This window comes from [Roseibacterium] beibuensis, assembly GCF_039542305.1.
In the GTDB taxonomy this organism is placed as follows: domain Bacteria; phylum Pseudomonadota; class Alphaproteobacteria; order Rhodobacterales; family Rhodobacteraceae; genus Roseibacterium; species Roseibacterium beibuensis.
Genome location: NZ_BAABHW010000002.1, coordinates 1 through 55,669, shown reverse-complemented (window position 1 = coordinate 55,669; position 55,669 = coordinate 1). Strand labels below are relative to the sequence as shown.

Here is a 55,669-nt window from a genome sequence, read left to right as displayed (position 1 = left end):
CGGCGTCTTTGCCACCAACACCTCGACCCTGCCCATCACGGAACTGGCCAAGGCCAGCGCGCGGCCCGAGCAATTCATCGGCATCCACTTCTTCAGTCCGGTGGACAAGATGATGCTGGTCGAGATCATCAAGGGCGAGAAAACCGGCGACATCGCCGTGGCCAAGGCGCTGGATTTCGTGCGCCAGATCCGCAAGACGCCGATCGTGGTGAACGATGCGCGCTTCTTCTATGCCAACCGCTGCATCATTCCCTACATCAACGAAGGCATCCGCATGGTGGCCGAAGGGGTGGAACCCGCCCTGATCGAGAACGCGGCGAAACTGGTCGGCATGCCGCTGGGTCCGCTGCAACTGGTGGACGAGACCTCGATCGACCTTGGCGTCAAGATCGCCAAGGCGACCAAGGCCGCGATGGGCGACGCCTACCCCGACGAGGCCGTCGACGAGGTGCTGTTCTGGATGGCCGACAAGGGCCGGCTTGGCCGCAAGTCGAACGCGGGCTTCTACGGGTATGACGAGGCGGGCAAGCGCGGAATGATCTGGCCCGGTCTGCGCGACAAGTACGAGGTCGCCGCCACCCAGCCAGACCTGACCGAGGTGCAACATCGCCTGCTCTTTGCGCAGGTGCTGGAGGCCGTGCGCGCGCTCGAGGCCGGTGTCCTGATGGACATCCGCGAGGGCGACGTGGGCGCGATCCTCGGCTGGGGCTTCGCGCCGTGGTCGGGCGGCCCGTTCAGCTGGCTCGACATCCTCGGCACCCCCTATGCCGCCGAGCGCTGCGAGCAGTTGCAGGCCGCCTATGGCGACCGGTTCGCTTGCCCCGCGCTCCTGCGCGAGATGGCGGAGAAGAACCAGACGTTCTACGGGCGTTTCGGGGCGCAGGCCGCCGCGGCCTGACGCGACCTTCATCCGACTGGAATTTGGGGCGACGGTCATCCGTCGCCCTTTTTTTTAGGCCCGTCCGGGCGCTTCCGCCCTTCCTCCAATCCGTCTCACCGCCGATCGCGATGTTTTTTCGCGCATGGCGCCGACCGGTTCTGCGTGTTCAGGGGAAACGGTCGAGGACCGCGCGACTTCGGCCCCGAAATATCAGACAGCGCTATCCTGGCGCGCCGTCTGATCCCTCAACTCGCGCAGTTCCGCGATTACCTCTTCAAGTTCCCGCCGGCGGTTGTCCAATTCGGCCAGTTGCTTGTCCGCCATGTCGAGCCACGTGGCGCGCTGTAGCTGTCCCTCGGGGTCCTTGTCGTAAAGCTCCAGCCATTGCCGGATCTCTTCCAGCGAGAAGCCGAAGCGCCGCCCCCGCAGGATCAGCGTCATGCGGGCGACCTCGCGCGGGCCATAGAGCCGTTTGCGCCCGTCCCGTTCGGGCATCAGCAGCTCGATATATTCGTAATGCCGAAGCGTGCGCGGGGTGACGTCGAAATACGCGCACATCTCCTTCAGGTCCATTTTCGTGACAGACATCGCCCTCTTGTGTCCCGCTGGGTGACGTTCGGGTAACTAGGTAGCATCGCCGTAACGGAATGCAAAGTGTCCCGCCACGGCGCGGCCATTGACCCCTTGCGCCCGACCGGTTGCCCGGTGAAACGTTGGGAAACATAGAAAACGCTCAGCACATAGGGGCAGACATGGCCGACACGCGCCACATCAATGCGGAACAAAAAGCCCAGATCGCACGGCAATTCATCGAAGCCATCCCGTTTTCCAAGGCCCTGAACATGCAGTTCGAGGTGATCGGGGACGGGCTTGCGCAGATCTCCATGCCCTATTCCGAGGCCCTCGTGGGCGACCCGCGCACGGGCGTGATCCATGGCGGCGCGGTCTCGGCGCTGATGGACACGTGCGGCGGCGCGGCGGTGATGAGCTACCCGGACGCCCCCGCCGGAACGGCCACGATCGACCTGCGGATCGATTACATGCGCGCCGCCGAGCCGGGCCGGCGCATCACCGCGCGGGCCGAATGCTACCACGTGACCCGGTCCGTTGCCTTCGTGCGCGCCAAGGCCTGGGATCTGGACGAGGACAAACCCCTTGCCGCGGCAAGCGGGGCCTTCACCATCGCGCAAGGCAAAGGTGCGGAGGTCAAGCCATGAGCACGTCGCGTAAACCGCCCGAACCGGTCCACCTGGTCAAGCACCGTCGCGACAAGGCGCTGTCGGCGCTGGTCGATGGCGTGCCCTATATCCGCTTCATGGGGATCGGGTTCGACCGGCGCGGCGACGAGTTGACCGCCGTCATGAACTACGAAAACAAGCTGATCGGCAATCCGCTGATCCCGGCGCTGCACGGCGGGGCCACGGCTTCGTTCCTCGAAGTGGCCGCGATCGTCGAGTTGTCTTTCCAGATGTTGTGGGACGATATCGAAACCGGGCGCCTCGATGTCGATACCCTGACCCCCGACACGCTGCCCCGGCTGCCCAAGACCATCGACTTCACGGTGGATTACCTGCGCTCCGGCCTGCCGCGCGACGCCTACGCGCGTGCACGGGTCAATCGCTCCGGGCGGCGGTATGCCTCGGTCCATGTCGAGGCGTGGCAAGACAATCGCGAAAAGCTTTTCGCGCAGGCGACGGGACATTTCCTGATGCCGCCGCGCGACGGCTAAGCCGGTGTCCGAGGTCACGACGGACCCGCCGCAACTGTCACACGCACGCGTGTTGAAGATCGCGGTGCCCGTGGTCTTGTCGAATGCGACCGTGCCGTTGCTGGGCGTCGTGGATACGGGCGTGGTGGGCCAGTTGGGCGACCCGGCCCCGATCGGCGCGGTCGGCATCGGCGCGGTCATCCTGACGTCGATCTACTGGATCTTCGGGTTCCTGCGGATGGGCACCGTCGGGCTTGCCGCGCAGGCCATCGGCGCGCGGGACCGGGCCGAGGTCGCCGCGCTGCTGACCCGCGTGCTGATGATCGGGGGCGGGGCAGGGGTGATCCTGATCCTGTTTCAGGTCCCGATTTTCTGGGCTGCCTTCCAATTGTCGCCCGCCAGCGAAGAGGTGGAGGACCTGGCGCGGGTCTACATGTCGATCCGCATCTTCTCGGCCCCGGCGGCCATCGCGATTTACGGCATCCTGGGGTGGCTGATCGCGCAGGAACGGACCGGCAGCGTCCTGGCCATCCAGCTTTGGATGAACGGGTTCAATATCGTGATGTCGGTGGCTTTCGTCCTTGGTCTCGGCATGGGGATCGAGGGCGTTGCGCTGGCGACCTTCATCGCCGAATGGAGCGGGCTTGGACTGGGCCTTTGGCTGTGCCGCGCGGCGTTTCGCGTGCCCGCCTGGCGCGATTGGGGGCGCGTGCTGGATGTGGTGAAGCTCAAGCACATGGCCTTGGTGAACACCGATATCCTGATCCGCTCGGTCCTGCTTTTGGCGGCATTCTCGTCATTCATGTTTCTCGGCGCGGATTTCGGCGATGTGACGTTGGCCGCCAACCAGATCCTGATCCAGTTCCTGCACGTGACCGCCTACGCGTTGGACGGGTTCGCCTTCGCCGCCGAAAGCCTTGTTGGGCAGGCGATGGGGGCAGGGGCCGCGATGCGGCTCAGGCGCGCATCGATCCTGACCAGTGGTTGGGGGCTGGCCATCTGCATCGCGATGGCCGCCGCCTTCTGGCTTGGCGGGCCATGGGTGATCGACACCATGACAACCGCGCCCGAGGTCCGGGAAGAGGCGCGCCGCTTCCTGCCCTGGATGGTGGCTGCGCCGATCCTGGGTGTCGGCGCGTGGATGCTGGACGGGATTTTCATCGGCGCCACGCGCACGCGCGACATGCGCAACATGATGGTGGTCAGTTTCCTGGGCTATGTCGCGCTGGCCGCCGGCTTGATGCCGCTGATGGGCAATCACGGGCTTTGGGCCGCGATGCTGGGGATGTTCGTTCTGCGCGGGGTGACGCTGGCATTGCGCTACCCGGCATTGGAACGCGCGGCCGGAGGGGCCTGATGACAGGTCAGAGAAGCGCGGTGATGTCCTCGGGCGGGCGCCCGATCACGGCGCGCTCCCCGTCGTCGAGGATGGGGCGTTCCAGCAGGATCGGGTTCTCGGCAATCGCCAGGGCCAGCGCCGCGTCATCGGCTGCGGCCAACCCCAGCTCGCCATAGGTCTTTTCTTTGGTCCGGACGATCTCGGACACCGTCCGCCCGATGCGATTGGCCAATCCCATCACCTCTTCGGCGCTGGGCGGTTCTTTCAGATAGAGGCGCGTGGAATAGGCCACGCCCCGGTCATCCAGCAGCTTCATCGCCGCGCGCGATTTCGAGCAGCGCGGGTTGTGCCAAAGGGTCAAAGCCATGCGTCCACTCCCGTTCCGGTGATCTCGGCGACCGAGGATGCTCCGGCCCACTCCAATTTCTCGTCAAGACCTTGCGCGATGCGCCCCGCGAGCGAGAGGCCGGCATAGACAAGGGCCGTGTAAAGCTGCACCGCGCTGGCCCCGGCGCGCAGCTTTTCCCAAGCCTGCTCGACGCTGCCCACTCCACCGACACCGATCAGCGGCAGACCTCCGTCGGTCAGCTTGTAGAGCTTGGCCAGAACCCGCGTGCTTTTCTCGAACAGCGGCTGTCCCGACAGCCCGCCGGTTTCGCCCTTGTGGGGGCCGCGCAGACCGTCGCGCGAGAGGGTCGTGTTCGTCGCGATGATCCCGGCAAGGTTCTGAGCCAGCGCGACCTCGGCGATCTCGGCCAGTTCATCATCCGACAGATCCGGCGCGATCTTGAGGAAGACGGGCAGGGGGCGGGCCAACTCGGCATTGGTCTCCATCACCCCGGCAAGCAGCCGGTCCAGCGCGGCGCGGCCCTGCAGGTCGCGCAACCGTTCGGTGTTGGGCGAGGACACGTTAACTGTCGCGAAATCGAGGTGCGGGCCGCAATGGGCGAGAACGCGGGCAAAATCGCCGGCGCGGTCTGCGCTGTCCTTGTTCGCGCCAAGGTTCAGGCCCACCGGCACCTGCCGCGGGGCCTCGGCCAGTCGCCCGCAGATCGCCTCCATCCCCTCGTTGTTGAAGCCGAAGCGGTTGATGGCGGCGGCATCCTCGGTCAGCCGGAACAGGCGTGGTTTGGCATTACCCGGTTGCGCAACCGGGGTCGCGGCCCCGACCTCGAGAAATCCAAACCCGGCGCGCGACAGGGCGGGAACGGCCTCGGCATTCTTGTCGAAGCCCGCGGCCAGCCCCACCGGGTTGGGCAGGGCCAGCCCCGACAGCGTTGTCGCCAGCCGGGGCGAGGTGACCGGACCGCCCAAGGGCAACAGCCCGGTTTTCAGCGCGGTGATCGCCAGGGCATGGGCGCGCTCGGGGTCCATGCGTTGCATCACCGAAAGGCCGAAGCGTTCCCACATGGGCTACATGTTCCTCGGAAAGGCATGGACGCCGTCGACCAGCGGCAGCGGTCCGTGCCAGATCACGTCAGAGTGGCGCAACGGCCCGTAGAGATGCGGGAACAGCGCCCCGCCGCGCGACACTTCCCATTTCAGCGCATCGCCCATCGCCTCGGCCTCGAAGGCGGCGATCACGAGCCCCTCTTCACCGGCGAAATGCTTCGCGGCGGTCTCGGGCGCCTGCTCGGCGGTGGAAAAATGGATGAACCCGTCGGCCACGTCGATCGGTGCGCCCCGGGTCTCGCCCTGTTCTTCGAGGTCGGCCCATTCGGCGGGCCGCAGGATCTTGTAGATATGCATGGCGCGGGGAGTGGCGCGTTCCTGCCTGCGCGTCAAGTGTCACGCGCCCGTCAACTTGCCGCTTTACTTGACCCCTGCACCTCGCCAATCTGGTGGGCGTCCTACGAAAAACGGGAGTTTCCTATGCTTGCTCGGATCATGGGCACGACGGCGATGATGGCGGGCCTCGGCCTGGCTGCGCCGGTCGCCGCCGACACCACGCTGCACATCCTTCATATCAACGACCTGCACAGCCGTATCCAGCCGATCAACCGCTACGATTCGACCTGCCCGGCCGAAGACGACGCGGCCGGCGAGTGTTTCGGCGGAGTGGCGCGCGTCGCCACCGCCATCAACACGCTGCGTGGCGAGTTGGAGGCGGCAGGCGAGAACGTGATCGTCCTGGATGCGGGCGACCAGTTCCAGGGCTCGCTGATGTACACCACCTACAAGGGTGATGTCGAAGCCGAGTTCATGGAAGCCATCGGCTTCGACGCCATGGCCGTGGGCAACCACGAATTCGATGACGGCCCCGAGAACTTCATTCGCTTCCTCGAAACCGTCAGCTTCCCGGTCCTGTCCGGCAACCTCGACCTCAGCCAGAACCCCGATCTGGACGGCGAGCTTGAGGATACCCTGGTGCTTGAGGTAAACGGCATCCAGGTCGGTATCGTGTCTGCGCTGGCGACCGACACCGCCGAAACCGCCAGCCCCGGGCCGACGGTCATCTTCCAGAACGAGATCGACGCGATCCAGAATGACGTGGACGCGCTGACCGAACAGGGCGTCGACATCATCATCGCGCTGACCCATGTGGGCCTGCCGGCCGACATGCGCATCGCCGAGGCGGTGACGGGCCTCGACGTGATCGTGGGCGGCCATTCGCACACCTACCTGTCGGCCGATGACCCGGACCGCGCCGGCGCCTATCCGACCTGGGTCAACAACCCCGACGGCGTGATGGTCCCGATCGTGCAGGCCTATGCCTATTCGAAATACCTCGGCCACCTCGAGGTGACCTTCGACGACGAGGGCAACGTGATCTATGCGGGCGGCAACACCATGCTGCTGGACGCCTCGGTCACGCCTGATCCCGAGATCGCGGCGCGGGTCGAAGAACTGGCCGGTCCGATCGAAGAGGCCATGGCCGAAGTCATCGGCGAAACCTCGGAATTCATCGAAGGCTCGCGCGAGGTTTGCCGCGCCGAGGAATGCCCGATGGGCAACCTCGTGGCAGACGCGATGCTGGAGCGCGTGCGCGACCAGGGCATCCATGTCGCGATCCAGAACGGGGGCGGTCTGCGCGCCTCCATCGATGGTGGCGAGGTCACAATGGGCGAGGTGCTGACCGTACTGCCCTTCCAGAACACGCTGGCGACTTTCCAACTGACCGGGGCGCAGATCGTCGAGGCGCTGGAAAACGGCGTCAGCCAGGTCGAGGATGGGGCCGGTCGTTTCCCGCAGGTCTCGGGCATGCGCTACACGTGGAACCCCGCAGGTGAGCCGGGCAGCCGCATCGTGGCCGTCGAGATCGAGGGCGAGGATGGCAGCTTCACCGCGCTCGACCCCGAGGCCGTCTACGGTGTCGTGTCCAACAACTACATGCGCTCGGGTGGTGACGGCTACGGCGTCTTCGCCAATTACGGCGAGAATGCCTATGACTACGGTCCGGGCCTTGAACAGGTTGTTGCCGACTATCTCGCCGACAACGCGCCCTACGCGCCCTACACCGACGGTCGGATCCAGACCGCCGAATAAGTCGGGCCAGAAGGTGAAAAATCGGGCCGGTGCGCAGACGCGCGCCGGCCTTTCTGCTGCGTTGCAGAAATTGCATGACGGCTATCGCGCAACGAAGATTGTATTGGCGGTTAGCGCTATCATATTGGGCAGCGAGAGAGGCAAACCCCCAATACAGGAGCTACCGATATGACATCGTTCTTCACTCGCTTGCGCTCCGCTGCCGCGAAGCGCGCCGCCTATCACCGCACCGTTTCCGAACTGTCGCGCATCGACAGCCAGCGTGGCATCGAAGATCTGGGCATCTTCCCCGGCGACGCCCGCCGCATCGCGCGCAACGCCGTTTACGGCCGCTGACCCGGTCGAACGGATTTTGAGATCAGGCCCGGCAAGCCCATCGCGCTTGCCGGGCCTTTTTCATGCGCCTAGTCTTGGCCCCATGTGCGGGCGCATGACCATGACCCATCCCAGCGAGGCGATGGCGCAGCTATTCGAGGCGACGCCGTCAAACGACCTGCCGGACCCTCCGCGATACAACATCTGCCCCACGCAACCCGTGGGCGTGGTCACCTCGGAGGGGGAGGGGCGACGCTACCGCCCGATGCGTTGGGGGTTCCTGCCGCATTGGTACAAGTCGCCGACCGACGGCCCCTTGCTGATCAACGCACGCGCCGAAACGATCGCCGAAAAGCCCGCCTTTCGCGCGGCCTGCCGGGAACGGCGCTGCCTCGTGCCGGCCACCGGCTTTTACGAATGGACCAAGGACGAAGAGGGGAACCGTTTGCCGTGGTATTTCACCACGCCCGATGGCGCGCCCCTGGTCTTTGCCGGCATCTGGCAGGTGTGGGACAAGGGCGAGATGCCGCTGACCGCCTGTGCCATCGTCACCTGCGCCGCCGGGGACTGGATGTCCGAAACCCACCACCGCGAGCCGGTCAGCCTTGCGCCCGAGGATTGGGCCAAGTGGCTGGGCGAAGAGGGCAAGGGCGCCGCACGCCTGATGACCCCGGCCCCCGAGGGCCGCTATGTCCGCTGGCGCGTCGATCCTGCCGTCAATTCCAACCGTGCCACCGGGGCCCAATTGATCGAGCCCTTGGCCGCCTGATCGGCCCCAGGACAAAAGAAGGCCGCACCCGAAGATGCGGCCAGTGCCTTCCAGGGAGAGAGGGAACCGGTCGGAGGGAGGAGACCACCGTTTCCACAGCTCCAACAATCCTTGCCTGATATGTCCGAAATTGGACGATCTTCGAACAATTCTGGGGAAGTCGCCGAAACGCGGCTGTAGGTCCGATGTCAATTTGCTGGGAAAAAGCTTGGAGCGGGCGGCGGGAATCGAACCCGCTTCATCAGCTTGGAAGGCTGAGGTAATAGCCAGTATACGACGCCCGCTCAGCGGTTGCTCATGTAAGTCAGGCTGAAACCGACGTCAAGCATGCGCAAGGGTGGAAGTGGGTTCTGCCGGGCGCAGCGGCCAAGGGATCAGGACCGCCTGGGCGCCGGGAAAACACGCCCCTCCATCAGTTTGCGCGCTGTCCGGACCGTGCCGGCCGCCGTCACGGCCCCGCGCTCGTCCAGTTCCAGAAGCACTTCGGCCGCACCGCTTGGATGCTCGACCCGGAACCGCCCGTCCTTGGGCAACTGTGCAAGCGTTGATGCAGGCCCGTCGGGCAAGGTGCAGGCGACCGCGGCGCTGACTGCCGCGAAGACCCCGATGGAGGCATGGCAGCGATGCGGGATGAAGCTGCGCGTGGAGATCACGCCGCCCAGCACGGGCTCAGACACCAGCGTCATCTTCGGCACCGATTTCTCGGCCACGTCGCCCAGTTGCATCATTGGCCCGGCCTTCAGGCGGATCGTCTCCACCCGCTCTTTCAGCGCGGTATCGGCGTCCAGCGCCTCGCGGCTTTCCTGCCCGGTGATCCCGAAATCGCTCGCGCGCATCACGACGATGGGCATCCCCATGTCGATCAGGGTGCAGTCCACCCCCTCGATGACGTCCACGGCGTTCCCGGTGGGCAGCATCGCCCCCCCGGTCATCGACCCGGCCAGCCCCTTGAACAGAAGCGGCACGGCGGCGTGTTGGCCGGGTACGCCATCGATCGAGGCGTCGCCTGCATAGCTGACCCGCCCGCCGGGGGTGGAGACGCGGGCAACCGCGACCTCGCCCGTATTGACCATGTGGATGCGCACCGCTGTTTCGCCGTCCGCCGCTGTCACCAGCCCACGCTCTATGGCGGCGGGGCCGACCCCGGCCAGGATATTGCCGCAGCCCTGCGCGTCCGAGACCAGCGGTTTGTCGACGAAGACCTGCAGGAACAGGTAATCGACATCCGCATCTGGCCGCGAAGACGGCGACAGGATCGCCACCTTCGAGGTCAGCGGGTCTGCCCCTCCGATCCCGTCGATCTGGCGCGGGTCGGGCGAGCCCATCACCCGGAGCAGCACGTCATCGATCTCGGCCCGATCCTGCGGTAGGTCGGAGGCGAGGAAATACGCCCCTTTCGAACTGCCGCCCCGCATCCAGATGCAGGGGATGCCATCCAGCGCCGGATCAGACATATTTCAGCCCCTTGGCCTCCAGCCGCGGGCGCATGTCGTAGATGTCGAGGCCCAACTCGCCCGCGGCCAGCCGTTCACGCTTGGCCTCTTCGGCGGCAAGGCGCGCCTCGGCCTTTTCCAGCACCGCCGCCGCCTCGGCGCGTTTCACGATGCAGACCCCGTCATCATCGGCCACGACGACATCGCCGGGCTCCACCGACTGGCCGGCGCAGACCACGGGCACGTTGACCGAGCCGAGCGTTTCCTTGACCGTGCCCTGCGCGCTGATCGCGGTGGACCAGACGAGAAACCCCATCTGCCGCAGATCGCGCGTGTCGCGCACGCCCGCGTCGATCACCAGTGCCCGGCAGCCGCGCGCCATGGCCGAGGTCGCCAGAAGGTCGCCGAAATAGCCCATGTCGCAGGGGGCGGTGGGGGCCAGCACCATGATATCGCCTTCCTGCAACTGCTCGATGGCGACGTGGATCATCCAGTTGTCGCGGGGCGCCGCCGAGATTGTCACCGCGCTGCCCGCGATCCCGGCATCCTGCTGGATCGGGCGCATGTTCGCGGCCATCAGGCCGGTCCGCCCCTGCGCCTCGTGCACCGTGGCGACACCCGCGCGGCCAAGCGCCTCGATCACCGCAGGCTCGGCGCGCTCGATGGATTGTTTTACGATGGGCATGGGACTGCGTCCTTCCTGTTTTTGGCGCTTACAATTCGTCGACCGTCCGCGGAAAGATCGACTGGAACCCTTCAGCGAACTTGCAGTCTCGCCCGCCCGATTGCCCGCCGGAATTACGCTTGAAGTGGTTTGCGCGCTGTTGGGCGACGCGCGTGTAGTAGTCCCATAGGTGGACTTGCCCGTTCATGCATTCCATCGCGGCGCGCTTCTTGTCCCAGACGGGGGTGATGTCGAGGAAGACATCAGGTTTCCACCCCATCTGCTCGGTCTGGTGCGGCTCGAAGAGGTAGAGCTGCGGTGCGCCAAGGACCTTTTCGCCGGGGTTGTGACCCCAGGCCTGCGCGATCATCCGGGCTTCGAGCGCGACCTCTGTCATGTACATGTGGTCGGTGTTGTACGGGTCGTATTTCGAGTGGCTCATCATGAAGGACGGCTGCACGGCGCGGATCAGGTCGACCAGCTTGAACTTGTCCTCTTTTTCGAGATGCAGCGGGTAATCCCCGAGATCGAAGCACTCCAACCGATGCACCCCGAGGGCCTCGGCGGCGGCCTCGGCCTCGGCGCGTCGGATGTCCTTCACCTCTTGCAGGGACTTGCCCTCTTTCCACAAGCGCGCGCTCTCGCCGCGTTCGCCAAAGGACAGGCAGGCCACCGTCACCTCGTAGCCCATCTCGGCATGCAGGGCGATCGCGCCACCGCAGCGCCAGACGAAGTCGGCAGCATGGGCCGAGATAATGAGGGCGGTTTTGGGCGTGGTCATGTCTGTGGCCTCCGGGCGGTCGTGTTTGACCTTTTGTCTCATGTCTTCGCGGCAACGGACAATTCGGAAGCTCGTGCATCAGGATAAGTTTTTGCTATAATCGGTTTCCGTCGTGCTTGTGTTCCGCCAGTGTGTCGGGTCATGGGCGGATCAAATGGAGGCCGCCGCCATGCCAGTGGGGATCACATCCCGGACCAAGCCTCGTGTCGCGCCGCATTTGGCAAGCGCGGTCACTCTCTTTGGGCCGTGCTTTGCCGTCTGCGGCACAGGCCCTTTCCAGTCGGGCGGCTGTTCTGGTCGCAGCGCGGGCGTGATCCCTGTCCTTGAGATGTGGAGGGGGGTCACAGGATGATTTCTCGGAACCTTCGGCATTTTCGGGTTTTCCTCGCCGTGGCCGAGCTTCGCACACCGACGGCCGCAGCCGATCGGTGCCTCGTTTCGCAGCCTGCCGTCACCCAGGCCTTGTCCAAGCTCGAGCGCGAGGCGGGCGGCAGCCTGTTCGACCGGACGCGCCAGGGGTTCTTCCTGACCGAGCGGGGCAAGGTGCTCCATGCACGCCTGAAACGGGCGATGGATCGGCTTGATCAAGGGCTGGGCGAGGTTGCGCCGCGCCTGATCCGCACCGCCACCACGGCCCAATTGCAGGCGCTGATTGCCGTGGTCGAGACGCAGAATGTCACGCTTGCGGCCCGTGCCCTCGGGCGCGCCCAGCCCACGGTGCACCGGGCGATCACGCAGTTCGAGCAGGAAGCGGCCCGCTCGCTTTTTGAACGCAGCTCTTTCGGCATGGTGGCCACGCGGGTGTGCCGCGACCTCGCGCAGGCCGCGCGGCTGGCCTTTTCCGAGTTCGACCAGGTCGAGGCGGACCTTGCCGATTTCGACGGGCGCGAAGTGGGGCGCATCGTGGTCGGGGCCTTGCCGCTGTCGCGTTCCGTCGTGCTGCCCGAGGCCGTCGCAAGCTTTCGCGCCGCACGTCCCAAGAGCAAGGTGACAATCCTCGACGGCCCTTACACCGATATGCTGAGCAGCCTTCGGCGTGGTGAGATCGACTTCGTGATCGGGGCGATGCGTGACCCGCTGCCGATCGAGGACGTGGTGCAGGAGCCGTTGTTCGTGGATCACTTATGCGTGCTGGCGCGTCCCGACCATGAGCTGGCCAAGCAGCGCGATGTGCCCTTGGCCGAGTTGGTGCAGCACCCCTGGGCCGTGCCAAGGCCGGGCACCCCGTCGCGCGAGCAGTTCGACGCCATGTTCGAGGCGATGGGGATGGCGCTGCCCGAAAGCATAGTGGAATGCGGCTCGATCCTGCTGATGCGGGAATTGCTGCTGAAAAGCGATTTGCTTGGCTGCATCTCGGGTCAGCAGGCCAAGGCCGAGTTGCGCAACGGCTTGCTGGTGCGCCTGCACACGCGCATCGATTGGCCCGGCCGCAAGATTGGGTTGACCTATCGCCGGGATTGGATGCCGACCAGCGCGCAGAACAGGTTGCTCGATGAAGTGCGCAGCGCCGCTTGCCTGGTTGGTGCAGAGTAGCGACGGCGCGCGCGGCTGTCTCTTTGGCTTTGTTACGGCTGCACGTTGGTTCTGCCTGGGTCAGAGCGGCACAAGCACAGGGTCCCGCACGTAATATTTGGTTTCGCTCCGGTGGCTCCCAATGCACGAGTCCTTCGTGAGCGAAGCCGCACCACATCGACGCGTCATCTGACCCTGGGGGCGGCAGATCCCGGCCGATCAGAACAGGAAGTCGTCCGCGTCGAGATCCGCCAAGGCGACATCGGTCAGCCAGATCGCGTTGCCGTCTCCGGTGTCGATCATGACATCGGCGCCGACTTGTTCCATGACGCCGTCGGCTTCGAGATCCGCGAAGCTCGTGAAGAGGGTCAGCGCCGAAAGATCGATCTTCTCAAGCGCGTCGGTCGCATCGAAATCTGCGATCGTGTCGATGCCGTGCCCGTCGGCAAAAACGAACGTGTCCGAGCCAAGCTGGCCCCAAAGCGTGTCGTCCCCGGCCGCACCGGAAATGATGTCGTCTCCGCCGTCACCCCGCACGATGTCGTTGCCGCCGCCCGCGTTGATGGTGTCGGCGCCATCCCCGGCGAGGATGAGGTCGACGCCGTCACCGCCGTCGAGTACCTCACCCTCGTCCGTGCCGAGCAGTTCAGTCACCGGCTCGGTCGGTGTGGGCTCCTCGCCGTCGCCGGGTTCCTCGTCGCTAGCGCCGCCGTCGCCCGTTCCATCATCCTCGTCGTCGTTCGGATCGTCGCTTCCACCAAGCAGGTCTTCAAGGGCAAGCTCCCAGCCCTCGAAAATGTCTCTGAAAAACGGCGGCGGCCCAAAGTCGCTGCGCGGATGCGCGAATTCGGGTTCGGCGTCGAGGTCGCAGGCGTCGGCCTCATCCGTGCCGTCGTCGCTGCCGGTCGGGGGATACTCTCCGTTCTCGTAAGACGGTGAAGTTCGAGTCTGTTGGTGTGAAACCGCGCCGCTGCCGTCAGCCTCGAAATCGCCGTCGCGACCGAATTCAACCATCACCGAACCGATCCGGTCCCACGGAAAACGCATCTCCTCCAACTGGGCGATCAGGGCGTCGACCGACATCGCGGCTGCGCCGTTGCCTTGCGGAGCGGTGTCACGGTCGGCAGGAGACTGCCCTTCGGCAGGCTGATCTGCACGGGGCATGGGCGCTATGACCGTGTCGCGCCGGGTTTGCGTCACGTCATCCGCCAAAAGCGGGATCAACCATTCTTCGTTGGAAAACGACTTCATGCTTTCAGACACCGAATTACCCTATTTCCAAATCTTTGTGATCAATGAACACCCAAATCGGGCATCACTATGAACCAAGTGTCCTGCCCGTGAAAGTCCCACACCAGCCGATGATATGCAAAAAAAGTGAATTTCCGGTTAAGGCGAGTCCTTTTCCGGGCGGATATTCCTGCGTCCTTCGGTCCCGCGGGCCGGTTCGTGGTGGGCTTGTGCCAAGCAAGCCCGGACGCTATCCCGAATGACGAACGGGACCAGAGAGACATTCAGAGACATGGACGCATCCGCGCCACAGCCCGAGGCCACAAAGGTGGCAGAGGTCGCAACCCCGCAATCTGCGACCGAGGAACGTGCGAAATCGCGCCGGATCGGCAGCCTTCGCGCCCTTTGGCCATTCCTGGTTCCTTACAAACGCATGTTGGCCGCCGCGCTGGCGGCGCTGGTCCTGACCGCGATCGTGTCGCTGACGCTGCCCCTTGCGGTGCGGCGCGTGGTCGACGGGTTCGAAACGGAAAGCGAGGCGCTTCTCGACAAGTATTTCCTTGCGGCCTTGGCCATCGCCATCCTGCTCGCGCTGGGCACGGGGCTGCGCTACTACCTCGTGACGCGGTTGGGCGAACGCGTGGTCGCCGATATCCGCAAGGCCGTGTTCGACCGCATGATCGGAATGAGCCCGTCCTTTTACGAGCGGATCATGACCGGCGAGGTTCTGAGCCGGATCACGACCGACACGACGCTTCTGCTCAGCGTGATCTCGTCCTCGATGTCGATCGCGCTGCGCAACACGCTCTTACTGATCGGCGGGCTGGTCCTGATGATGATCACTTCGGCCAAGCTGACCGGGGCCGTGCTGCTGATCGTCCCGGTCGTCATCGTTCCGATCATCATTCTGGGCCGGCGCCTGCGGGTGCTGAGCCGCCAGAACCAGGACTGGATCGCCGAAAGCTCGGGCAACGCATCCGAGGCGCTGCTGTCGGTGCAGACGGTGCAGGCCTTCACCCACGAAAGGGCGTCAGCCCAGACTTTCGACGCTGTCACGGAGAAAAGTTTCGTCAGCGCGAAGAAGCGGATCGGCACGCGTGCGGTGATGACCGTGATCGTGATCTCGCTGGTCTTTGCCGGGATCGTGGGGGTCTTGTGGGTCGGCGCACGGGATGTGCGGGCCGAGGCCATGTCGATCGGCGAGCTGATCCAGTTCCTGATCTACGCGATCATGGTGGCCGGCGCGGTTGGCGCGCTGTCCGAGATTTGGGGGGAGTTGCAGCGTGCCGCCGGCGCGACCGAGCGGTTGGTCGAGCTGTTGCACACCACCGATACGGTCGAGGACCCCGAGACGGGCCGCGAGTTGCCGCAGCAGGGGCGTGGGGCAATCGTCTTTGACGATGTGCGCTTCGCCTATCCCACGCGCCAGGACACCCATGCGCTCGATGGCATCAGCTTTACCATCCAGCCGGGAGAGACGGTCGCGCTTGTCGGTCCGTCCGGGGCCGGGAAATCGACCATCTTCCAACTGCTTCTGCGCTTTTACGATCCCTCGTCGGGGGTGATCTCGGTGGATGGCGTCGCCTTGCCCGAGATGCGGCGCGACACGTTCCGCCATGCCATGGCGCTGGTGCCGCAAGACCCGGTGATCTTCGCAGCCTCCGCGCGCGAGAACATCCGGTTCGGCCGGCCCGAGGCCTCCGATGCCGAGGTCGAGGCGGCGGCGCGGGCCGCGGCCGCGCATGAATTCCTCGAGCGCCTGCCGCAAGGCTACGACACTTATGTGGGGGAGCGTGGCCTGATGCTGTCGGGCGGTCAGAAACAGCGCATCGCCATCGCGCGGGCCATTTTGCGCGATGCCCCCATCCTGTTGCTGGATGAGGCGACCAGCGCGCTCGATGCCGAAAGCGAACGCCTGGTTCAGGAGGCGGTCACGCGCCTGTCCGAGGAACGCACGACCCTGATTGTCGCCCATCGCCTGGCCACCGTGAAGCAGGCGGACCGCATCCTCGTGTTCGACGAGGGGCAGATCGTGGCCGAAGGGACGCATGACAGCCTTGTCGCGCAGGGCGGCCTCTATGCGCGTCTCGCCCGGCTGCAATTCACCGAAGGTGTCGCAGCGGAATAGGCCATGTTTCGCGGCGTCAGGCTTGCGCGTCTGCGACAATCTTACCACATTTGATCGACGGCGCCGGTCCCGGGGAGAGAAAGCGGGCCGACGATAGGGGAGGACCGAAGACGATGGTGAAATTCGCCAACGCCCAAGATATTCGCGACATCGAGGCAGAGTTGCCCTGGCCGAGCAGTCAACCGGCAGCGACGCTCTACGAGATGCTCAGCCGAACGAAAGACAAGCACGGATCGCTGAACGCGGTGACGTTCCAGATGTTTTCAGGGCCGAAAGACCCGGCCGAAACGCTGAGCTGGAACGAATTGCATGCCCGCGTGACGCAGGCGGCGAACCTCTTTCGGTCGCTGGGCGTCAAGGAAGGCGACACGATCGCCTACGTCCTGCCCAACAGCACCGAGACGGTCGTCACCCTGCTGGGCGGGGCGATTGCCGGGGTGGTCAACCCGATCAACCCGCTGCTCGAACCCGAGCAGATCAGCGCCATCCTGCGCGAGACCAACGCCAAGGTTGTGGTGACGCTCAAGGAGTTTCCCAAGACCGACGTGGCCCAGAAGATGGCCGAGGCGGTGCGCCACGCGCCCCATGTCCACACGGTCCTGGAGGTCGACCTGCTGCGGTACATGACGGGACTGAAGAAATTCATCATTCCCTTCATTCGCCCCAAGAACCCGGTCGGTCACCATGCCCGCGTGGTGGATTGGGACGCCGAGGTGTCGAAGCATCCGCGCGACCGCTTGACCTTCGAAGACAGCAAGGGCGACCGGATCGCGGCCTATTTCCATACCGGCGGCACCACCGGCATGCCCAAGGTCGCGCAACACAGCTATTCCGGGATGATCTATAACGGGTGGATCGGGCACACGCTGCTGTTCACCGAGGAAGACAACGTCATCTGTCCTCTGCCGCTGTTCCACGTCTTCGCGGTGCATGTCATCCTGATGGCGATGGTGGCGTCCGGCGGGCATGTCATCTTCCCCACGCCGCAGGGCTATCGCGGCGATGGTGTGTTCGACAATTTCTGGAAACTGGTCGAGCGCTGGAAGGTGACGTTCATCATCACCGTCCCCACCGCCATCGCGGCCAAGATGCAGCGCCCGGTCAATGCGGACGTGTCCTCGGTCAAGACCGCGTTTTCGGGGTCGGCCCCGCTGCCGGTCGAGCTGTTCCACCGCTTCGAGAAGGCGACGGGCGTCACGCTGGTCGAGGGCTATGGGTTGACCGAGGCGACCTGCCTTGTGTCCTGCAACCCGGTGCATGGCGAGAAAAAGATCGGATCGGTCGGGATTCCCTTCCCGCATTGCAACGTACAGATCCTCAAGCAAACCCCTGAAGGGGTTATCGAATGCGATATCGACGAGGTCGGCGAGATCTGCGTCGACAACCCCGGCGTTCGCGAAGGGGCGACCTATACGGAAAGCGACAAGAACCGCGATCTTTTCCATTACGGAAACTACCTGCGCACCGGTGACCTCGGGCGGATCGACCAGGATGGGTATCTGTGGATCACGGGCCGCGCCAAGGACCTGATCATTCGCGGCGGCCACAACATCGACCCCGCCGAGATCGAGGAAGCGCTGGCGGGGCACAATGACGTGGCCTTTGCCGGTGCGATCGGCCAGCCGGACAGCTTCGCGGGCGAGTTGCCTTGCGTCTATGTCGAATTGGTCGACGGCTCCGAAACCAGGGAAGACGAGCTCATGGAATGGTGCAGGCAGCATATCCATGAACGCGCGGCCATCCCCAAGCACCTGGAAATCCTTCCCGAGTTGCCCAAGACGGCGGTGGGCAAGATCTTCAAGCCGGATCTGCGCAAGCTCGCCATCACCCGGGTCTACGACAAGGCCTTGGCCGAGAACGGGATCGACGCCCATGTCGCGATGGTGAAAGAGGACAAGAAACTCGGCCTCGTCGCCTATCTCGAAAAGTCGGGGCAGGTCGATGAAGAAAAGCTGGGTCATGTCCTGGGCGAATTCACCCGCCCGTGGCGCTGGAAAAGCGAATACGACCCGGATGCGGACTGACGGGTCAGGGGGTGCGCTTGGGCCTTGGCCTCGCTAGGCTCGGACCCCATGCAGCGCCCCTTGATCCCCAACCGCACGGCCCGACACCTGTTTCTTGCCCGGCACGCGCTGGCTGAGGCGCCGACCGGTCCCGCCAAAGGGCAGGCGCTTGCCGATCTGATCCACCGGCTGGGTTTCGTGCAGGTGGACAGCGTCAACACGCTGGCCCGCGCGCATGACCTGATCCTCTGGTCGCGGCGCAACGCCTATAAACCGTCGAGCCTACGTTGGTTGAACGACCGTGCGCGGGGGACCTTCGAACATTGGACCCATGACGCCTCGATCATCCCGGTCGAGTTCTTTCCCTATTGGCGCTTGCGGTTCCAGCGGGACCGCGCGCGACTGCATGGGCGTTGGAAGGACTGGCACGGTTCGGCCTTTCACGCCGAGCTTGATCGCGTGCTGGTGCATGTGGCGGATCACGGCCCGGTCTGTTCGGCGGATTTCTCGGGCGAACGGGCCGAGAAATCGACCGGCTGGTGGGACTGGCACCCGTCAAAGACGGCGCTCGAATTCCTCTGGCGGTCGGGCGACCTGTCCGTCACGCGCCGCGAGGGGTTTCGCAAGCATTACGACCTGACCGAGCGCGTTATTCCGGCGGATGCCCGGCATGTGCGTCCGTCCGTGGAGGAAACGACGCACTGGGCCTGTGCCGCAGCCCTCGACCGCTTGGGATTTGCCACGCCGGGTGAGCTTGCGGCCTTCTGGGCCTTGGTCACGCCGCAGGAGGCGCGCGGATGGGCCAGCGACGGGGTGGCGCGGGGTGACCTTGTCGAGGTCGATGTGGAAATGCGCGACGGACACACGCGTCGCTCGGTGATGACGCCATCCACGTTGGATGAGATCCACGCGCTGCCGGAACCGCCCAAACGCCTGCGGGTGCTCAGCCCGTTCGACCCGGCCCTGCGCGACCGGGCGCGGGCCGAGCGGTTGTTCGGCTTCAGGTACCGCATCGAGATTTTCGTCCCCGCGGAGCGCCGCCAATACGGTTACTACGTCTTTCCCGTCATGGAGAGCGACAGCTTGGTCGGTCGGATCGACGTGGCGGCGGAGCAGGGGCGCGCGTGCCTCCATGTGCGGGCTTTCTGGCCCGAACAGGGGGTGAAAATGGGCAAGGCGCGCAGGGCGGCGCTGGCGGCCGAGCTGCATCGCATCGCGCGTTTCGCGGGATGCGGGGATGTCACATTCGCAACGGATTGGCTGCGCCCGACCGCTTGACCGCGTTGACAGATCGAGCCTCGGCGAAAAGGTTATCCACAGATATACGCGGTTTGAATTATTGGAAGGCAATGGGTTGTCGGGCACGGCTCACCTGATCCGAAAACTGATCCCTTTCTGTGCGCTGGCGCTCGCAGCCTGCGTGCCGAGCGGGAGCGGACCGGATGTGGTGGCGCGCAGCGGCGGGTCCTGTCCCGTCGATCTGGGCGTCTTTCGACCGGGGGCGGCGACCGTGGCGGCCACCGGGGATGTGCTGCTGCACCGCCTGATCCAGGAAGACGCCGCCGCGCGGCCAGACGGGTTTGCACCTGCCTTTGCGCATGTCGCCCCCTATCTTTCGCGCGCCGATCTGACCGTCGTGAACCTGGAGGGGCCTGCCGCCGAGGGCGTGCTGCCCGGCGGTCGCGCGGCGTCCGAGGCGCCGCGGAGTGTCTTCGACAACCGGGTCTACACGGGCTATCCGCAGTTCAATTACCACCCGTCGATTGCCGGTGTTCTGGATCGCGTCGGGGTCGACGTGGTGCAGACCGCGAACAACCACGCGCTCGATCGCGGTCCGCTTGGGGTGGACCGCACGCTTGAGGCCCTTGCGCGGGCCGGGTTGCGCAGCACGGGAACCCGCGCGCGCGGAACGGGCGGGCCGTGGCATACGACCGTTCGCCTGCCGATGTCCGGTGGCAGCGCCACTGTCGCCATCCTCGCCTGTACCTACAGCGTCAACGGGCTGCCGAACCCGAATGGCCAGGCGCTGATGTGTTACGGGTCCTCCCCTTCGGTGCCGTCCCTGATCCGGGGGCTGGCCGCCGACCCTGCCATCGACGCGGTCCTCCTGACCCCGCATTGGGGGCAGGAATACAGCGCCCGCCCGGATGGACAGCAACGGCGCCTGGCGCGCGCCGCGATCGAGGCCGGGGCGGCGGCCGTCATCGGTGCGCATCCCCATGTGCTGCAACCCATCGAAGAGATCGTGGCCAGCGACGGGCGGCGCGGCTTCGTCGCCTATTCGCTGGGCAATTTCCTGTCGTCGCAATGGGCCTTGCCGCGCAGGACGGGGGCGATCCTTTACTTCGACCTTGCGCGGGACGGGCAGGGGCGCGTCGTGGCCCATCCGCCGCGGGCCTTGGTGACGCGCGGGGAGCGTTATGTCAGCCAGGGCGTGGTGGTCGCGCCGGCCGCGACGATCTCCACGGGCGGCGCCAGCATCGCGCATGCGCGCGCCGTTCTGGGCGAGGCGCGCGTGATCTCGCCCGAGGACTTGGCCTGCGCCCGCTAGGTCAGGTGCCCGAGATCCTCGCCATGCGGTCCAGCACATCGACGCCTTGCGTCTTCATCATGTGCAGCATGTCGATGAACACCCAGTTCTCGACCAGCTTGTCCCCGTCGCGGCGATAGATGTCGATTACCCGAAACTCGGCCAGCTTGTCCGTGGCTGGAAGGCCCATGAACCCGCCGGTGGGCCGCGCGGTGAAATTCGGCCAGCCGAAGAAGCCGCCGAAATGACCCTCGGCCAATCGCGCGAGGTGTTTCGTTTTGGCCCGGTCGGTGAACCCGGCGCGGAACGGGCCGGAATGCTGCTTGGCATAGCGTTCGATCGTGTAGGTCGCGCCCACGCCGTGAGGTCCCCACCAGATCATGTCATCGGCCCATGTGCGCGCCAGTTCCTCTTCCAGCGGCAGGCCAAGGCCCCAGGTGCCCAGATCGCCGATCATCGCGTTGATCGCGGCCAGCGTCGCGGCCCCCTGCTCGGGCGGTTGCCCCTCGTAGAGCAGGCCGCCATGGCCCATCGGCCCCGGTTGGACGAGGTGGGCGGCGGTGGCGGGGGCGAACGGGTCTTGTCCCGCTTGTGCCATCAGGTGGGGGATGTCGCAGAAACAGGCGGTTTCGGCGATCTTGCCCTGTTCGATCCGGTTGAACTCGCAATAGCGCAGCATGACGATCTTGCCGGTGGGGCGGATGCCAAGCCACGGCGCATCGAAAAGGCCCATCAGGTGGCCCATCGACACGACCCAGCGGCCCTCGAACCCGTCCATCTCGTTCAGGCCCGCGAAGAAGATATCCTCGCGCCGTTGAATGCGGTTGATGGAGGACAAAAGCGGCCTCCAGAAGGACCGTGCCACGGCCTCGGCACCGCTCTGGTCGTTGAACGGGTGCATGCCGCGCCAGTGCCAATCCGGAGCGGTCCGTTCGGCCAGCACCTCGGCCACGGTGCCGGGCGTGGCGTGCGCCAGCGCGGCGTAGTGGTCGCGGACCAGTTGCTTTTCGGCCTGGAACCCGATGGTCACGTCGTCCCTCATCCCTTCACCGCCCCGGCGGTCAGGCCGCTGACGATCTGGCGCTGGAAGAACAGGATCAGCACGAACAGGGGCGCGGTGGCCGAGACCACTGCGGCGACGGCGAACATGACATTGCCCTCTTGTTGGGTGGAGCCGAGGAAGGACGCGATGCGCGGCACCATGGTCTGGTTCTCCTGACTGAGCAGCATCGCGGTGACGGCGAAATCGTTATAGGCGAGCAGGAAGCTGAACAGCCCCGTCGTGATGACGCCGGGCCACATCACCGGCATGATGACAAGCCGGAAGGACTGGAACCTTGTGCAGCCATCGACCATGGCGGATTCGTCCAGATCCTTGGGGATGTTCAGGAAGAAGGAATGCAGCATCCACAGCGTGAAGGGCTGATTGATCGCGACCAGCACGATGATCGTGGTCGGCAGATGCCCCCAGAGGTTCCATTCGAAAAACGGCAGCAGGTAGCCCGAGACCAGCGTGATATGCGGCATGGCCCGGAACACCAGCGCGATCATCAGCAGCCAGAAGGCATAGCGATAGCCCGACCGCGCCAGCGCGTAGCCCCCGAGCGTTCCCAAGGTCAGCGAGATCACGACCGTCGCCATGACGACGATGCCGGTATTGAGCACGTTGCGCCAGAAGCCGGACTCGATCCACGCGCCCCAGTAGCCCTGCCCGGTGAAGCGCGCCCCGGTTTCCTCCAGTGTCAGGGGGCCGCGAATGGCGTTCATCCAGTCGGCGCGGGAAAAGAAATCGCCCTGCACCTTGAACGAGCCCCAGAGCGTCCAGAGGAAGGGAAAGGCGGCGAGGATCAGCCACAGAATCACGAAACCCGTGGACAGCACGATCAGACCCGTGGATTTGCGATGCGCGGCGGCTGCCATGGTTTCAGACCCTCTTGCGGTTGAAGTCGCGCCAGGTGCGGATCAACACCGGCGTCAGCAGGATCGCCACGCCAAGGATCGTCAGAACCGAGGTGGCAGCGGCCGAGCCGAATTGCTGCGTGTCGCCCCGCAGGTCGGAATAGATGATATAGCTGAGCGACGTGGCGCTGGCCTGCGCCTGGAAGCCGACGATGGGCTCGAAAACGCGGAAATTGTCCATCAGCTGGATCAGCGTGATGAAGACGACCAGCGGCATCAGGTGCGGGATCACGACGTAGCGCACGCGCTCCCACCGGCTGGCGCCGTCGATCATGGCCGCTTCCAGCGTTTCCTCGGGCACGGTTTGCAAACCGGCGTAGAAGACGATGAAGGCGAAGGGGGCCGAGTGCCAGACGCCGTAAACGAAGAGCGTCAGCCAGGTGAGGGTCGGCGAGGCCTTGAGCGACAGGTCCGGATCGTCGAAGAGCAGTTGCAGGGTCGCGCCGATGATGCCGTCCGCGTCGATCATCCAGAACAGGACCAGCGACCCGATCAGGGGGGTTACGATCATCGGCAGGAGCGAGAAGAAGATCGTCACCCCGCGCAGGCGCTGTGGCAAGCCGTTGACCCCAAGCGCGATGGCGAGCCCGAGGACCAGAACCAGAGGCGTGACCAGGAAGGTGTAGGCCAGTGTGAAAGCCAGCGCCTTGTAGAAGGGCAGGTTCATCACGCGGCTGCCGAACGCGCCCCAGCTGTCGCTCTCGGCCCAGGCCGTGGCGAGTTCCCCGGTCGCTAGGTGCGCCCGGTTGAAATAGGTGCCCAGGCCATTGAAGCGCCCCAGCGGTTCGGCCTCGCGCAGGGCGCGGGTGGCCTCGGTGTCGACGCGGGTTTCCTCGGTGCAGCCGAAGGGGCCGCAGGTTTCGACAACCTCCAGAACCTGCTCGTGTTCGACATGCAACGACTGGATCACGACCGACACGATGGGCAGCGCGATGAACAGGAGCATCGCGGTCAGCGACGGAAGGATGAACCAGAAGAAGGTGCGGTGGGGCATGTGCGGCCTCGCGTCGGCGCGGATGGGGTCGGGGCGAGGGGGAGGGCGGGGCGGCGTTCGGACCGCCCCGCCGTTTGACTTTGTGTTAGTCGAGGAAGCCCTGTTCGCGCGCGGCGGCGATATAGGCGGCCTCGACATCGGCCAGCGCCTGCTCGGCGCTTTCTTCGCCTTGCAGGAATTGCGCAAGCTCGTTGCCAAGCGCGGTGTGCATCAGGCCTGCATAGGGCAGCATCGGGTAGGGGGTGGCCCCGGCCTCGGCCGTGGCTGAAACGCCGGCGGCAGGTGCGCCGGGCGTGTAGCCCTCCAGCAGCCAGACCGCGGCGTCGTTGTTCGCCTCGATGATCTCGGGACGTAGGCCGTTCATCAGCGCGATGAAGGTGGCCTCGGCATCTTCATCCGAGATGTTGGCGGCAATGGTGAACCCGTCCCACCAGAGGGTCGAGGCGGGCGTGTCACCACCGCCGACGGTCGGGGCTGCAACCAGCATCGTGTTTTCGACCACGCCCTCGGCCGCGCCCTCGTCATCGAGAATGCCGCCCCCGCGCGAGCCCCACATGTAGGCGATCGCCAGTTCGCCCGACTCCCACAGGGCCTGCGTGGCGTTGCTGTCGAAGGTCAGGAAATCGGGATTGGCATAGTCGTTCAGCGCCGCCAGCATTTCCAGCGCGGCGATGCCTTCCTCGGAATTGACCGCCGGCTCGGCGCTGCCGGGTTCGAACAGGCTGCCGCCCATGCCGATCATCATGTTCACGAATTCCTCGCCGAGGTTCCAGCCCGAGGCGGTGTTCATCGCCCAGGGGTGGTCCATGATCCCGGCCTCGCGCACGGCGGCCAGCACGTCGAGCACCTCTTCGTAGGTGGTGGGCACCTCGGCGCCGACCTGTTCAAGGATGTCGGTCCGCACGTAGAGGTGCTGGGCATTGGCCATGAAGGTCACGGCCATCACCTCGCCGTCGATGGTGATGCGGTTAAGGCCCGGCAGGTCGGGCGCGTGTTCGGCGATCAGGTCGTCGAGCGGACGGATCAGGCCGTCGTTCAGCAGCGGCACGATGGAGGAGTTGGCGACGACCGCGCTGGTGTATTGCGCCGGATCGGCGGTCAGCGCCGCAACCTGGATGTCGCGATGCTCGGTCGTCTGGTTCGCCGAGACCTCGACCGTGTCGCTGGCACATTCGGCGGCGCCGGCGGCCATGGCCTGCAGGGCGGGAAAGTCATTGGACAGGATCGCGACGCGACCGTTTTCGATGCCGCAATCGGCCAACGCGGCGCCACCGCCGATCGCGGTCGCGGCGAGGGTAATGGCCGTCAGTCTGGTGAAGGTCATGGCACAAGGCTCCCTGGAATGGTCGGCGCGGTTTGCGGGGCGCAACCGGCCTTGTCGTGTTTAAAGTGTCACGGGCCGCAGTCGCGAATCGAGTTGCGGCTTGCATACGTGTGCAACATTGAGGCATGGTTCACGCGTCGGGCAAGCTTTTTCTCGGAAGCGCTCATTCGTGATCCCCTTTCAAATATGGCTTGCGCGTTTTCCAGAATCGGCGATAGCGTGAGTGCATTCGTATGCACTACGCCTTGGGCGAGGGGGCTGCCATGGCCGAGATCGAGTTGCGCAATCTGTCCAAGCGATGGGGCGGTTTCGTCGGCGTCGACCGCTTCGATCTCACGATCCCGGATCGGGAATTCCTTGTGCTGCTGGGCCCGTCGGGCTGCGGCAAGACGACAACGATGCGGATGATCGCGGGGCTGGAGGAGATCACCGAGGGCGACATCCTGATCGACGGGCGGCGCGTCAACGACCTCGACCCCAAGGATCGCGACGTGGCGATGGTGTTCCAGAGCTACGCGCTCTACCCCAATCTCGACGTCTACGAGAACATCCGCTTCCCCCTGAAGGTGCGCAAGATCGACCCCGCCACGCATAAGGACCGCGTGATGCGCGCAGCCGAGATGGTGGAGTTGACCGATTTCCTGCATCGCCGCCCGGCGGAACTGTCCGGCGGTCAGCGGCAGCGCGTGGCCCTGGCCCGCGCCATCGTGCGCCAGCCCAACGTGTTCCTGATGGACGAACCCCTGTCGAACCTCGACGCGAAACTGCGCGTCTCGACCCGGGCGCAGATCAAGAACCTCAGCCACGAATTGCAGGTCACGACGATCTACGTGACCCATGACCAGATCGAGGCGATGACACTGGCCGACCGCGTGGTGGTGATGAACAAGGGCGTGGTTCAGCAGGTGGGCAGCCCGACCGAGATCTATGACCGCCCGGCGAACACCTTCGTTGCAGGCTTCATCGGCAACCCGGCCATGAACCTGGTCGAGGGGCAGATGCGGGGCGGTGTGTTCACCGGCGCGGGGCTGGACATCCCCGGCTTTTCGCTGCCGGACGGCAAGGTGACGCTGGGGTTCCGCGCCGAGGATGCGACGCTCGAAGGCGGAGAGGAACTCCACGCGCCGATCTACACGCTGGAACTGCTGGGCGACAGCACCATGGTCACCGTGCGCATCGGCGGCGCGCTGGTCTCGGTCAAGGCGCCCAAGGATTTCCGGGCCGAGATCGGGGACATGTTCCGCGCGCATATCCCGGCCTCGATCTGCCATGTCTTCGATGGCGACACGGGCGAAAGGGTCTGATCCGATGGAGGTGCATCGCCTGAAAGACACGCTCGGGCCGTTTCGCAAGGCGGCCGAAACCGCGACCCCGGAGGGGATACGCGCGGCCCTGGGTGAAGTGGTTGCGCCCGATGCCACGTTGCATCTGTGTCACCCGTTCGGGGATCTGGTCGGACCGGAGGCCCTTTTCGGTACGGCCTATGCCCCTCTGTTGCAGGCCATGCCCGACCTCGAACGGCGCGACATGATCGTGGTCGCGGGCACGACTCCGCAGGGGCAGGCCTGGATCGGGTGCATGGGCACCTACATGGGCACGTTCCTGGCGCCGTTCCTGGGCATTCCGCCCACCGGGCACCTTTCTCACATGCGCTATCACGAGTTCTTTCGGATCGAGAATGGCCGCGTCACGCAGATGCAGGCGATCTGGGATATTCCCGAACTGATGATGCAGGCGCGCGCCTGGCCGATGGCGCCGCAACTGGGGGCGTTCCTGTGTACGCCCGCCCCGATGAGCGGGGACGGTCTGCACCTGTCGGGCAATGGGCAGGCGGCCTTGGACCATGTCATCGCCATGCTGACCGATTTGTGTCGCTACCCCTCGGAAGGCAACCCCGAGGTCATGAACCTCGATCGCTACTGGCACCCTCGGTTCAACTGGTACGGCCCCGCCGGGATCGGCACCGGGCGCGGGATCGCCGGGTTCCGGCATTGGCACCAGATCCCGTTCCTGCGCGCCATGCCCGACCGCAAGCTCGACGCGATGGGGGATCTGATGTCGCACTGGATCGCCGAGGGCGATGTTGTCGCCGAAACCGGATGGCCGAACATGCGCCTCACCCTGACCGGCGGCGGCTGGATGGGATTGCCCCCCAGCCACGGGGAGGTTTTGCTGCGCAGCCTCGATTTCTGGCGTCTGGAGGGGGGGCTGATCCGCGAGAACTGGGTGCTCGTCGATCTGCTCGACCTTTATCGGCAGGTCGGTGTCGACGTGCTGGGGCGGCTGGCCGAATTCAACAAGGCCCGCAATATCGGCCCCGTCACCATACCCGACCCAATGGCCGCGGGTGCAAGATGACCGACGCGAAGGTGACATCAATCGACGTGGCGCGGCTGGCTGGCGTCAGCCAATCGGCGGTCAGCCGGGTTTTCTCCGGCGCGTCGGCGTCGAAGTCGACGATTGCAAAGGTGCGCGCGGCGGCGGCGCAGCTTGGCTACCGTCCCAATTCGCTGGCCCGCGCCATGATCACCGGCAAAAGCCGGATCATCGGCCTGGTCGTGGCTTATCTCGACAACCAGTTCTACCCGGCTGCGATCGAGCGATTGGGGGCGGCGCTGCAAGAGCGGGGCTACCACATCCTGCTGATGATGGCCGAGAATTCGGCCGAGGGTGTCGAACAGGTGATCCAGGACCTGATGGCCTACCAGGTCGACGGGATCATCACGGCCTCGGTCGCGATGACCTCCGACCTGACCGAACGCTGTGCGGCGCTCGGTATTCCGGTCGTGATGTTCAACCGGGGGCAGGATGGTTCGGGCTTCAGCGCGATCACCTCGGCCAATCGCGAGGGCGGGGCCAAGGTGGCGGAGTTCATGCTTGCCGGTGGGCACCAGAGGATCGCCCATATCGCGGGCTGGCAAGGCTCGTCGACCGGGCGCGACCGGACCGAGGGGTTCGTCGCGCGCCTGGCCGAGGCGGGTGTGACGCCGGTGGCCACCATCGACGGGATGTATGCGCGTGACGCCGCCGCCGAGGCCGCGCGCACGATCATGGCGCAGGACGCGCGACCCGATGCCATTTTCGTCGGCAACGACCACATGGCTTTCGCGGTGATGGACGTGCTGCGCGGCGAACTGGGCCTGTCGGTGCCGGGTGATGTTTCGGTCGTGGGTTATGATGACGTGCCGATGGCCGCCTGGCCGGCCTATGATCTGACGACCTTGCGCCAGCCAATCAACCGCATGGTCGAGGCGACGGTGGACACGGTTCTGGGACAGATCGAGGACCCGGACCGACTGCCCGAGAAAATCGAGATCGCGGGGCCGCTGATCGTGCGCGGCTCGGCGCGCATACCGGAAGGATGGACAAGATGAAGGGCTTTGACCCCAAGTTCCGCGACTTTCCCCATTACATCATCGGGATCACCAAGGAGATCTGGGAGGATCGCGGGATCTCGACCCTGCATGACTACTATGCGCCGGATATCGTGGTCCGGTCCCCGTCCTCGGTCGTCACCGGCAACCAGGGCGTGATCGCCGCCACGATGGCGACCTTGGCCGAGTTTCCGGACCGCACCCTTCTGGGCGAGGACGTGATCTGGTCCGGCGACCCCGCGGACGCGATGCTGTCCTCGCACCGGATCTTCAGCCAGGCGACCCATTCGGGGGATGGTGTCTACGGGACGGCGACCGGGGCGCAGCTGGGCTATCGCATCCTCGCGGACTGTCATGCGCGCGACAACATGATCGACGACGAATGGCTGATCCGAGACCAGGGCGCCATCGTTCGCCAACTGGGGTGGGAGGCGCGGGACTATGCCCGTGACCTGATCGCGAAGGAAGGCGGACCGCTGAGTTGCACCAAGCCGCTGACGCCGGAAACGGACCGGCCCGGGCCGTATGTCGGCAAGGGCAACGACAACGAATGGGGCCAGCGCCTGTCGGATCTGCTGACCCGTATCATGTCCGCCGATCTGCGCGCGATCCCGCAGGTCTATGACCGCGCCTGTCATCTCGAATACCCCGGCGGCCTGACCGCGCATGGCATCGAGGCGGCCGACTGGTTCTGGATGGGCCTGCGCGCGGCCTTTCCCAACGCGGCGTTCACGATCGAGCACCAGATCGGCCGCGAAGACCCGACCATGCCGCCCCGCGCCGCCGTCCGCTGGAGCCTCTGGGGCAAACACGAAGGCTGGGGCGCGTTCGGCGCCCCGACCGGTGCGCCCGTCTACGTGCTGGGCATCACCCATGCGGAATTCGGCACGCTTGGCACCACCGAGCCGACGCTGCGCCGCGACTACACGCTTTACGATGAAACCGCGATCTGGAAGCAGATCCTCCTTTACGCCGGCGCCGACGAGTGACGAGCGCACCCGATCGCCCAATCAGGAAGACCCGATGATGACCCCGCCCGAAATGGAAGCCCGCATCGTCCGTTACGGCGATCTGCGGCCGTGCCGCACCGCCTTCATCGATGCGCATACGCCCGGCAGCGACCAGAAGGAGAACTTCACCATCATCGGCGGAGGCGTCTCCGAGGCGGCGGACCAGCATGTTCACATCACCATCCCGCATGGCTTCAACATCGGGGCGGCGGGCCAGCCCCCGAAATGCCGCAACAGCCTGCATTCGCATCGCACGGCCGAGGTGTTCTTCGTCCTGTCGGGCCGTTGGCGGTTCTTCTGGGGGCGTTGGGGCGACGCGGGCGAGGTCGTGCTGGAACCGGGCGACATCTTCAACATTCCAACCGGTATTTTCCGCGGCTTCGAGAATATCGGTGAAGACTACGGGATGATCATGGCGATCCTTGGCGGCGACGATGCCGGGGGCGGCGTGATCTGGGCCCCGCAGGTAATCGAGGACGCGCGCGATCATGGCCTCGTCCTGTCGGAGGAGGGCAAGCTCTACGATACGAAGAAGGGACAGAGCCTGCCTGATGGAGTCGGACTGATGCCGGTCCTCTCGGACGAAGACCTCAAGGCCTTCCCCGAGCCGACGACGCGGGAGGTCATCCCCGGCTACGTGGCACGCTACCTTGATCTGGTGGCAATGGCCGACCGCAAGCCGGTGCTCGTCATCGGCGAAAACGGCATCCTGCGGGACAAGCCCGGCTTTGAGGTCGGCCTGCTGACGCGGGCGTCCTCGACCAAGGATATGCATCGCCATGACCGCCCCTCGGTCCTGATGCCGGTCAAGGGCCATTGGCGCGTGGTTTGGGACGGGACCGATCTCTATCCGGCTGGCGAGGCCACATTGGCCCCCGGAGACACGATGAGTGTGCCCGAAGACCTCGATCACACCGCCTATCCAGCCATGACCGGTGAGGCCGCGCTCTACCATATCGTCGGAACGGGGGATCCGGCGGGCCTGACCTGGACCGGGTGACCGGGGCACGACCCATCGCGGATGAAGGCCGGGCAGGGTGCGCCTTTACTTGCGCCGATAGGCGTCCTCGTAACGCACGATATCATCCTCGCCCAGGTAGCTGCCGGTTTGAACCTCGATCAGGATCAAGGGCAGCAGCCCGGGGTTCTCGAGCCGGTGAACGCTCCCAAGCGGGATGTAGACCGACTCGTTTTCGCTCAACAAGGTGATCTCATCGTCCACGGTGACCTTGGCCGTCCCCTCGACGACGATCCAGTGTTCCGCCCGGTGATGATGGCTTTGCAGGCTCAAGGAAGCGCCGGGATGCACATAGACCCGCTTGACCTGAAAGCGCGAGCCATGGGCCAGCGCCTCGAACCAGCCCCAAGGCCGGTTGTCGCGCGGGAAATCCGTGGCTTGCGGATATTCGGCCTTCTTCAGCGCGGCCACGGCCTTGCCGACATCCTGCGCACGGTCACGTGGGGCGACCAGAACGGCGTCGGGCATGGCGACCGCCATGATATCCTTGAGCCCAAGCCCCACGAGAACCTGCCCTTCGCTCTCGCTGCGCAGCAAGCTGCCTGAACAGTCGATGGCTTCGACCGGTCCCGAGGTGGAATTGCCATCCGCGTTCGGGTGCAGTTCTCGCCAAACGGAATTCCATTCGCCCAGATCGGACCACGCCCCGTCATAGGGCACGACACAAAGATTGTCCGCCCGCTCCATGATGGCATAGTCGATGGACACGTCCGGGCAGGTCTTCCAGGCCTCTGTTCCCAGGCGCAGAAAACCAAGGTCCTCCTCGGCGGTGTCGAGCGCGCCTTGGGTGCATTCCAGCACCTCTGGCGCGTGGTGTGCGAAGGCGTCTCGCAATATGTCGACGCGGAACAGGAAGATCCCGGCATTCCACAGATGCTCCCCATCCGAGGAAATCTGTTCGGCGACCTCGACATCCGGCTTCTCGATGAAGCGGTCGACCAATGCTGCGCCAAGCGCATCATCGAACGACCTGATCTTGATGTAGCCATAGCCGGTTTCCGGACGCTCCGGCCGGATGCCGAACGTGACGATCTGCCCTGCCTCGGCAGCCGGGCGCCCCATCTCGACAGCGGCGCGGAACCCCTCGACGTCAGGCACCAGGTGGTCGGATGGCGCGACGAGAACGAGAGCCGTGGGGTTGCTCTTCGCGGCGTGAAGCGCGCCTGCAAGGATCGCCGGGGCGGTATTGCGCGCATCCGGTTCGATCAGGACGGCTGCATGCGCGATCCCGGCTTCCGCGAGTTGCCGCGTCGCGATGAAGCGGAACATGTCGCCCGTGACGATGATGGGGTCTGCAAAGGCAGCGGCCTGAAACCTCTGGGCGCTTTGCTGAAACAAGGAGGAGTCGCCCGCGATTTGTGCGAATTGCTTGGGAAACCTTTTGCGCGACAGGGGCCAGAGCCGCGTGCCCGAGCCACCGCACAAAAGGATTGGAGTGATCATGAACGCACCTTTCGCAGTGGGCCAAGCCGCCATATAGCCAGTGTCGTGTTCTGTATCGCCGTCACCCCCCTGATTTTCAACAACACAGGTTCAGCCTCGGCGCGGATTACACAATCAGCGCAAACCTGTAGCGTTTTTTAGTCAACAAATTTTCCCCATGGGAATGTCGACAAGCCGCGCAGGCTACGCCATCCTCGGCAAAACAGGAGAGTAAACCGATGGCCGATCGAAGCCGGTTGCAACAGAACCCGCACGCGGTGAAGGAACCCCGGGAAAAGAACCTGGAGGTCGCCATCGGTCGGCAGGTGCGGGAGTTGCGCAAGCGTCAGCGTATGACGGGGGCCGATCTGGCGGCGCAGACGGGCATCTCGGTCGGCATGCTGTCGAAAATCGAGAACGGGGTGATCTCGGCCTCGCTCAACACGATTTCAGCGCTGGCGCATGGGTTGCGCGTGCCGCTTGTCCAGCTGTTTGCGGGATATGAGGAAGAACGCGGCTGCATGCATGTCAAGGCGGGGCAGGGCGCCGAGATCGAGCGCGCCGGAACGCGTGCCGGGCATCAATACAACCTGCTGGGCCATATCGGGTCGAACAATTCCGGCGTGGTGGTCGAACCCTACCTGATCACGCTCGACAGCAGCTCCGATCGCTTCCCGGCCTTTCAGCACGAGGGGATCGAGTTTCTCTATATGCTGGAGGGGCGTGTCAGCTATCGCCACGGTGACAAGATGTACGATCTGGAACCGGGCGACTCGCTGCTTTTCGATGCCGATTCCCCCCATGGTCCGGAACAATTGATCGAGATTCCCGCCCGGTATCTTTCGATTATCACCTATCCTCAGGCCCGCTAGGTGGCCAAAAGCGCCTGAAAAATGGGCGCATCCGTCAGAAAATGACGATTTCTGCCTAAAAACCATGCAAATGCAGCCATGTTGAGTGGTTTTTCGCATGCAGCGAAGGACTTTCTTGAAAAGAAAATAGTTTTCTCTTTAGTGATAATGTGACGGCGCGAACCTCGCCGGGATCACACCCATTACGGAGGAACCTATGTGTGGCATTGTTGGCCTCTTCCTGAAGAAGGATGACTTGCGCCCGCAACTGGGCGACATGCTGACCGATATGCTCATCACCATGACCGATCGCGGACCCGACAGTGCGGGAATCGCGATCTACGGCCGCGAGACCGAGGGCATGGTGAAGATCACGGTGCAATCGGACAGCCCCGAAGAGGCGTTCGGCAATCTGGACGCCGCCTTGTCCGCGGCTATCGAAGGGCCGGTGGCGATCAGGGTCGTCGATACCCATGCGGTCCTGACGGTCCCCGAAGCCACCGAGGCCGCCGCCATCGCCTGGCTGGAAGAGGCCGGCCTGCGCATCATGGGCTCGGGCGCGTCGATGGAGATCTACAAGGAAGTCGGCCTGCCCAAGGATGTCGCCGCGCGGTTTGGCCTGCGCGACATGGGCGGCTCGCACGGCATCGGGCATACCCGCATGGCCACTGAGTCTGCCGTGACGACGATGGGCGCGCATCCGTTCTCGACCGCCGATGACCAATGTCTGGTTCACAACGGGTCGCTGTCGAACCACAACCAGATGCGCCGCACGCTGGCGCGCAAGGGCGTGTTCACCCGCTCGGAAAACGACACCGAGGTCGGCGCGGCCTATATCTCGTCGCGCATCGCCGAGGGCGCCACGCTGGGCGAGGCGCTGGAAGGGACCATCAAGGATCTCGACGGGTTCTTCACCTTCGTGACCGGCACCAGGAACGGGTTCGGCGTGGTGCGCGACCCCATCGCCTGCAAACCCGCCGTCATGGCCGAAACCGACGATTACGTCGCCTTCGCCAGCGAATACCGGGCCTTCGCCGACCTGCCGGGGATCGAGGCCGCCCGCGTCTGGGAACCCGAACCTGCCACCGTCTATTTCTGGGAGCGCTGAGCCGATGACCACCACGCTCGACATGACCGCGACCGACCTGCGCGCGCTGAACACCACGCTTCAGGCCGCGGCCCGCGCACAGGCCAACGAGGATTACGAGATCGTCAATCCGCGCGGGGCCCATGCCATGGCCTGCGGCCTCGACGGGCCGCTGACCGTCACCATCAAGGGCTCGACCGGCTATTACTGTGCCGGGATGAACAAGGAAGCCACCGTCACCGTCGAAGGGTCCGCCGGGCCCGGCGTGGCCGAAAACATGATGTCCGGCATCGTCACGATCGAGGGCGACGCCAGCCAGTATGCCGGGGCCACGGGGCATGGCGGATTGCTGAATATCAAGGGCAATGCCTCGTCGCGCTGCGGCATCTCGATGAAGGGGATCGACATCGTGGTGCATGGCAATATCGGCCACATGTCGGCCTTCATGGCGCAGAAGGGCAACCTTGTGGTGCTGGGCGATGCGGGGGATGCGCTGGGCGACTCGCTTTACGAGGCGCGGCTCTTCGTGCGCGGCAACGTCAAGTCGCTGGGCGCCGATTGCATCGAGAAAGAGATGCGGCCCGAGCACCTGGAAATCCTGGCCAAGCTGCTGGCGCAGGCGGGCGCCGATGCCAAGCCGGAGGAGTTCAGGCGCTATGGCTCGGCCCGCAAGCTCTACAATTTCAACATCGACCACGCCGACGAATACTGAGGAGCGCGACATGGACAAGACACCGCAGACCGAACCGCGCCAAAGCTGGACGTTCTCCAACTCGATCAACTCGGAGATCCGTCGCGCGGCCGATACCGGCATCTACGACATCCGCGGCGGGGGCGCGAAGCGGCGCGTGCCGCATTTCGACGACCTGCTGTTCCTCGGCGCGTCGATGTCGCGCTACCCGTTGGAAGGCTACCGCGAGAAATGCGAGACGGCGGTCACGCTGGGTACGCGCTTCGCGAAAAAGCCCATCGAGTTGAAGATCCCGATCACGATTGCGGGCATGTCCTTCGGCTCGCTGTCTGCCAATGCCAAGGAGGCGCTGGGCCGTGGCGCGACGATGGCGGGCACCTCGACCACCACCGGCGACGGCGGCATGACCGAGGAAGAGCGCGGCCATTCCGAGAAGCTGGTCTATCAATACCTGCCATCGCGTTACGGGATGAACCCCGACGATCTGCGCCGCGCCGATGCGATCGAGGTCGTGGTGGGGCAGGGCGCAAAACCCGGCGGCGGCGGTATGCTGCTGGGCCAGAAGATCACCGAACGGGTCGCAGGCATGCGCGACCTGCCGGTGGGCATCGACCAGCGCTCGGCCTGTCGCCACCCGGATTGGACCGGCCCCGATGATCTGGAGATCAAGATCCTCGAATTGCGCGAGATCACCAACTGGGAAAAGCCGATCTACATCAAGGTCGGCGGCGCGCGCCCCTATTACGACACAGCGCTGGCGGTGAAGGCGGGCGCGGACGTGGTCGTGCTGGACGGGATGCAGGGCGGCACGGCCGCCACGCAGGACGTGTTCATCGAACATGTCGGCCAGCCCACGCTGGCCTGCATCCGCCCCGCCGTTCAGGCCTTGCAGGATCTGGGCATGCACCGCGAGGTTCAGCTTGTCGTCTCGGGCGGTATCCGCAGCGGGGCCGACGTGGCCAAGGCGCTGGCGCTGGGGGCCGATGCGGTCTCGATCGGGTCGGCGGCACTGGTCGCCATCGGCGACAACGACCCCAAATGGGAGGCCGAGTACCAGGCGCTCGGATCCACCGCCGGGGCCTATGACGACTGGCACGAGGGGCACGATCCGGCGGGCATCACCACGCAGGACCCCGAGTTGATGAAGCGACTCGACCCGATGGCGGCAGGGCGCAAGCTGCGCAACTACCTCAACGTGATGACGCTGGAATGCCAGACCATCGCGCGGGCCTGTGGGCACAACCATGTCCACAACCTCGAACCCGAGGATCTTTGCGCCTTGACGATGGAGGCCGCCGCCATGGCGCAGGTGCCGCTGGCCGGGACCAACTGGTACCCGGGCAAGCCGGGCTTCTGACGCAATCGGACAGGATCGAGAGGGGCCATTGCGCCCCTCTTTCACCAACAGGGAACAGGATGACAAAGATGAGCAAACTTGCAGATTTTGCCGCGAAGACCGGCGTCAAGTATTTCATGATCTCCTACACCGATCTGTTCGGGGGGCAGCGCGCCAAACTGGTGCCCGCGCAGGCCGTCGCCGATATGGAAGAGGACGGTGCGGGCTTTGCCGGATTCGCCACATGGCTGGACCTGACGCCGGCGCATCCCGACATGTTGGCCGTGCCAGACCCCGACGCGGTGATCCAACTCCCGTGGAAGCCCGAGGTCGCATGGGTGCCCGCCGACTGCGTGATGGAGGGCGAGCCCGTCGAACAGGCCCCGCGCAACGTACTGAAAAAGCTGGTGGCCGAGGCCAAGGCCGAGGGGCTGCGCGTGAAGACCGGCATCGAGGCCGAATTCTTCCTGCTCACTCCCGAGGGCGACCAGATTTCCGACCCGTTCGATACGGCGGATAAGCCCTGCTACGACCAGCAGGCCGTGATGCGCCGCTATGACGTGATCGCCGAGGTCTGCGATTACATGCTCGATCTGGGGTGGGGGCCGTATCAGAACGACCACGAGGACGCGAACGGCCAGTTCGAGATGAACTGGGAATTCGCGGATGCCCTGGTCACCGCCGACCGCCACAGCTTTTTCAAGTTCATGGTGAAATCGGTGGCCGAAAAGCATGGGCTGCGCGCCACCTTTATGCCCAAACCCATCGCGGGCCTGACCGGAAACGGCTGCCATGCGCATATCTCGGTCTGGGATCTGGAGGGCAAGACCAATGCCTTCGTCGGCAACGCGGGCGGCGAGATCGGCGAGGTTGGCCTCTCCGAGCAGGGCGGCCATTTCCTCGGCGGGATCATGAAACATGCCGAGGCGCTGGCCGCGATCACCAACCCCACGGTCAATTCCTACAAGCGGATCAACGCGCCGCGCACCCTGTCTGGCGCGACCTGGGCGCCCAACACCGTCACGTGGACGGGCAACAACCGCACCCACATGGTGCGCGTGCCAGGGTCAGGGCGCTTCGAGCTGCGCCTGCCCGATGGGGCGGTGAACCCCTATCTGTTGCAAGCGGTCATCATCGCCGCCGGCCTGTCGGGCCTCCGCACCAAGGCCGATCCGGGCCCGCGCTATGACATCGACATGTATGCCGAGGGCCACAAGATCGAGGGCGCGCCGAAGCTTCCGTTGAACATGCTGGATGCCATTCGCGCCCTGGAGGCCGATGACGAGTTGACGGCGATGCTGGGCGATGCGTTCGCGGCGTCTTTCATCAAGATGAAACACCAGGAATGGAATTCCTTCGTGTCGCATTTTTCACGATGGGAGAAAGAGCACACGCTCGATATCTGAGCGCGATGATCCTGTATCTGAAGGCCCGGCTCAGTCCGGGCCTTGTCGTTTGCGCAAAGCCGAGGGAGGTGTCCCGAACAGCGCCGAGAACGCATCCGAGAAATGCGCCTGCGACGAAAACCCGGTCATATGCGCGATCTCGGTCAGCGGCAGGCGCGTCTCGGTGACCAATTCGCGCCCGGTTTCCAGGCGGATACGGCGATATTCCTGCATGACAGACCGCCCCGTCGCGGCGCGAAACTGGCGCTGCAATTGCCGGATCGACAGGCCCGACAGCGCCGCGATCTGATCCTGTGACAGCGGGTCGGCGACATGGCTTTCCATCAGGTCCAGCGCGGCCTCGACCGGGGGCGGCACCGCGCCATAGGTCCTTGCCGTGGCGCGGCGTTGCGGAGCATCCGCGCCGCGCACCTCGGTCTGGATGAACCAATCGGAAATCCGCTGCGCGAACCTCGTGCCATGATCGCGCGCGATGATCGCGTGCATCATGTCCAAGGGCGCTGCGCCGCCCGCGCAGGTGTAGCGGTCGCGGTCGATCACGAACAAGCGCCGCTCCAGCAGCCATTCGCCAGGCAGGCGGTCGAAATCCTCGTAATGGTGCCAATGCACCGTGAAACGCCGGTTTTCCAGCAGCCCGGCCTTGGCCAGCACCACCGCGCCGCCCGAGATGCCGCCAAGCGCCACGCCGTTGCGATCCGCCTGTCTGAGCCATGCGAACAGGGTTGGGTCATGGATCCGCGCCGGGTCGCCGCCGGCCACCACGAACAGCAAGTCGTACAAGGGCACCGCATCGCGATAGGGCCGTGTTTCGAAGACGCCCCCGACGGACGAGGTGGCCCGCCGCCCCGTATCCGACAAGAGCGTGATGTCATAGCGGAGCGTCGGTGAAAACAGGTTCGCCGCGCGCAAAGGTTCAAGCGCCGAGGCCGTCGACATCAGCGCGAAACCGTCCAGCAGCAGAAAGGCGACTCTCTTCATCGTATAGGTCCGCGCCGATCCATGTGGATGGCCCAAAAATGAACGTTTATGTCCTCTTTGTGGAATATGCGGAATTATTTCTCCAGTAGAAATCTGCTCAGCAGATGGAGAGCACCGCATGACATTCTCTGGCTTCAAGGTCGTGAAAGAGGCGTTGACCGGTCAAAAGGGCTGGCGACCTCTGTGGCGCGACCCGGATCCGAAACCGGCCTATGACATCGTGATCGTTGGCGGCGGCGGGCATGGGCTTGCCACGGCCTTCTACCTCGCCAAGACGTTCGGGGAGCTGAAGGTTGCGGTCCTGGAAAAGGGGTGGCTCGGCTCGGGCAATATCGGGCGCAACACCACGATCATCCGCTCCAACTACCTGCTTCCGGGCAACGAGCCGTTCTACGAGTTTTCCATGAAGCTCTGGGAAAACCTGGAACAGGAAACCAACTTCAACTCGATGGTCAGCCAGCGCGGCATCATCAACCTGATCCACACCGATGGCCAGCGCGACGCCTATCGCAGGCGCGGCAACGCCATGCTGCTGGCGGGGGCCGATGCGCGCCTGCTGGGCCGCGATGAACTGCGCCAGATGGTGCCGTTCCTGAACTACGACAACCCGCGTTTTCCCATCAAGGGCGGGTTGATGCAGGCACGCGCAGGCACTGCGCGCCATGATGGCGTGGTCTGGGGCTATGCACGCGGGGCCGACCAGCGCGGCGTCGACATCATCCAGAATTGCGAGGTCACCGGCTTTCGCATCGAAGGTGGCGCGGTGCAGGGGGTCGAAACCTCGCGCGGCTATATCGGCGCCAAGAAGGTCGGCGTTGCGGTGGCCGGTAATTCCAGCCGGGTCATGGGGCTGGCCGGGATGCGCCTGCCCATCGAAAGCCACGTGTTGCAGGCCTTCGTGTCCGAGGGGCTGAAGCCCACCATTCCCGGCGTCATCACCTTCGGCGCGGGCCATTTCTATGTCAGCCAGTCCGACAAGGGCGGGCTGGTCTTTGGCGGCGATATCGACGGCTACAACTCCTACGCGCAGCGCGGCAACCTGCCCGTGGTCGAGGATGTGATCGAGGGCGGCATGGCCCTGATGCCCATGATCGGGCGCGCGCGGCTGCTGCGCGCCTGGGGCGGGGTGATGGACATGTCGATGGACGGCTCGCCCATCATCGACCGCACCGACACTGACGGCCTCTATTTCAATGGCGGCTGGTGCTATGGCGGGTTCAAGGCGACGCCCGCCTCGGGCTACGCCTTTGCTCATCTGCTCGCCACCGACACCCCACACGAGACGGCCACCGCCTACCGCTTTGATCGGTTCGCGCGCGGCCATGTCATCGATGAAAAGGGCGTTGGCGCCCAACCCAACCTGCATTGAGGTCGCCCGGATGCTGATCCCCCATCCCCTGCTTGGCCTGCGTGACGCGCAGGAATTCACCTATCTCGGCGATGCGTCGCTGATGCATCGGCCAGACCCGACGCGCGAGGACGCCGAAGCGGCCTTTGCCGACTACGTCTTTCTGCGCGACAACCCGGCGGGCGTGCATCGCGAGTTGTGGTTTCACGAGGCAGGCGACCGCTCCTGGCTGGTCGTGACGCGCGACACCACCACGCACGAGATCCTCGGCGCGGAACTGGCCAGCGACGTGAAACTGGGGGGCGCACAATGACCCGTCTGTCGAAAGGTGGTCTGATCGACCGCGACGCGCGCCTGCGCTTCAGCTTCAACGGCACCGAGTATAGCGGCTACCAGGGCGATACGCTGGCCTCGGCGCTCTTGGCCAATGGCGTGCAACTGATGGGCCGCAGCTTCAAGTACCACCGCCCGCGCGGTGTGTTCGCCGCCGGGTCCGAAGAGCCGAACGCCATGGTCACCCTGCGCGACGGCGCGCGGGCCGAGCCGAACACCCGCGCCACGGTGACGGAGCTTTACGATGGTCTCAGCGCACGGTCGCAGAACCATATCGGCTCTCTCGAGCGTGACCTGCTGGCGGTCAACGACCTGCTGTCGCCATTCCTCGCGGCGGGGTTCTATTACAAGACCTTCATGTGGCCCAAGGCGTTCTGGGAAAAGCTTTATGAACCCGCGATCCGCCGCGCGGCGGGGCTGGGGGCCTTGTCGATGCAGGCCGACCCCGACGCCTATGACAAAGGCTTCCTGCATTGCGACCTGCTGGTCATCGGCGGTGGCGCGGCGGGCCTGTCGGCGGCCCTGACCGCTGGACGCGCCGGGGCGCAGGTCATTCTGGCGGATGAGGATTTTGCCCTTGGCGGGCGTCTGCTGGCCGAACGCGACAGGCTGGACGGGGCCGAGGCGCGCGATTGGGTCGCCGCCACCCGGGTCGAGTTGGACAGCCTGCCCAATGTCCGCGTGATGCCGCGCACGACAGTCTTCGGTGTCTATGATCACGGCATCTATGGCGCGGTGGAACGCGTGGCCGATCACCTGCCCACCCCCGGCGACAAGGTGCGCCAAACCCTGTGGCGGATCACAGCGAAACGCGCGGTGCTGGCGGCTGGCGCGACCGAGCGGCATATCCCCTTCGCCGACAATGACCGCCCCGGTATCATGCTGGCCGGTGCCATGCGCGCTTTTGCCAACCGTTGGGCCGTCATGCCGCTGAAGCACGCGAACGACCCGATTGCCATCTTCACCAATGGCGATGACGGGCACCGCACGGCGATGGACCTGATCGCCCATGGCGCGCGCGTCCTTGGCGTGATCGACAGCCGCGCGGATGCACCTTGCTTTGGCGACTATGAGGTCTTCGCCGGGGCCACCGTGACCGGCACCAAGGGCCGCCAAAGCCTCTATGCCATCGAGATCACGCAAAACGGCCAATCCGAATGGCACTCGGTCGGGGCCTTGGGGGTTTCGGGCGGCTGGAACCCGAACGTGCATCTGGCCTCGCACCATCGCGGGCGACCGGTATGGGATGACAGACTGTTGGCCTTCGTGCCGGGGCCGAATGGTCCGCAGGGCCTGATCCCCGCAGGCGCTGCGGCGGGCAAGGGCGGCGTGGCAGATGCGCTGGCCGATGGCATGCAGGCGGCAATCACGGCCCTGTTGGAGATCGACATGGCCGCCAGGCCCGTCACCCTGCCACAGGCCGAAAACGCCCCCGCCGCGCAGGAGGCCTTCTGGCATGTTCCCGGCAAACGCCGCGCCTGGGTCGATTTCCAGAACGACGTGACGGTCAAGGATATCGCCTTGGCGCATAAGGAAAACATGCGCCCGGTCGAGCATTTGAAGCGCTGGACGACGCTGGGTATGGCAACCGATCAGGGTAAAACCTCGAACATCTCGGCCTTGGCGGTGATGGCCGAACTGACGGGCAAGACCATCCCGCAGACCGGCACGACCATCTTCCGCCCGCCTTATACCGGGGTGTCCCTGTCGGTTCTGGGCGGCGGCGATACGGGGCCGCATTTCCGGCCCAAGCGCCTGACGCCCACCCATCACTGGGCCGAAGCCCAAGGTGCCGAATTCGTCGAGGTCGGCCCGTGGATGCGCGCGCAGTATTTCCCGCAACCCGGTGAAACCCATTGGCGCGAAAGCGTGGATCGCGAGGTTCTGGCCGTCCGGTCCGGCGTCGGACTGTGCGACGTGACGACCTTGGGCAAGATCGACGTGCAGGGGGCCGATGCGGGCGAATTCCTCAACCGCGTCTATGCCAACATGATGGGCACGCTGAAGGTCGGCATGGTCCGTTATGGCCTGATGCTGCGCGAGGATGGCCATTGCTACGATGATGGCACCTGCGCCCGCCTCGCCGAGGATCACTACGTCGTCACCACCACCACCGCCAATGCGGGGCTGGTCTATCGCCAGATGGAGTTCTTCCGCCAATGCGTCTGGCCCGATCTGGACGTGCAACTGATCTCGACCACCGATGCCTGGGCGCAGATCGCCGTGGCAGGGCAGCAGTCGCGCACGCTGCTGCAGCGCATCGTGGATGACGCCGACATCTCGAACGAGGCGTTTCCCTTCATGGCCTGCCGTGAATTGACGATCTGCGGCGGATTGCGCGCGCGCCTTTTCCGCATCTCGTTCTCGGGTGAACTGGCCTACGAGGTCGCCGTGCCCGCCCGCTACGGCCACGCGCTGATGCAGCGTCTGATGGAGAAGGGCGCGGATCTGGGCGTCACCCCCTACGGGACCGAGGCGCTGGGCGTCCTGCGCATCGAGAAGGGCCACGCTGCCGGCGCCGAGTTGAACGGCCAGACCACGGCGCAGATGCTGGGGCTGGGCCGCATGGTCTCGGTCAAGAAGGACAGCATCGGCGCGATCATGTCGCGCCGCGAGGGGCTGGCCGGGGACAAGCGCCGCCTTGTGGGGCTGAAACCTGTGAACGCACAAAAGCCTGTGGCCGCCGGGGCGCATCTGTTCGCCAAGGACGCACCGCGCGACATGGCGAACGATCAGGGCTGGGTCACCTCGGCCTGCTATTCGCCGCATCTGGAAAGCCATATCGCGCTGGGCTTCCTCGAAGATGGCGACACCCGCATGGGTGAGGTCATCACCGCCGCCAACCCGCTGGAGGGGCAGCAGGTGACCGTCGAAGTCGTTTCGGCCCATTTCGTCGACCCCGAAGGAGGACGCCTGCGTGACTGATCTGACCCCCATCACCGCGCTTGGCGGAACGGTTGCACGATCGGAAGATTTCGGTGTGCTGCGCCTGACCGAGCAGCCCGACCTTTCCCTTGCCTCGCTCAGCTTGCGCAAGGGGCAGGGGGTGCCATCCCCCTTTGGCCTGACCCTGCCCGGCGTCGGACAATCGTCGCAGGCAGGTGAATACGGCGCTTTCTGGATTGGCCGAGACCAATGGATGATCGAGGCGCAGGGCGCTCGGGATATTGCCGCGATGCTCAAGGCCGAGGTGCCCGAGGCGTCGGTTACCGAACAAACCGATGGGTTTGCCGCTTTCGAGATCTCATCGGTCGGCGGTGCAGGCCCGCTCGAGGCGGTCATGCGCAAGCTGGTCAATCTCGACCCGCAAACATTCGAGCCGGGGGCAGCGACACGAACGACCCTTGAACATATCGGTGTCTTTCTGGTTCGCAGGGCTGAAGACAGGCTTGCGGTGATCGGCATGCGGACCTACGCGGGGGCGCTGTGGCACGCGCTGAGCACCGCCGCGCGCCGGATCGGCGCCCAGACAGACGGAGACTTGACAGAATGACGGCACATATCATCGACGGAAAAGCCTTTGCCGCCAGCGTGCGTGAAAAGGTGGCGGGCCACGTGGCACGACTTAAGGACGGTCACGGGATCACCCCCGGCCTGGCGGTGGTGCTGGTGGGCGAGGATCCGGCCAGCGAGGTTTACGTGCGCAACAAGGGCAAGCAGACGGTCGAGGTCGGCATGGCCTCTTTCGAGCACAAGCTGCCCGCCGAAACCTCGGAAGCCGACCTGCTGGCGCTGATCGAGCAGTTGAACGCGGATCCGGCGGTGCATGGCATTCTCGTGCAACTGCCGCTGCCGGGGCATCTGGACAGTGATCTGGTCATCAATTCCATTGACCCCGCCAAGGATGTGGACGGGTTCCACATCTCGAATGTCGGCCTGCTGGGGACCGGGCAAAAGTCGATGGTGCCCTGCACGCCGCTGGGATGCCTGATGATGCTGCGCGATCATCTTGGCAGCCTGTCTGGCCTGAACGCGGTGGTGATCGGGCGCTCGAACATCGTGGGCAAGCCGATGGCGCAGCTATTGCTTGGCGATAGCTGCACCGTGACCATCGCCCATTCGCGCACCAAGGACATCGAAGAGGTTTGCCGCCGCGCCGATATCCTTGTCGCCGCCGTGGGCCGGCCCGAGATGGTGACGGGCGACTGGATCAAACCGGGCGCGACCGTGATCGACGTCGGCATCAACCGCGTGCCTGCGCCGGAAAAGGGCGAGGGCAAGACGCGGCTGGTGGGGGATGTCGAATTCGCCAGCGCGGTCGAGGTGGCGGGTGCGATCACCCCGGTGCCGGGGGGCGTGGGTCCGATGACCATCGCGTGCCTGCTGGCCAATACCGTGACCGCCGCCTGCCGCGCCAATGGATTGCCTGAACCCGAGGGGCTGACGGCCTGACCGCCTGAGCCTTTACCACACCGAAATCGACCAACCCAGGGATCAAGGGGGGTGCGGCCTGCGCCACCTCGCAAATGGAGAGCACCATGACGAAACATTGCCTGACCGTGACGTGTCAGACACAACGCGGGATCGTCGCGGCCATCGCGGTTTTCCTTGCCGACCAAGGCTGCAACATCACCGACAGTTCGCAATATGACGATCTGGAAACTGGCCAATTCTTCATGCGGGTCAGCTTCGATTCGCAGAAGGGCGTCGATCAGGCCGCGCTCGAGGCCGCCTTTGCCAGCATCGCCGAGGCCTTCGACATGAGTTTTGCCTTCCATGACGAGACGCAGAAGATGAAGGTCGTCATCATGGTCTCGCGCTTCGGGCATTGCCTGAACGACCTGCTGTACCGGGTTCGGATCGGGGCCCTGCCGGTCGAGATCGTGGCCGTCATCTCGAACCACATGGATTACCAGAAGGTCGTCGTGAACAACGACATCCCCTTTCACTGCATCCGCGTGACCAAGGACAACAAGCCCGAGGCCGAGGCCGCGATCATGCGGGTCGTCGAGGACACCGAGGCCGAACTGATCGTTCTGGCGCGCTACATGCAGATCCTGTCGGACGAGATGTGCCAGAAGATGTCGGGCCGGATCATCAATATCCACCATTCCTTCCTGCCGTCCTTCAAGGGCGCGAACCCCTACAAGCAGGCCTATGTGCGCGGCGTGAAACTGATCGGGGCGACCTCGCATTACGTGACCGCCGATCTCGACGAGGGGCCGATCATCGAGCAGGACGTGGTGCGGATCACCCATGCCCAAAGCTCCGAGGATTTCGTTTCGCTTGGGCGCGACGTGGAAAGCCAGGTTCTGGCACGGGCGATCCATGCCCATGCGCATCACCGCGTGTTCCTGAACGGCAACAAGACCGTGGTTTTCCCGGCCTCGCCCGGCGGCTATTCCAGCGAACGCATGGGCTGAGACGCACAGGAGAGGGCTTGCCGCGGCAGGCCCTCGGTGGTCTCCTCATCGCATGGGGTTTCACGCCGACATCAACGCAACGCGCTACAGCTTTCCGTCGCTCAAGGTCTTGCTGGCCAAGGCCAGCCCCGAGCGAAGCGGGGATCACCTTGCCGGTGTATCGGCCGATGGCCCGGTCGAGCGGATCGCCGCGCAGCATTGCCTCGCCGACGTGCCGCTTGCCGCCTTTCTGGGCGATGTGCTCGAGGTGGACGGCGATGCGGTCACCGAGCTGATCGCCGCGCAGCATGATGCCGACGCTTTCTCGCCGATAGCGTCCTTGACGGTGGGCGAGTTCCGCGACTGGCTTCTCGATCCGGGTACGACGGGCGCGCGGATTGCGGGCGTGTCCCCGGGGCTGACGCCTGAGATGGCGGCCGCGGTCAGCAAGATCATGCGGGCGCAGGACCTGATCGCCGTCGCCGCCAAGATCGAGGTGGTCACCCGTTTCAGATCGACCATCGGCTTGAAAGGCCGGCTGTCGACCCGCAACCAGCCCAATCACCCGACCGACGACAGTCGCGGCATCGCGCTCTCGGCGCTGGATGGGCTGATGATGGGGGCGGGCGATGCGGTGATCGGGGTGAACCCCGCAACGGACACGCTGCCCGACTACATCCGCATCTGCGAGGTGCTGGAGGCGATCCGAACGCAGCTCGATATCCCGACGCAACATTGCTGCCTTGGCCATGTCAGCACGGCGATCGCCGCGATCGAGGTCGGCGCGCCGATCGATCTCGTGTTCCAATCGGTGGCCGGATCGCAAAAGGCCAATGACGGGTTCGGTGTGACCCTGGCCATGCTGGACGAGGCCCATGATGCGGTGAGGCAGCTGGCCCGCGCGCCGGAGGGTGCGAACCTCATGTATTTCGAGACGGGGCAGGGGGCCGCCCTCTCGGCAGAGGCGCATCACGGCATGGATCAACAGACGATGGAGGCCCGCGCCTATGCGGTGGCCCGGCGTTACCGTCCATTGCTGGTGAACACGGTGGTCGGGTTCATCGGGCCCGAGTACCTCGCCGACGGCAAGCAGATCATCCGCGCGGGGCTCGAGGATCATTTCTGTGGCAAGCTGCTGGGCCTGCCGATGGGGGTGGATGTCTGCTACACCAACCATTCATATGCCGATCAGGAGGACATGGATATCCTGCTGACCACGCTGGCCGCCGCCGGTGTGAATTTCGTCATCACGGTGCCGGGCGCGGATGATATCATGTTGAACTATCAATCCCTTGCCTTCCATGACGCGCAGTTCATTCGTGAGACACTGGGCCGGCCACCGGCGCCCGAATTCGTCGCGTGGATGCAGGCCAATGGCATCGGAACGCCCGAGATAACACTGCCCACCCTCGAAACGGCGCTGTCGCGTCTGAGGCTTCCGGCCGGATGAGCGATCCGAAACCCATATCCCGCGCCGAAATCGGCGCACTGACACAGGCCCGGCTCAGTTTCAGTGGTCGGGGCAGGGCCCTGACGACCGGTCAGGCGCTTGGCTTCGCTCTGGATCACGCGCAGGCGCGCGCGGCCGTTCTGGCCGAACTCGACACCGCGCAATTGGCCGTGACGCTGGAACGCGTGGGGCTGACGCATCGCGTTGTAGCAAGTGCTGCGCCCTCTCGCGATGACTTCATCCGCCGCCCCGATCTTGGCCGCGCCTTGCCGGACCGCCACGCGGCAGCCCTGGCAGAAGAGGCTGCGCCGGACGTGGCCCTTGTCCTTGGGGACGGCTTGTCAGCCACGGCGGTTCACCTCAATGGGCCGGCCTTCATGTCGGACTTATCCAGGCGGCTTTCGGACGCGGGCATGACGGTCTCTCCGATCATCCTTGCGCATCAGGCGCGGGTGGCCCTGGGCGACAAGGTCGCGCTGGCCCTGCGCGCGAAAACGGTTGTCATGGCGCTTGGTGAACGTCCCGGGTTGTCCGCCGCCGACAGCCTTGGTGTCTACCTGACCCATGCCCCCATGGCCGAAACCCCGGACAGCGCGCGCAACTGCATCTCCAACATTCGCGAGGCGGGAACGAGCGTCGAGGCCGCCGCCGATCAGGCGTTGCGATTGATCGTAGCCATGCAGCGCTCCGGCCAGAGTGGCGTGGCGCTGAACCAGATGCTGGCCCGCGACGGGGTGCTGCCAACTGGGCCTTGAGGTCCCGGGATGCCCCGCGCACCGCCAAGTGCGGGCGCGCTCTTGTTTCGGCGTGTCGCCGATCTTCTGCTGGACCCCCCTCGATGATCCGCAGGGCGCTGCCGATCCTGATCTTGCTTGCGGGTGCTGTGCTGGGCGCATAGCGTTCGGGTCCTTCGCACTCAACGCCCGGCTGTCATGTTCGTCGTCACCGTCACCTTCACGATCCGAGAGGCCCATGTAGTGGGCTTACTGTCCGCGCTTCGCGAGAACGCCGCCCGATCCCTGTCGGAGGAGGCGGGTTGCCATCGGTTCGACATCTGCCGCGACCCTGAGCGCCCGGGCGAGGTCTTTCTCTACGAGCTCAATACCGATGCCGCGGCCTTCGACGCGCACAAGGCGACAGCGCATTACGCAGATTTTTCCGAGGCGACCTTGGGGTGGGTGCAGGACAAGACCGTCCGCACCTGGCACCTCGATGGGTAATCGCGCGATCCGCAGAGAGGCCGAACGCCCGCGCATCGAACGGGGCGGCGGGGCGTCCACCGTTCAGATGGTCACGCCGGACACGGGCGCCCGGGCGATCCTCAACGGGTTCACGGATATCCCTCCGGGCGCGGGGATACCGCTCCATTTCCACAATTGCGAAGAAAGCGTGCTGATCGTCTCGGGCGAAGCGAAGGTCGAGATCGACGGCGACGTGTTCGACGCCCAAGCGGGCGATGTCGTCTGGGTGGCAACCGGGCTGCCGCACCGCTTTTCCAACATGGGCGCGACCCCGCTCCGGATCTTCTGGACCTATGCTTCGGCCGACGCCACCCGCACTCTCGTTGAAACCGGCGAAGAGCGGCGCATCGTTTCCGATAACCGGGACGGGTCATGATCCGCGTCGCAGCCGATGACCTGCGCGCCTTCGTGGCCGGGTGTTACCGCGAAATGGGCGTGCCCGCTGATCGCGCGGCCCTTGTCGCCGACAGCCTTGTGCAGGCCGACCTTTGGGGGCACGCCTCGCACGGGGTGATGCGCACCTTCTGGTATGGCGCGCGGATCGCGTCAGGGGCAACCAGGGCCGACGCGCCGGTGACAGTGGACGGGGGCATGGGCGCGATCACGCGCCTCGACGGGCATGATGGAATCGGGCAGGTTGTGGCCCAGGAGGCGATGGCCCGCGCCATCGAGGCCGCGCGGACGCATGGCATCGGAGCGGTCTCCGTCCGCAACTCGGGGCATTTTGGCACGGCGATGTATTTCACGCGTCAGGCCGCTGCCGCGGGCTGCATCGGGTTTCTCTGCACCAATGCCAGCCCGGCCATGGCCCCTTGGGGCGGGCGCCAGAAGGGCGTTGGTAACAACCCGTGGTCATGGGCCGCGCCGGCGGGCCGCTATCCGCCGATGGTCCTCGATATCGCCAACACCGCCGTGGCGCGGGGCAAGCTCTATGCCGCGAAGGCGCGTGGCGAGCATATTCCATCAGGTTGGGCCATCGACACGCAGGGCGTCGCAACGATCGATCCGGCGGCGGGCATCGCCGGCACGATCCTGCCCATGGCCGGGCACAAGGGGTATGCCATTTCCATGATCATGGACATGCTGTCCGGCGTCCTGTCCGGTAGCGGGTTCGGCGCGTCCATCGTCGGTCCCTACATGCCCGAGGGGCGAAGCGGTGTGGGTCATCTTGCGATTGCCATCAACATCGCGGCCTTGCGCCCCTTGCCAGAATTCGAAGCCGACATGGAAGCGTTGATCGTATCGCTGAAATCCGCCCCGCGCGGCGATGGCGTGGACGAGATCTTCTATCCCGGCGAGGTCGAGGCGCGGGCCGAGGCGCGGGCGCTCTCCGAAGGTATCGCTCTTCCGGCGGATGTGGCGATGGAACTGAGCGAGAAGGGCGCCGAACTCGGCCTCGACTTCCCAGCCTGATCGGCACGGCCCGTCGGGCAGACCGACTTGCCGGCAAAAGCCGTGCCGTTTCGAACGCGGGCCTCTATCAATTTCCGGAGAAAACGATGGTGCGCCTAGAGGGAGAGGACTTGAACTCCCTGATTGAGGCTCTCCAAGAGTGGGAATACCATCTCGCCCGTTCGGACTTTAAAAGTCTGAGGTGCGAAGATGACACATTCGCGCCATGAATTCAATAACATAGCCAAGCCAGAGGCGGAGAAGGCGGACTATCCGCCGCCGTTTTCGCTGCGCCTGACCTATGAAGAACGGGCGCGGTTGGATGCGGAACGGGGCAGCAAGACTCTTGCCGCCTACATCCGAGAGCGTCTTTTCGGCGTTGATGCTGCACCGCGCAAGAAGCGCGGTAACAGCCCTGTTCAGGACAAGGAAGCCCTTGGCCGCATGGCTGGGGCTCTTGGTCAGTCTCGCCTGTCCCAAAACATGAACCAACTCGCCAAAGCGGCGAACTTGGGCTCCCTCCCTGTCACGCCGGAAACCGAAGCGGAGATCAAAGAAGCCTGCCGCGAAATCTCGGAAATGCGGGCGGAACTCTTGGCAGCTCTCGGCAAAGCGCCAGGGAGCGAGCCATGATCTTGAAGGCCAAAGAGCGCGGCAATGCCCCGCAGCTCGCCCGCTACCTGCTGGCAATGCGGGACAACGATCATGTCGAGCTGCACGATGTGCGCGGCTTCATCAGTGAAGATCTGATCGAGGCGTTCGGCGAAGCCGATGCCATCGCACGGGGCACACGCTGCGAAAAGCATCTGTTCTCGATGAGCTTCAACCCGCCCAATGGCGCGAATGCGTCCATCGAGGACTTCGAAAAGGCGATAGAGCAAGTCGAAGCTAAGCTCGGGCTAGAAGGCCAGCCCCGCGCCATCGTCTTCCATGAGAAAGACGGGCGGCGACACGCTCATACCGTCTGGTCGCGGATCGACAGCGAGCGGATGCGAGCGCTGAACCTGAATCACTACAAAATCAAGCTGCGCGATGTGTCGCGCCAGCTCTACATAGACCACGGCTGGGCGATTCCGCGCGGCCAGGAAGATCGGCGATTGCGCGATCCCTTCACATTCTCGCGGGAAGAATGGCAGCAAGCGCAGCGGACTGGCCTCGATGTAAAAGAGTTGAAGTCGGTCTTTAAGACTGTCTGGGAATCCTCCGACAACCGCGCGGCATTCGAACAGGCGCTCAAGGAGCGCGGGTTCTGGCTCGCTAAGGGTAATCGGCGCGGCTTTGTCGCGGTCGATTATCGCGGCGAGGTCTATGCCGTTGCCCGCTACAGCGGCGTGAAGGCAAAGGACGTGGAAGCCAAACTCGGCGAGCCGCAAAACCTTCGTTCGGTCGATCAGGTGAAGGCCAATATCGCGGGCGGTATCACGGCCAAGCTGCAAGAATTCATCAAGCAGGCCGAGAGGGACGCGGCGCGGCGGTCGTTGCAGATCGACTTTCGCAAAGCGGAGATTGTCGGTCGGCATCAGGAAGAGCGCCGCCAGCTTGCCGAATCCCATGAGAAACGCTGGCAGGCCGAAACCCGCAAGCGGGCGGAACGTCTGCCGAAGGGATTCTCGGGCATCTGGCATCGCCTGACAGGCAAGTATGCGAAGGTGCGAGCGCAGAATGAACATGAAGCGCTGGAAGCCCTGCACCGCGACCGCGCCGAGACGGACGCACTGATCTTCAAGCAAATCGAGGAAAGGCAAGCCATTGAGCGTGATATCCGTGCGCAGCGGGAAGCTGCTAAAGAAGAGCTGCTACGTCTGCGTGAAGACGTGGCACACTATATGCGCGATGATCGGCTTGACCCCGATCACACGCCCACGCGTAAGCGCGAGAAGACACGCGAAGAAGAAGGCCGCAAGCGCGAACGCGTGCCACGCTCAAATCGTCAGCGCGGCTTTGAGCCTTAAAATTCAAAAAATCTCAATTTCTTAGTTTATCGGCAATGAATATCAATATATAATATCTTATGAGGTCGTTTCTTATTCTTTCTTTTAGTCTTCTGTATTATGCTTCGCCGGTAGTGGCGCAAGACTGCACTAATCCGAATGCGGCTGCCGGAGCTGTGATATACAATGCCGATCATGATGTCTTTGTAGGTTGCGCACTCGGGCTGGGGTGGGTCGCATTCCATGAAGATACCGGATACGTCGCACCTCCCAGCGGACCAACAAACTGCTCAAATATAGGCGACACCTGCGATGATGGCTCGATCTATGCGGGTTTGAGCCCTGATGGAAATGTTGCGATGTACACGACACCAGCGGATGCACCAGCGACATATTCCTGGAATGACGGCACGTTCAATTACACCAACCTGTCGATGGCAGACTGTACGAACGAACCACCCGGCTTTGCGGCAACCTGTCAAACGGGTGAGGCAAACACGGCGTTTCTGGTGGGAGCCACGGGCGAACCGGATTATCCGTTTGCGGCGGCTGAATATTGTGACGGATTAACCGCGCATGGCTATAGCGATTGGTACTTGCCTGCACAGGATGAACTTGATGTACTCTACACCAATAAGAACACGGGCGATTTGAACGGGACATTTAACGAAACAGGTTCGTTTCCCGCCGGGTACTACTGGTCTTCCTCGGAGAGCACTGACTTCAATGGGCGGGCCCAGAGGATCAGCGACGGAAACTATGACGACATGGATAAGAACGAAGGCCTCGCCGTCCGCTGTGTTAGGAAGTAATAACGTTCAATTTAATAAGTCTTATGCAAAAATAAAATCAATATGAAGATAGTAGAGGGGGGATCATGCCATTCAGATACGCTGAGTATGAGGGGGTAGAGGGTACTTATAGATTTCGTGAAGTCTCTGATGAGTTTGCCTTCAATCATCAAAATCTTGGAACTGTACAGTTTCCAGACTCTTTCGTGGATGCATTTATATCCGATGTAAAAGCGGCTGAAACCTATTTTGGAGAGGGGAAGCATTTTTTTTGTCGCTAATTTTGAAACAGGTCCTGTCTCGTGCATGTTTGACGGGCTTTTCGATCCAGCCCACATTGAATCAATAAATCAAATACTAAATGAAAGCTTCTATGCCGATAGGGACTCTATCATATTGCCTCCTAGCCTCTATGCTGTTGGTTCGTCCTACGATGCATTTGGGGAAATATACGTAATGGTAAATCTTAAGAAAGATAACGAATATTACGGCGCAATATTTGCATGGCGCAAAGCACACAACAACATTGGTGCAGGCGACAACAAAACTAATCCGGTTCTGCTGGCGAACGATCTTCAAGGTTTTCTGGGTGGATTAATAACAGAACAGGAATCAGCAAGAAAAATCGAAGATGGCAAAGATTTTAAATTATAAATTCCCTTCACAGCTTCTATATCGGCCCGCTTATCCCAAATGCCTCTTTAAAACCTCAGCAATACGAAGCGCTCTGTCATAATCCTGTTGGACAAGCTTGGACACTTCAAAAGCAATTGGGTTTGCTTTCGCGTTGAAGACCTGATCGAGCGTCTCACCATTCTTTGATACCGTTACTTTTTACTTTCCGACTCGTTCGTTAAATTACACTCCCACCTCTATGTTAGCCTTAATAACGTCCAGCCTTCAAGTGACCCACTGTCTTTTTTGCTCATTTTATAACCTCATTTAAATCATGTTTTTTGTAGTATGATAGCAATAGCAAACGACCATTCAATTGAGAATTTGGGGATTTCAAAACTTATAGTCCAAATATTAATATTACCCATATCTTCAAGTTTCCTCTAAAAGGCTGATACGTCAGCATTACAAGCTCCGCCGAAAAGTTCCTAAAGCGTCTGGCACGCTTTAGGAGCGCCCTTCGTTTTGCGGTGGGGTATCTTCGAGCGGAGCCCGCAGGACGATCCGTCCGTTGATCGGGCAAGTCTCAAGCTGAAGCGTGTAGCCCTGTCCGTCCTTGTGCGCCCATGCTGCACCGACTTTGTTCCAGAAGGATTTCTCGCCCCTCTGCGTAACGTGCCAGGCCAGAAAGTCGGGTGCGTTTAGTGCTGGGGTAGTTTTCGTTTTTTCGCGTGCCATGATCTCATCTCCTTTGTTTAGGGTGGCCTGCTAACGCCCTCCCGTCAGGCCGAAGGCAAAGGCTCGGGGTTCATGGTCAACACGGCTGGCAAAGCCAGGTGGTGCGGGCAGGCCATTGAAGACCGAAGCCGCGTTCGGCCAGGGTTCTTGGGAGTCCTGATGCAAGCCCGCCCCGATGAAAGGGGTGAGAACTACGTGGTCAGAAAAACGGCAACTGCCCTGCAACCAGCCGCATCCGTCATGCCCTGCTTCGTGTCTCGCTCATCTTCTGGCGATAATCCGCATCTGGAAACGCTGGCGCTGCCGTTTACGAGTACATTGTGACGGCAGGCAAGCCCGAAGCCCGCTTCTTTCCGATCAACCGCGATCAATCCTGTAGTGTTTTGGGCGATAGCCGCCGCAAACCGCAGACGCGCTCCCTGCGCATCCGCCTATGACGTTCTAGCGTCAGTACCGAACCATCAGCGCCTTCACTGGCCGATGATGATGTGTGTGTGAGCCGAAAGGCTCTGAATGGTTCGGAGCCTCCTTGAAGCCAAAGGAGGATGACATGAAACTTGTCACTCGATTTGAAGCAGCAACGCTAAGCACACCTGAATTGTACGGTCTGCGCAAAGAAGCGTTCATCGCCTTCACCGCCGCCCCGCGTGGCTCGCAGGAACAGCGCGAAGCGCTTGTGACAATGCAAACTATCGAAGATGAACTGGCGACCCGTGCGCCAGGACTCCAAATCCTGATCCGGCTGGCCGTGAGGTCAGCCGCGAATTTCTTGCGCTAAGAAAAAAGGAAGTTTATGGGCCTACTAACGTGCAAGCGAATTGCCCAAATCGTTTGTAACAGACTCGATGTCCTCGACAGCGCCCTGCAACATGCTGTTGATGTCGCCAATCATTGAAACCGAACATTCAATTTTAAGAACCTCTATGTCAAGTCCGGTTTCGCGCGCAAGCGCAATATTGCTGGTATAATCATCCATAAATTCATCAAAGGATTGAGTGGAGAGGGCTTCCTCCATATTTTGAGCGAATCGCATATCAAATGCGTTCTGGTCATGCTGCTCATCTTCAGATAGCGCTCTTCCATATTCATAGTGAGAGACGAAGCCTTGATTAATTGTTTCTGCCTCTACCGCTGAAATCATTTCCTGCTGTACTGAAATAATACCTTCAATTTCGTCAAGTGCTACACTACGTCGTTCAAATTCATTACACAAATCAGCCATTTTTCCTCACAATATATATTTAATGAAAACAAATTCACACTAATCGAATTTCCTTAATTATTAGTAAACCTAAAAAAGTACGCTGCTTGTCTCATAAAAAACAGCGTTTTCGGCACTCGCCGCTTACGCGGCGACCCCTTCTGCTGTTTCGGTCTGGGCTTGGAAGCCATGCAGGAATTCTGCTGCCTTCTGGGCGTGTGCGGCTGCCGAGAAGATCGCCCGCTTGTCGTCCTTCAACACCTTCAGCCAGCTCTGGATATAGGCGGCATGATCTGTGCCAGCCTCGGGGGTCAGGCCAAGATCGGCACAAAGGAACGCCGCGCCGAGTTCGGCAACCAGCTCTTCGCGGGCGTAACCTTCATCGCCCCATTTCTTGCGCCCGAATTCTCGGTCAAGGCGCTTGGGGTGCTTCGTCCAGTGCGTCAGCTCATGCGCCAAGGTCGCATAGTAGGCCTCGGGGCTGCGGAAACACTCGAAGACGGGCATCTGCACATGATCGCTGCCGCCACTGTAGAAGGCCTGATTGCCGCCGTGCCGAACGTCCGCGCCTGTCGCCCCAAAGAAGTCTTCGGCATGCTCGATCCGTTGCGCAGGATCGATGACAGGCTCGGGCTTGTCGTAGTAGTGCTCGGGCAAGCCTTCGATCTGCTCCACGTTGAAGACAGTGTAAGCCTTCATAAACGGTATGGTGCGTTCTTCCTCCGTGCCGTTGTCCTGCTCCTCAAGCTTGGTGATGGTATTGGCATAGACAACGGAATTGCCGCGCTCGCCCTTCCTAACGTGTGCGCCCAGCTCTTGGGCTTTGCGGTAGGTCATCCAGTACGGGGAGCAATAACCCGCCTCCATCGCCGCGCCCCACAACATCAGAACGTTGATGCCGCTATAGGCTAGTCCATTATGGCGCAGGGGTTTGCTCTGCTCCCTGAAAATTGGATCGGTTGAAGCTGGAGTTTTCCGCTAAGTTTCCCAGGCTGGGAGAGGAGCGGAATCGCATGAAGGCATCGAAGTTCACGGAGGCGCAGAAGGCGTTCATCCTGA

At 63.7% G+C, this 55,669-nt stretch carries 55 protein-coding genes and 1 tRNA gene (1 of these 56 cut by a window edge); 38 read left to right on the top strand and 18 right to left on the bottom strand.

Annotation, left to right across the window (positions count from 1 at the left end):
• Positions 1 to 898 carry the end of a 3-hydroxyacyl-CoA dehydrogenase NAD-binding domain-containing protein gene (locus ABD923_RS06660; protein WP_259549900.1) on the top strand. 1,304 nt of this gene lie to the left of the window's left edge, so only the last 898 of its 2,202 coding nucleotides appear in the window; its start codon lies beyond the left edge, outside the window; the stop codon is at positions 896 to 898.
• Positions 899 to 1,090: 192 nt separating this feature from the next.
• Here the strand turns inward: ABD923_RS06660 and ABD923_RS06655 are convergent, their stop codons facing one another.
• Positions 1,091 to 1,468, bottom strand: a complete 378-nt coding sequence (locus ABD923_RS06655) for a MerR family transcriptional regulator (protein ID WP_259549899.1) — start codon at positions 1,466 to 1,468, stop codon at positions 1,091 to 1,093.
• Between the two features lie 164 nt (positions 1,469 to 1,632).
• Between ABD923_RS06655 and ABD923_RS06650 the strand changes: the two genes are divergently transcribed.
• The 3 genes from ABD923_RS06650 to ABD923_RS06640 are packed head-to-tail and all read left to right on the top strand — an operon-like array spanning position 1,633 to position 3,945.
• Positions 1,633 to 2,097, top strand: coding sequence for a PaaI family thioesterase (locus tag ABD923_RS06650; RefSeq protein ID WP_259549898.1), 465 nt, complete (start codon positions 1,633 to 1,635; stop codon positions 2,095 to 2,097).
• Positions 2,094 to 2,609, top strand: coding sequence for a PaaI family thioesterase (locus tag ABD923_RS06645; RefSeq protein WP_259549897.1), 516 nt, complete (start codon positions 2,094 to 2,096; stop codon positions 2,607 to 2,609). Before ABD923_RS06650 ends, ABD923_RS06645 begins: the two co-directional genes overlap by 4 nt.
• Positions 2,610 to 2,613: 4 nt before the next feature.
• Positions 2,614 to 3,945, top strand: a complete 1,332-nt coding sequence (locus ABD923_RS06640; RefSeq protein WP_259549896.1) for an MATE family efflux transporter — start codon at positions 2,614 to 2,616, stop codon at positions 3,943 to 3,945.
• A gap of 7 nt (positions 3,946 to 3,952) precedes the next feature.
• Here ABD923_RS06640 and arsC read toward each other — a convergent pair whose 3' ends face one another.
• From arsC to ABD923_RS06625, 3 genes are read right to left on the bottom strand one after another with little or no spacing between them, the layout of a single operon-like run.
• A complete protein-coding gene (gene arsC / locus ABD923_RS06635) occupies positions 3,953 to 4,294 on the bottom strand; it encodes an arsenate reductase (glutaredoxin) (RefSeq protein WP_259549895.1) in 342 nt (113 codons plus the stop codon).
• Positions 4,285 to 5,337: a quinone-dependent dihydroorotate dehydrogenase gene (locus ABD923_RS06630; protein ID WP_259549894.1), complete on the bottom strand. Its 1,053-nt coding sequence runs from the start codon at positions 5,335 to 5,337 to the stop codon at positions 4,285 to 4,287. The genes arsC and ABD923_RS06630 overlap by 10 nt, the downstream gene beginning before the upstream one ends.
• A 3-nt stretch (positions 5,338 to 5,340) precedes the next feature.
• Positions 5,341 to 5,676 (bottom strand): DUF952 domain-containing protein, encoded by a 336-nt coding sequence (locus ABD923_RS06625; RefSeq protein WP_259549893.1) that lies wholly within the window; start codon positions 5,674 to 5,676, stop codon positions 5,341 to 5,343.
• A gap of 123 nt (positions 5,677 to 5,799) precedes the next feature.
• On the opposite strand from ABD923_RS06625, the gene ABD923_RS06620 reads away from it, so the two are divergent.
• From ABD923_RS06620 to ABD923_RS06610, 3 genes are all read left to right on the top strand, one after another.
• Entirely contained in the window at positions 5,800 to 7,413 is a 1,614-nt protein-coding gene (locus ABD923_RS06620) for a bifunctional metallophosphatase/5'-nucleotidase (RefSeq protein ID WP_259549892.1), read from the top strand.
• Between the two features lie 168 nt (positions 7,414 to 7,581).
• Positions 7,582 to 7,749 (top strand): hypothetical protein, encoded by a 168-nt coding sequence (locus ABD923_RS06615; RefSeq protein WP_222191979.1) that lies wholly within the window; start codon positions 7,582 to 7,584, stop codon positions 7,747 to 7,749.
• Positions 7,750 to 7,831: 82 nt separating this feature from the next.
• Complete coding sequence (locus ABD923_RS06610) at positions 7,832 to 8,497, top strand: SOS response-associated peptidase (RefSeq protein ID WP_259549891.1); 666 nt, start codon at positions 7,832 to 7,834, stop codon at positions 8,495 to 8,497.
• 209 nt (positions 8,498 to 8,706) lie between these two features.
• Here the strand turns inward: ABD923_RS06610 and ABD923_RS06605 are convergent.
• The 4 genes from ABD923_RS06605 to ABD923_RS06590 all read right to left on the bottom strand — a co-directional run bounded on the left by ABD923_RS06605 (position 8,707) and on the right by ABD923_RS06590 (position 11,375).
• Positions 8,707 to 8,781 (bottom strand) — tRNA-Gly (locus ABD923_RS06605).
• A gap of 90 nt (positions 8,782 to 8,871) precedes the next feature.
• Positions 8,872 to 9,951, bottom strand: coding sequence for a 4-oxalomesaconate tautomerase (locus tag ABD923_RS06600; RefSeq protein ID WP_259549890.1), 1,080 nt, complete (start codon positions 9,949 to 9,951; stop codon positions 8,872 to 8,874).
• Entirely contained in the window at positions 9,944 to 10,615 is a 672-nt protein-coding gene (locus ABD923_RS06595; protein ID WP_259549889.1) for a 4-carboxy-4-hydroxy-2-oxoadipate aldolase/oxaloacetate decarboxylase, read from the bottom strand. Before ABD923_RS06595 ends, ABD923_RS06600 begins: the two co-directional genes overlap by 8 nt.
• A 28-nt stretch (positions 10,616 to 10,643) precedes the next feature.
• A complete protein-coding gene (locus tag ABD923_RS06590; RefSeq protein WP_259549888.1) occupies positions 10,644 to 11,375 on the bottom strand; it encodes a PIG-L deacetylase family protein in 732 nt (243 codons plus the stop codon).
• 348 nt (positions 11,376 to 11,723) lie between these two features.
• Here ABD923_RS06590 and ABD923_RS06585 point away from each other — a divergent pair, with 348 nt between their 5' ends.
• Entirely contained in the window at positions 11,724 to 12,908 is a 1,185-nt protein-coding gene (locus tag ABD923_RS06585) for a LysR family transcriptional regulator (protein ID WP_259549887.1), read from the top strand.
• Between the two features lie 198 nt (positions 12,909 to 13,106).
• Here the strand turns inward: ABD923_RS06585 and ABD923_RS06580 are convergent, their stop codons facing one another.
• Positions 13,107 to 13,970 (bottom strand): calcium-binding protein, encoded by an 864-nt coding sequence (locus ABD923_RS06580; RefSeq protein WP_345229441.1) that lies wholly within the window; start codon positions 13,968 to 13,970, stop codon positions 13,107 to 13,109.
• 439 nt (positions 13,971 to 14,409) lie between these two features.
• Between ABD923_RS06580 and ABD923_RS06575 the strand changes: the two genes are divergently transcribed.
• From ABD923_RS06575 to ABD923_RS06560, 4 genes are all read left to right on the top strand, one after another.
• Positions 14,410 to 16,245: an ABC transporter transmembrane domain-containing protein gene (locus ABD923_RS06575; RefSeq protein WP_259549885.1), complete on the top strand. Its 1,836-nt coding sequence runs from the start codon at positions 14,410 to 14,412 to the stop codon at positions 16,243 to 16,245.
• A gap of 113 nt (positions 16,246 to 16,358) precedes the next feature.
• Positions 16,359 to 18,269: an acyl-CoA synthetase gene (locus tag ABD923_RS06570; protein ID WP_259549884.1), complete on the top strand. Its 1,911-nt coding sequence runs from the start codon at positions 16,359 to 16,361 to the stop codon at positions 18,267 to 18,269.
• 48 nt (positions 18,270 to 18,317) lie between these two features.
• Positions 18,318 to 19,526 carry a winged helix-turn-helix domain-containing protein gene (locus ABD923_RS06565; protein WP_259549883.1) on the top strand — a complete coding sequence of 403 codons (1,209 nt, stop codon included), beginning with the start codon at positions 18,318 to 18,320 and terminating at the stop codon, positions 19,524 to 19,526.
• A gap of 142 nt (positions 19,527 to 19,668) precedes the next feature.
• Positions 19,669 to 20,799, top strand: coding sequence for a CapA family protein (locus ABD923_RS06560; RefSeq protein WP_345229440.1), 1,131 nt, complete (start codon positions 19,669 to 19,671; stop codon positions 20,797 to 20,799).
• 1 nt (position 20,800) lies between these two features.
• On the opposite strand, the gene ABD923_RS06555 is transcribed toward ABD923_RS06560, so the two are convergent.
• The 4 genes from ABD923_RS06555 to ABD923_RS06540 form a co-directional block, all read right to left on the bottom strand.
• Entirely contained in the window at positions 20,801 to 21,820 is a 1,020-nt protein-coding gene (locus ABD923_RS06555; protein WP_345229439.1) for an ester cyclase, read from the bottom strand.
• On the bottom strand, positions 21,817 to 22,698 hold the full coding sequence (locus ABD923_RS06550) for a carbohydrate ABC transporter permease (RefSeq protein ID WP_222191967.1): 882 nt from the start codon (positions 22,696 to 22,698) through the stop codon (positions 21,817 to 21,819). Before ABD923_RS06550 ends, ABD923_RS06555 begins: the two co-directional genes overlap by 4 nt.
• Before the next feature lie 4 nt (positions 22,699 to 22,702).
• Positions 22,703 to 23,731 (bottom strand): carbohydrate ABC transporter permease, encoded by a 1,029-nt coding sequence (locus ABD923_RS06545; protein WP_259549881.1) that lies wholly within the window; start codon positions 23,729 to 23,731, stop codon positions 22,703 to 22,705.
• An 85-nt stretch (positions 23,732 to 23,816) separates the two neighbouring features.
• A complete protein-coding gene (locus ABD923_RS06540; protein ID WP_259549880.1) occupies positions 23,817 to 25,055 on the bottom strand; it encodes an ABC transporter substrate-binding protein in 1,239 nt (412 codons plus the stop codon).
• A gap of 263 nt (positions 25,056 to 25,318) precedes the next feature.
• On the opposite strand from ABD923_RS06540, the gene ABD923_RS06535 reads away from it, so the two are divergent.
• Genes ABD923_RS06535 through ABD923_RS06515 form a run of 5 tightly spaced genes read left to right on the top strand, consistent with a single transcriptional unit; the run spans position 25,319 to position 30,439 of the window.
• The gene (locus tag ABD923_RS06535) at positions 25,319 to 26,359 is read left to right on the top strand and encodes an ABC transporter ATP-binding protein (protein WP_259550545.1); all 1,041 of its coding nucleotides are present in this window, start codon (positions 25,319 to 25,321) and stop codon (positions 26,357 to 26,359) included.
• Between the two features lie 4 nt (positions 26,360 to 26,363).
• On the top strand, positions 26,364 to 27,413 hold the full coding sequence (locus ABD923_RS06530; RefSeq protein ID WP_259549879.1) for an ester cyclase: 1,050 nt from the start codon (positions 26,364 to 26,366) through the stop codon (positions 27,411 to 27,413).
• The gene (locus ABD923_RS06525; protein WP_259549878.1) at positions 27,410 to 28,429 is read left to right on the top strand and encodes a LacI family DNA-binding transcriptional regulator; all 1,020 of its coding nucleotides are present in this window, start codon (positions 27,410 to 27,412) and stop codon (positions 28,427 to 28,429) included. The genes ABD923_RS06530 and ABD923_RS06525 overlap by 4 nt, the downstream gene beginning before the upstream one ends.
• On the top strand, positions 28,426 to 29,418 hold the full coding sequence (locus ABD923_RS06520) for a nuclear transport factor 2 family protein (protein ID WP_259550544.1): 993 nt from the start codon (positions 28,426 to 28,428) through the stop codon (positions 29,416 to 29,418). The genes ABD923_RS06525 and ABD923_RS06520 overlap by 4 nt, the downstream gene beginning before the upstream one ends.
• A gap of 37 nt (positions 29,419 to 29,455) precedes the next feature.
• Positions 29,456 to 30,439, top strand: coding sequence for a cupin domain-containing protein (locus tag ABD923_RS06515; protein ID WP_259550543.1), 984 nt, complete (start codon positions 29,456 to 29,458; stop codon positions 30,437 to 30,439).
• Positions 30,440 to 30,484: 45 nt separating this feature from the next.
• Here ABD923_RS06515 and ABD923_RS06510 read toward each other — a convergent pair whose 3' ends face one another.
• Positions 30,485 to 31,900, bottom strand: a complete 1,416-nt coding sequence (locus ABD923_RS06510) for a mannose-1-phosphate guanylyltransferase/mannose-6-phosphate isomerase (protein ID WP_259549877.1) — start codon at positions 31,898 to 31,900, stop codon at positions 30,485 to 30,487.
• Between the two features lie 218 nt (positions 31,901 to 32,118).
• On the opposite strand from ABD923_RS06510, the gene ABD923_RS06505 reads away from it, so the two are divergent.
• The 5 genes from ABD923_RS06505 to glnT all read left to right on the top strand — a co-directional run bounded on the left by ABD923_RS06505 (position 32,119) and on the right by glnT (position 37,250).
• Positions 32,119 to 32,751, top strand: coding sequence for a helix-turn-helix domain-containing protein (locus ABD923_RS06505; RefSeq protein WP_259549876.1), 633 nt, complete (start codon positions 32,119 to 32,121; stop codon positions 32,749 to 32,751).
• A 196-nt stretch (positions 32,752 to 32,947) separates the two neighbouring features.
• On the top strand, positions 32,948 to 33,838 hold the full coding sequence (locus ABD923_RS06500) for a class II glutamine amidotransferase (protein WP_259549875.1): 891 nt from the start codon (positions 32,948 to 32,950) through the stop codon (positions 33,836 to 33,838).
• Between the two features lie 4 nt (positions 33,839 to 33,842).
• Complete coding sequence (locus ABD923_RS06495; protein WP_259549874.1) at positions 33,843 to 34,529, top strand: GltB/FmdC/FwdC-like GXGXG domain-containing protein; 687 nt, start codon at positions 33,843 to 33,845, stop codon at positions 34,527 to 34,529.
• A gap of 10 nt (positions 34,530 to 34,539) precedes the next feature.
• Entirely contained in the window at positions 34,540 to 35,865 is a 1,326-nt protein-coding gene (locus ABD923_RS06490; protein ID WP_259549873.1) for an FMN-binding glutamate synthase family protein, read from the top strand.
• Between the two features lie 68 nt (positions 35,866 to 35,933).
• Positions 35,934 to 37,250 (top strand): type III glutamate--ammonia ligase, encoded by a 1,317-nt coding sequence (gene glnT / locus ABD923_RS06485; RefSeq protein ID WP_259549871.1) that lies wholly within the window; start codon positions 35,934 to 35,936, stop codon positions 37,248 to 37,250.
• Positions 37,251 to 37,280: 30 nt separating this feature from the next.
• On the opposite strand, the gene ABD923_RS06480 is transcribed toward glnT, so the two are convergent.
• On the bottom strand, positions 37,281 to 38,228 hold the full coding sequence (locus ABD923_RS06480; protein ID WP_259549870.1) for a GlxA family transcriptional regulator: 948 nt from the start codon (positions 38,226 to 38,228) through the stop codon (positions 37,281 to 37,283).
• Between the two features lie 118 nt (positions 38,229 to 38,346).
• Between ABD923_RS06480 and ABD923_RS06475 the strand changes: the two genes are divergently transcribed.
• From ABD923_RS06475 to ABD923_RS06405, 15 genes are all read left to right on the top strand, one after another.
• Positions 38,347 to 39,597 carry a sarcosine oxidase subunit beta family protein gene (locus ABD923_RS06475; protein ID WP_259549869.1) on the top strand — a complete coding sequence of 417 codons (1,251 nt, stop codon included), beginning with the start codon at positions 38,347 to 38,349 and terminating at the stop codon, positions 39,595 to 39,597.
• Between the two features lie 10 nt (positions 39,598 to 39,607).
• Positions 39,608 to 39,889: a sarcosine oxidase subunit delta gene (locus ABD923_RS06470; protein ID WP_259549868.1), complete on the top strand. Its 282-nt coding sequence runs from the start codon at positions 39,608 to 39,610 to the stop codon at positions 39,887 to 39,889.
• Positions 39,886 to 42,834, top strand: a complete 2,949-nt coding sequence (locus ABD923_RS06465; protein WP_259549867.1) for a sarcosine oxidase subunit alpha family protein — start codon at positions 39,886 to 39,888, stop codon at positions 42,832 to 42,834. Before ABD923_RS06470 ends, ABD923_RS06465 begins: the two co-directional genes overlap by 4 nt.
• The gene (locus tag ABD923_RS06460; RefSeq protein ID WP_259549866.1) at positions 42,827 to 43,402 is read left to right on the top strand and encodes a sarcosine oxidase subunit gamma; all 576 of its coding nucleotides are present in this window, start codon (positions 42,827 to 42,829) and stop codon (positions 43,400 to 43,402) included. Before ABD923_RS06465 ends, ABD923_RS06460 begins: the two co-directional genes overlap by 8 nt.
• Entirely contained in the window at positions 43,399 to 44,301 is a 903-nt protein-coding gene (gene folD, locus ABD923_RS06455; protein WP_259549865.1) for a bifunctional methylenetetrahydrofolate dehydrogenase/methenyltetrahydrofolate cyclohydrolase FolD, read from the top strand. The genes ABD923_RS06460 and folD overlap by 4 nt, the downstream gene beginning before the upstream one ends.
• Positions 44,302 to 44,387: 86 nt before the next feature.
• Positions 44,388 to 45,272, top strand: a complete 885-nt coding sequence (gene purU, locus ABD923_RS06450; RefSeq protein WP_259549863.1) for a formyltetrahydrofolate deformylase — start codon at positions 44,388 to 44,390, stop codon at positions 45,270 to 45,272.
• Between the two features lie 52 nt (positions 45,273 to 45,324).
• On the top strand, positions 45,325 to 46,701 hold the full coding sequence (locus ABD923_RS06445) for an ethanolamine ammonia-lyase subunit EutB (RefSeq protein WP_259549862.1): 1,377 nt from the start codon (positions 45,325 to 45,327) through the stop codon (positions 46,699 to 46,701).
• Entirely contained in the window at positions 46,698 to 47,456 is a 759-nt protein-coding gene (eutC, locus tag ABD923_RS06440) for an ethanolamine ammonia-lyase subunit EutC (RefSeq protein ID WP_259549861.1), read from the top strand. The genes ABD923_RS06445 and eutC overlap by 4 nt, the downstream gene beginning before the upstream one ends.
• 177 nt (positions 47,457 to 47,633) lie before the next feature.
• Positions 47,634 to 47,921: a putative quinol monooxygenase gene (locus ABD923_RS06435; RefSeq protein ID WP_259549860.1), complete on the top strand. Its 288-nt coding sequence runs from the start codon at positions 47,634 to 47,636 to the stop codon at positions 47,919 to 47,921.
• Positions 47,914 to 48,318, top strand: coding sequence for a cupin domain-containing protein (locus tag ABD923_RS06430; RefSeq protein WP_259549859.1), 405 nt, complete (start codon positions 47,914 to 47,916; stop codon positions 48,316 to 48,318). Before ABD923_RS06435 ends, ABD923_RS06430 begins: the two co-directional genes overlap by 8 nt.
• The gene (locus tag ABD923_RS06425; RefSeq protein ID WP_259549858.1) at positions 48,315 to 49,355 is read left to right on the top strand and encodes an Ldh family oxidoreductase; all 1,041 of its coding nucleotides are present in this window, start codon (positions 48,315 to 48,317) and stop codon (positions 49,353 to 49,355) included. The genes ABD923_RS06430 and ABD923_RS06425 overlap by 4 nt, the downstream gene beginning before the upstream one ends.
• Before the next feature lie 189 nt (positions 49,356 to 49,544).
• Complete coding sequence (locus ABD923_RS06420) at positions 49,545 to 49,967, top strand: hypothetical protein (RefSeq protein WP_259549857.1); 423 nt, start codon at positions 49,545 to 49,547, stop codon at positions 49,965 to 49,967.
• Positions 49,964 to 51,286, top strand: coding sequence for a relaxase/mobilization nuclease domain-containing protein (locus ABD923_RS06415; protein WP_259549856.1), 1,323 nt, complete (start codon positions 49,964 to 49,966; stop codon positions 51,284 to 51,286). The genes ABD923_RS06420 and ABD923_RS06415 overlap by 4 nt, the downstream gene beginning before the upstream one ends.
• 59 nt (positions 51,287 to 51,345) lie before the next feature.
• Positions 51,346 to 52,077, top strand: a complete 732-nt coding sequence (locus ABD923_RS06410; protein ID WP_259549855.1) for a DUF1566 domain-containing protein — start codon at positions 51,346 to 51,348, stop codon at positions 52,075 to 52,077.
• 285 nt (positions 52,078 to 52,362) lie between these two features.
• A complete protein-coding gene (locus ABD923_RS06405) occupies positions 52,363 to 52,710 on the top strand; it encodes a hypothetical protein (RefSeq protein ID WP_259549854.1) in 348 nt (115 codons plus the stop codon).
• 468 nt (positions 52,711 to 53,178) lie between these two features.
• Here the strand turns inward: ABD923_RS06405 and ABD923_RS06400 are convergent, their stop codons facing one another.
• Positions 53,179 to 53,409, bottom strand: a complete 231-nt coding sequence (locus tag ABD923_RS06400) for a hypothetical protein (protein WP_243786370.1) — start codon at positions 53,407 to 53,409, stop codon at positions 53,179 to 53,181.
• 550 nt (positions 53,410 to 53,959) lie between these two features.
• On the opposite strand from ABD923_RS06400, the gene ABD923_RS06395 reads away from it, so the two are divergent.
• A complete protein-coding gene (locus tag ABD923_RS06395; RefSeq protein WP_259549852.1) occupies positions 53,960 to 54,187 on the top strand; it encodes a hypothetical protein in 228 nt (75 codons plus the stop codon).
• 24 nt (positions 54,188 to 54,211) lie between these two features.
• Here the strand turns inward: ABD923_RS06395 and ABD923_RS06390 are convergent, their stop codons facing one another.
• Positions 54,212 to 54,631, bottom strand: coding sequence for a hypothetical protein (locus ABD923_RS06390; protein ID WP_259549851.1), 420 nt, complete (start codon positions 54,629 to 54,631; stop codon positions 54,212 to 54,214).
• 123 nt (positions 54,632 to 54,754) lie between these two features.
• The gene (locus ABD923_RS06385; RefSeq protein ID WP_476691410.1) at positions 54,755 to 55,537 is read right to left on the bottom strand and encodes an ArdC family protein; all 783 of its coding nucleotides are present in this window, start codon (positions 55,535 to 55,537) and stop codon (positions 54,755 to 54,757) included.
• Positions 55,538 to 55,669 lie beyond the last annotated feature (132 nt).

Bases quoted from the DNA above. Each gene is read 5' to 3' on its own strand.
- ABD923_RS06655 (WP_259549899.1), bottom strand. From the start codon at position 1,468: ATGTCTGTCACGAAAATGGACCTGAAGGAGATGTGCGCGTATTTCGAC.
- ABD923_RS06650 (WP_259549898.1), top strand. From the start codon at position 1,633: ATGGCCGACACGCGCCACATCAATGCGGAACAAAAAGCCCAGATCGCA.
- ABD923_RS06645 (WP_259549897.1), top strand. From the start codon at position 2,094: ATGAGCACGTCGCGTAAACCGCCCGAACCGGTCCACCTGGTCAAGCAC.
- arsC (WP_259549895.1), bottom strand. From the start codon at position 4,294: ATGGCTTTGACCCTTTGGCACAACCCGCGCTGCTCGAAATCGCGCGCG.
- ABD923_RS06630 (WP_259549894.1), bottom strand. From the start codon at position 5,337: ATGTGGGAACGCTTCGGCCTTTCGGTGATGCAACGCATGGACCCCGAG.
- ABD923_RS06625 (WP_259549893.1), bottom strand. From the start codon at position 5,676: ATGCATATCTACAAGATCCTGCGGCCCGCCGAATGGGCCGACCTCGAA.
- ABD923_RS06620 (WP_259549892.1), top strand. From the start codon at position 5,800: ATGCTTGCTCGGATCATGGGCACGACGGCGATGATGGCGGGCCTCGGC.
- ABD923_RS06615 (WP_222191979.1), top strand. From the start codon at position 7,582: ATGACATCGTTCTTCACTCGCTTGCGCTCCGCTGCCGCGAAGCGCGCC.
- ABD923_RS06610 (WP_259549891.1), top strand. From the start codon at position 7,832: ATGTGCGGGCGCATGACCATGACCCATCCCAGCGAGGCGATGGCGCAG.
- ABD923_RS06600 (WP_259549890.1), bottom strand. From the start codon at position 9,951: ATGTCTGATCCGGCGCTGGATGGCATCCCCTGCATCTGGATGCGGGGC.
- ABD923_RS06595 (WP_259549889.1), bottom strand. From the start codon at position 10,615: ATGCCCATCGTAAAACAATCCATCGAGCGCGCCGAGCCTGCGGTGATC.
- ABD923_RS06590 (WP_259549888.1), bottom strand. From the start codon at position 11,375: ATGACCACGCCCAAAACCGCCCTCATTATCTCGGCCCATGCTGCCGAC.
- ABD923_RS06585 (WP_259549887.1), top strand. From the start codon at position 11,724: ATGATTTCTCGGAACCTTCGGCATTTTCGGGTTTTCCTCGCCGTGGCC.
- ABD923_RS06580 (WP_345229441.1), bottom strand. From the start codon at position 13,970: ATGTCGGTCGACGCCCTGATCGCCCAGTTGGAGGAGATGCGTTTTCCG.
- ABD923_RS06575 (WP_259549885.1), top strand. From the start codon at position 14,410: ATGGACGCATCCGCGCCACAGCCCGAGGCCACAAAGGTGGCAGAGGTC.
- ABD923_RS06570 (WP_259549884.1), top strand. From the start codon at position 16,359: ATGGTGAAATTCGCCAACGCCCAAGATATTCGCGACATCGAGGCAGAG.
- ABD923_RS06565 (WP_259549883.1), top strand. From the start codon at position 18,318: ATGCAGCGCCCCTTGATCCCCAACCGCACGGCCCGACACCTGTTTCTT.
- ABD923_RS06555 (WP_345229439.1), bottom strand. From the start codon at position 21,820: ATGAGGGACGACGTGACCATCGGGTTCCAGGCCGAAAAGCAACTGGTC.
- ABD923_RS06550 (WP_222191967.1), bottom strand. From the start codon at position 22,698: ATGGCAGCCGCCGCGCATCGCAAATCCACGGGTCTGATCGTGCTGTCC.
- ABD923_RS06545 (WP_259549881.1), bottom strand. From the start codon at position 23,731: ATGCCCCACCGCACCTTCTTCTGGTTCATCCTTCCGTCGCTGACCGCG.
- ABD923_RS06540 (WP_259549880.1), bottom strand. From the start codon at position 25,055: ATGACCTTCACCAGACTGACGGCCATTACCCTCGCCGCGACCGCGATC.
- ABD923_RS06535 (WP_259550545.1), top strand. From the start codon at position 25,319: ATGGCCGAGATCGAGTTGCGCAATCTGTCCAAGCGATGGGGCGGTTTC.
- ABD923_RS06530 (WP_259549879.1), top strand. From the start codon at position 26,364: ATGGAGGTGCATCGCCTGAAAGACACGCTCGGGCCGTTTCGCAAGGCG.
- ABD923_RS06525 (WP_259549878.1), top strand. From the start codon at position 27,410: ATGACCGACGCGAAGGTGACATCAATCGACGTGGCGCGGCTGGCTGGC.
- ABD923_RS06520 (WP_259550544.1), top strand. From the start codon at position 28,426: ATGAAGGGCTTTGACCCCAAGTTCCGCGACTTTCCCCATTACATCATC.
- ABD923_RS06515 (WP_259550543.1), top strand. From the start codon at position 29,456: ATGACCCCGCCCGAAATGGAAGCCCGCATCGTCCGTTACGGCGATCTG.
- ABD923_RS06510 (WP_259549877.1), bottom strand. From the start codon at position 31,900: ATGATCACTCCAATCCTTTTGTGCGGTGGCTCGGGCACGCGGCTCTGG.
- ABD923_RS06505 (WP_259549876.1), top strand. From the start codon at position 32,119: ATGGCCGATCGAAGCCGGTTGCAACAGAACCCGCACGCGGTGAAGGAA.
- ABD923_RS06500 (WP_259549875.1), top strand. From the start codon at position 32,948: ATGTGTGGCATTGTTGGCCTCTTCCTGAAGAAGGATGACTTGCGCCCG.
- ABD923_RS06495 (WP_259549874.1), top strand. From the start codon at position 33,843: ATGACCACCACGCTCGACATGACCGCGACCGACCTGCGCGCGCTGAAC.
- ABD923_RS06490 (WP_259549873.1), top strand. From the start codon at position 34,540: ATGGACAAGACACCGCAGACCGAACCGCGCCAAAGCTGGACGTTCTCC.
- glnT (WP_259549871.1), top strand. From the start codon at position 35,934: ATGAGCAAACTTGCAGATTTTGCCGCGAAGACCGGCGTCAAGTATTTC.
- ABD923_RS06480 (WP_259549870.1), bottom strand. From the start codon at position 38,228: ATGAAGAGAGTCGCCTTTCTGCTGCTGGACGGTTTCGCGCTGATGTCG.
- ABD923_RS06475 (WP_259549869.1), top strand. From the start codon at position 38,347: ATGACATTCTCTGGCTTCAAGGTCGTGAAAGAGGCGTTGACCGGTCAA.
- ABD923_RS06470 (WP_259549868.1), top strand. From the start codon at position 39,608: ATGCTGATCCCCCATCCCCTGCTTGGCCTGCGTGACGCGCAGGAATTC.
- ABD923_RS06465 (WP_259549867.1), top strand. From the start codon at position 39,886: ATGACCCGTCTGTCGAAAGGTGGTCTGATCGACCGCGACGCGCGCCTG.
- folD (WP_259549865.1), top strand. From the start codon at position 43,399: ATGACGGCACATATCATCGACGGAAAAGCCTTTGCCGCCAGCGTGCGT.
- purU (WP_259549863.1), top strand. From the start codon at position 44,388: ATGACGAAACATTGCCTGACCGTGACGTGTCAGACACAACGCGGGATC.
- ABD923_RS06445 (WP_259549862.1), top strand. From the start codon at position 45,325: ATGGGGTTTCACGCCGACATCAACGCAACGCGCTACAGCTTTCCGTCG.
- eutC (WP_259549861.1), top strand. From the start codon at position 46,698: ATGAGCGATCCGAAACCCATATCCCGCGCCGAAATCGGCGCACTGACA.
- ABD923_RS06435 (WP_259549860.1), top strand. From the start codon at position 47,634: ATGTTCGTCGTCACCGTCACCTTCACGATCCGAGAGGCCCATGTAGTG.
- ABD923_RS06430 (WP_259549859.1), top strand. From the start codon at position 47,914: ATGGGTAATCGCGCGATCCGCAGAGAGGCCGAACGCCCGCGCATCGAA.
- ABD923_RS06425 (WP_259549858.1), top strand. From the start codon at position 48,315: ATGATCCGCGTCGCAGCCGATGACCTGCGCGCCTTCGTGGCCGGGTGT.
- ABD923_RS06420 (WP_259549857.1), top strand. From the start codon at position 49,545: ATGACACATTCGCGCCATGAATTCAATAACATAGCCAAGCCAGAGGCG.
- ABD923_RS06415 (WP_259549856.1), top strand. From the start codon at position 49,964: ATGATCTTGAAGGCCAAAGAGCGCGGCAATGCCCCGCAGCTCGCCCGC.
- ABD923_RS06410 (WP_259549855.1), top strand. From the start codon at position 51,346: ATGAGGTCGTTTCTTATTCTTTCTTTTAGTCTTCTGTATTATGCTTCG.
- ABD923_RS06405 (WP_259549854.1), top strand. From the start codon at position 52,363: ATGTTTGACGGGCTTTTCGATCCAGCCCACATTGAATCAATAAATCAA.
- ABD923_RS06400 (WP_243786370.1), bottom strand. From the start codon at position 53,409: ATGGCACGCGAAAAAACGAAAACTACCCCAGCACTAAACGCACCCGAC.
- ABD923_RS06395 (WP_259549852.1), top strand. From the start codon at position 53,960: ATGAAACTTGTCACTCGATTTGAAGCAGCAACGCTAAGCACACCTGAA.
- ABD923_RS06390 (WP_259549851.1), bottom strand. From the start codon at position 54,631: ATGGCTGATTTGTGTAATGAATTTGAACGACGTAGTGTAGCACTTGAC.